General features: G+C 44.7%; 49 protein-coding genes and 1 CRISPR repeat array (2 of these 50 cut by a window edge). Of the genes, 28 read left to right on the forward strand and 21 right to left on the reverse strand.

What is annotated here, in order from left to right; all coding sequences use genetic code 11:
* Nucleotides 1–113 carry the 5' portion of an IS200/IS605 family transposase gene (tnpA, locus tag WDV74_RS14135; RefSeq protein ID WP_338885602.1) on the reverse strand. 304 nt of this gene lie to the left of the window's left edge, so 113 of the gene's 417 nt are visible here — the first part of the coding sequence; its start codon is at nt 111–113; its stop codon lies off the left edge, out of view.
* A gap of 22 nt (nt 114–135) precedes the next feature.
* On the opposite strand from tnpA, the gene WDV74_RS14140 reads away from it, so the two are divergent.
* Nucleotides 136–1,344: a transposase gene (locus WDV74_RS14140; RefSeq protein WP_338883431.1), complete on the forward strand. Its 1,209-nt coding sequence runs from the start codon at nt 136–138 to the stop codon at nt 1,342–1,344.
* A 166-nt stretch (nt 1,345–1,510) separates the two neighbouring features.
* On the opposite strand, the gene WDV74_RS14145 is transcribed toward WDV74_RS14140, so the two are convergent.
* A complete protein-coding gene (locus tag WDV74_RS14145) occupies nt 1,511–4,633 on the reverse strand; it encodes an autotransporter outer membrane beta-barrel domain-containing protein (RefSeq protein WP_338883432.1) in 3,123 nt (1,040 codons plus the stop codon).
* Nucleotides 4,634–4,980: 347 nt separating this feature from the next.
* The gene (gene fes, locus WDV74_RS14150; protein ID WP_338883433.1) at nt 4,981–6,285 is read right to left on the reverse strand and encodes an enterochelin esterase; all 1,305 of its coding nucleotides are present in this window, start codon (nt 6,283–6,285) and stop codon (nt 4,981–4,983) included.
* Between the two features lie 487 nt (nt 6,286–6,772).
* On the opposite strand from fes, the gene WDV74_RS14155 reads away from it, so the two are divergent.
* On the forward strand, nt 6,773–7,267 hold the full coding sequence (locus tag WDV74_RS14155; RefSeq protein WP_338883435.1) for a TIGR00645 family protein: 495 nt from the start codon (nt 6,773–6,775) through the stop codon (nt 7,265–7,267).
* Between the two features lie 81 nt (nt 7,268–7,348).
* On the opposite strand, the gene WDV74_RS14160 is transcribed toward WDV74_RS14155, so the two are convergent.
* From WDV74_RS14160 to WDV74_RS14175, 4 genes are all read right to left on the reverse strand, one after another.
* Complete coding sequence (locus WDV74_RS14160) at nt 7,349–7,825, reverse strand: tellurium resistance protein TerW (RefSeq protein WP_338883436.1); 477 nt, start codon at nt 7,823–7,825, stop codon at nt 7,349–7,351.
* Nucleotides 7,826–7,967: 142 nt separating this feature from the next.
* Nucleotides 7,968–8,891 (reverse strand): HpcH/HpaI aldolase/citrate lyase family protein, encoded by a 924-nt coding sequence (locus WDV74_RS14165; RefSeq protein ID WP_338885619.1) that lies wholly within the window; start codon nt 8,889–8,891, stop codon nt 7,968–7,970.
* Nucleotides 8,891–9,970, reverse strand: coding sequence for a cysteine protease StiP family protein (locus WDV74_RS14170; protein WP_338883438.1), 1,080 nt, complete (start codon nt 9,968–9,970; stop codon nt 8,891–8,893). Before WDV74_RS14170 ends, WDV74_RS14165 begins: the two co-directional genes overlap by 1 nt.
* A gap of 93 nt (nt 9,971–10,063) precedes the next feature.
* The gene (locus WDV74_RS14175) at nt 10,064–11,248 is read right to left on the reverse strand and encodes a phosphoribosyltransferase domain-containing protein (RefSeq protein ID WP_338883439.1); all 1,185 of its coding nucleotides are present in this window, start codon (nt 11,246–11,248) and stop codon (nt 10,064–10,066) included.
* A gap of 338 nt (nt 11,249–11,586) precedes the next feature.
* On the opposite strand from WDV74_RS14175, the gene WDV74_RS14180 reads away from it, so the two are divergent.
* The 6 genes from WDV74_RS14180 to WDV74_RS14205 all read left to right on the forward strand — a co-directional run bounded on the left by WDV74_RS14180 (nt 11,587) and on the right by WDV74_RS14205 (nt 16,442).
* Nucleotides 11,587–12,174, forward strand: a complete 588-nt coding sequence (locus tag WDV74_RS14180; RefSeq protein ID WP_338883441.1) for a TerD family protein — start codon at nt 11,587–11,589, stop codon at nt 12,172–12,174.
* Nucleotides 12,174–13,304, forward strand: a complete 1,131-nt coding sequence (locus WDV74_RS14185; RefSeq protein ID WP_338883443.1) for a TerD family protein — start codon at nt 12,174–12,176, stop codon at nt 13,302–13,304. The genes WDV74_RS14180 and WDV74_RS14185 overlap by 1 nt, the downstream gene beginning before the upstream one ends.
* 31 nt (nt 13,305–13,335) lie before the next feature.
* Nucleotides 13,336–13,791 carry a tellurite resistance TerB family protein gene (locus tag WDV74_RS14190; RefSeq protein WP_338883444.1) on the forward strand — a complete coding sequence of 152 codons (456 nt, stop codon included), beginning with the start codon at nt 13,336–13,338 and terminating at the stop codon, nt 13,789–13,791.
* Nucleotides 13,792–13,817: 26 nt separating this feature from the next.
* Nucleotides 13,818–14,846, forward strand: a complete 1,029-nt coding sequence (locus WDV74_RS14195) for a TerC/Alx family metal homeostasis membrane protein (protein ID WP_273558615.1) — start codon at nt 13,818–13,820, stop codon at nt 14,844–14,846.
* 50 nt (nt 14,847–14,896) lie between these two features.
* The gene (locus WDV74_RS14200; RefSeq protein WP_074020001.1) at nt 14,897–15,475 is read left to right on the forward strand and encodes a TerD family protein; all 579 of its coding nucleotides are present in this window, start codon (nt 14,897–14,899) and stop codon (nt 15,473–15,475) included.
* Nucleotides 15,476–16,091: 616 nt separating this feature from the next.
* Nucleotides 16,092–16,442: a hypothetical protein gene (locus WDV74_RS14205; RefSeq protein ID WP_338883446.1), complete on the forward strand. Its 351-nt coding sequence runs from the start codon at nt 16,092–16,094 to the stop codon at nt 16,440–16,442.
* A 231-nt stretch (nt 16,443–16,673) separates the two neighbouring features.
* On the opposite strand, the gene WDV74_RS14210 is transcribed toward WDV74_RS14205, so the two are convergent.
* Entirely contained in the window at nt 16,674–17,420 is a 747-nt protein-coding gene (locus WDV74_RS14210; RefSeq protein WP_338883447.1) for an SDR family oxidoreductase, read from the reverse strand.
* Nucleotides 17,421–17,551: 131 nt separating this feature from the next.
* Here WDV74_RS14210 and WDV74_RS14215 point away from each other — a divergent pair, with 131 nt between their 5' ends.
* From WDV74_RS14215 to WDV74_RS14235, 5 genes are all read left to right on the forward strand, one after another.
* Nucleotides 17,552–17,887, forward strand: a complete 336-nt coding sequence (locus tag WDV74_RS14215) for a DUF3761 domain-containing protein (RefSeq protein ID WP_338883448.1) — start codon at nt 17,552–17,554, stop codon at nt 17,885–17,887.
* 636 nt (nt 17,888–18,523) lie between these two features.
* On the forward strand, nt 18,524–19,297 hold the full coding sequence (locus WDV74_RS14220) for a protein bax (protein ID WP_338883449.1): 774 nt from the start codon (nt 18,524–18,526) through the stop codon (nt 19,295–19,297).
* 160 nt (nt 19,298–19,457) lie between these two features.
* Nucleotides 19,458–20,879: an MBOAT family O-acyltransferase gene (locus tag WDV74_RS14225; RefSeq protein WP_338883450.1), complete on the forward strand. Its 1,422-nt coding sequence runs from the start codon at nt 19,458–19,460 to the stop codon at nt 20,877–20,879.
* Nucleotides 20,866–22,002, forward strand: coding sequence for an SGNH family hydrolase (locus WDV74_RS14230; protein WP_338883451.1), 1,137 nt, complete (start codon nt 20,866–20,868; stop codon nt 22,000–22,002). Before WDV74_RS14225 ends, WDV74_RS14230 begins: the two co-directional genes overlap by 14 nt.
* A complete protein-coding gene (locus tag WDV74_RS14235; protein ID WP_338883452.1) occupies nt 21,989–23,191 on the forward strand; it encodes an SGNH/GDSL hydrolase family protein in 1,203 nt (400 codons plus the stop codon). The genes WDV74_RS14230 and WDV74_RS14235 overlap by 14 nt, the downstream gene beginning before the upstream one ends.
* Nucleotides 23,192–23,433: 242 nt before the next feature.
* On the opposite strand, the gene gntU is transcribed toward WDV74_RS14235, so the two are convergent.
* From gntU to WDV74_RS14255, 4 genes are all read right to left on the reverse strand, one after another.
* Nucleotides 23,434–24,771, reverse strand: coding sequence for a gluconate transporter (gene gntU, locus WDV74_RS14240; protein ID WP_338883453.1), 1,338 nt, complete (start codon nt 24,769–24,771; stop codon nt 23,434–23,436).
* Complete coding sequence (gntK, locus tag WDV74_RS14245) at nt 24,768–25,325, reverse strand: gluconokinase (protein WP_338883454.1); 558 nt, start codon at nt 25,323–25,325, stop codon at nt 24,768–24,770. The genes gntU and gntK overlap by 4 nt, the downstream gene beginning before the upstream one ends.
* 216 nt (nt 25,326–25,541) lie before the next feature.
* Nucleotides 25,542–26,537, reverse strand: coding sequence for a gluconate operon transcriptional repressor GntR (gene gntR / locus WDV74_RS14250; protein WP_338883456.1), 996 nt, complete (start codon nt 26,535–26,537; stop codon nt 25,542–25,544).
* Between the two features lie 540 nt (nt 26,538–27,077).
* Nucleotides 27,078–28,999: a CRISPR direct-repeat array (repeat unit 29 nt; unit sequence GTGTTCCCCGTGAGTACGGGGATAAACCG).
* Between the two features lie 175 nt (nt 29,000–29,174).
* Nucleotides 29,175–29,372, reverse strand: a complete 198-nt coding sequence (locus WDV74_RS14255) for a type II toxin-antitoxin system PemK/MazF family toxin (RefSeq protein WP_338885620.1) — start codon at nt 29,370–29,372, stop codon at nt 29,175–29,177.
* A gap of 528 nt (nt 29,373–29,900) precedes the next feature.
* On the opposite strand from WDV74_RS14255, the gene WDV74_RS14260 reads away from it, so the two are divergent.
* The 13 genes from WDV74_RS14260 to WDV74_RS14320 all read left to right on the forward strand — a co-directional run bounded on the left by WDV74_RS14260 (nt 29,901) and on the right by WDV74_RS14320 (nt 43,255).
* Entirely contained in the window at nt 29,901–30,212 is a 312-nt protein-coding gene (locus WDV74_RS14260; RefSeq protein WP_338883457.1) for a transposase, read from the forward strand.
* A gap of 159 nt (nt 30,213–30,371) precedes the next feature.
* A complete protein-coding gene (locus WDV74_RS14265; RefSeq protein ID WP_338885621.1) occupies nt 30,372–30,770 on the forward strand; it encodes a VOC family protein in 399 nt (132 codons plus the stop codon).
* Nucleotides 30,771–30,822: 52 nt separating this feature from the next.
* A complete protein-coding gene (gene cas3, locus WDV74_RS14270; protein WP_338883458.1) occupies nt 30,823–33,573 on the forward strand; it encodes a CRISPR-associated helicase Cas3' in 2,751 nt (916 codons plus the stop codon).
* Nucleotides 33,573–35,192 (forward strand): type I-E CRISPR-associated protein Cse1/CasA, encoded by a 1,620-nt coding sequence (gene casA, locus WDV74_RS14275; protein ID WP_338883460.1) that lies wholly within the window; start codon nt 33,573–33,575, stop codon nt 35,190–35,192. Before cas3 ends, casA begins: the two co-directional genes overlap by 1 nt.
* A complete protein-coding gene (gene casB, locus WDV74_RS14280; protein ID WP_338883461.1) occupies nt 35,185–35,736 on the forward strand; it encodes a type I-E CRISPR-associated protein Cse2/CasB in 552 nt (183 codons plus the stop codon). The genes casA and casB overlap by 8 nt, the downstream gene beginning before the upstream one ends.
* A 41-nt stretch (nt 35,737–35,777) precedes the next feature.
* Entirely contained in the window at nt 35,778–36,815 is a 1,038-nt protein-coding gene (cas7e, locus tag WDV74_RS14285) for a type I-E CRISPR-associated protein Cas7/Cse4/CasC (protein ID WP_338883463.1), read from the forward strand.
* Nucleotides 36,816–36,826: 11 nt separating this feature from the next.
* Nucleotides 36,827–37,600 carry a type I-E CRISPR-associated protein Cas5/CasD gene (cas5e, locus tag WDV74_RS14290; protein ID WP_338883465.1) on the forward strand — a complete coding sequence of 258 codons (774 nt, stop codon included), beginning with the start codon at nt 36,827–36,829 and terminating at the stop codon, nt 37,598–37,600.
* A complete protein-coding gene (gene cas6e / locus WDV74_RS14295; protein ID WP_338883467.1) occupies nt 37,587–38,261 on the forward strand; it encodes a type I-E CRISPR-associated protein Cas6/Cse3/CasE in 675 nt (224 codons plus the stop codon). Before cas5e ends, cas6e begins: the two co-directional genes overlap by 14 nt.
* On the forward strand, nt 38,261–39,181 hold the full coding sequence (gene cas1e / locus WDV74_RS14300) for a type I-E CRISPR-associated endonuclease Cas1e (protein WP_338883469.1): 921 nt from the start codon (nt 38,261–38,263) through the stop codon (nt 39,179–39,181). The genes cas6e and cas1e overlap by 1 nt, the downstream gene beginning before the upstream one ends.
* Nucleotides 39,182–39,183: 2 nt before the next feature.
* Nucleotides 39,184–39,477 (forward strand): type I-E CRISPR-associated endoribonuclease Cas2e, encoded by a 294-nt coding sequence (cas2e, locus tag WDV74_RS14305; RefSeq protein WP_338883470.1) that lies wholly within the window; start codon nt 39,184–39,186, stop codon nt 39,475–39,477.
* 513 nt (nt 39,478–39,990) lie between these two features.
* Complete coding sequence (locus tag WDV74_RS14310) at nt 39,991–40,974, forward strand: hypothetical protein (RefSeq protein ID WP_338883472.1); 984 nt, start codon at nt 39,991–39,993, stop codon at nt 40,972–40,974.
* A complete protein-coding gene (locus WDV74_RS14315; RefSeq protein WP_338883474.1) occupies nt 40,974–42,125 on the forward strand; it encodes a BamA/TamA family outer membrane protein in 1,152 nt (383 codons plus the stop codon). Before WDV74_RS14310 ends, WDV74_RS14315 begins: the two co-directional genes overlap by 1 nt.
* A gap of 35 nt (nt 42,126–42,160) precedes the next feature.
* The gene (locus WDV74_RS14320) at nt 42,161–43,255 is read left to right on the forward strand and encodes a DUF4056 domain-containing protein (protein ID WP_338885622.1); all 1,095 of its coding nucleotides are present in this window, start codon (nt 42,161–42,163) and stop codon (nt 43,253–43,255) included.
* A gap of 171 nt (nt 43,256–43,426) precedes the next feature.
* Here the strand turns inward: WDV74_RS14320 and WDV74_RS14325 are convergent, their stop codons facing one another.
* From WDV74_RS14325 to WDV74_RS14360, 8 genes are read right to left on the reverse strand one after another with little or no spacing between them, the layout of a single operon-like run.
* Nucleotides 43,427–44,182, reverse strand: coding sequence for an Asp/Glu racemase (locus tag WDV74_RS14325; RefSeq protein WP_338883476.1), 756 nt, complete (start codon nt 44,180–44,182; stop codon nt 43,427–43,429).
* The gene (locus WDV74_RS14330) at nt 44,179–45,168 is read right to left on the reverse strand and encodes a carbon-nitrogen hydrolase family protein (protein WP_189758799.1); all 990 of its coding nucleotides are present in this window, start codon (nt 45,166–45,168) and stop codon (nt 44,179–44,181) included. Before WDV74_RS14330 ends, WDV74_RS14325 begins: the two co-directional genes overlap by 4 nt.
* A gap of 18 nt (nt 45,169–45,186) precedes the next feature.
* Nucleotides 45,187–46,098 (reverse strand): fumarylacetoacetate hydrolase family protein, encoded by a 912-nt coding sequence (locus tag WDV74_RS14335; RefSeq protein ID WP_338883477.1) that lies wholly within the window; start codon nt 46,096–46,098, stop codon nt 45,187–45,189.
* A 3-nt stretch (nt 46,099–46,101) separates the two neighbouring features.
* Nucleotides 46,102–47,241: a cupin domain-containing protein gene (locus WDV74_RS14340; protein ID WP_338804474.1), complete on the reverse strand. Its 1,140-nt coding sequence runs from the start codon at nt 47,239–47,241 to the stop codon at nt 46,102–46,104.
* A gap of 9 nt (nt 47,242–47,250) precedes the next feature.
* Nucleotides 47,251–49,608, reverse strand: a complete 2,358-nt coding sequence (locus tag WDV74_RS14345; protein ID WP_338883478.1) for a bifunctional salicylyl-CoA 5-hydroxylase/oxidoreductase — start codon at nt 49,606–49,608, stop codon at nt 47,251–47,253.
* Nucleotides 49,609–49,661: 53 nt separating this feature from the next.
* Complete coding sequence (locus tag WDV74_RS14350; RefSeq protein WP_338883479.1) at nt 49,662–50,081, reverse strand: thioesterase family protein; 420 nt, start codon at nt 50,079–50,081, stop codon at nt 49,662–49,664.
* Between the two features lie 23 nt (nt 50,082–50,104).
* Nucleotides 50,105–51,682 (reverse strand): indolepyruvate oxidoreductase subunit beta family protein, encoded by a 1,578-nt coding sequence (locus WDV74_RS14355; RefSeq protein WP_338883480.1) that lies wholly within the window; start codon nt 51,680–51,682, stop codon nt 50,105–50,107.
* A 15-nt stretch (nt 51,683–51,697) separates the two neighbouring features.
* Nucleotides 51,698–53,842, reverse strand: coding sequence for an indolepyruvate ferredoxin oxidoreductase subunit alpha (locus WDV74_RS14360; RefSeq protein ID WP_338883482.1), 2,145 nt, complete (start codon nt 53,840–53,842; stop codon nt 51,698–51,700).
* Nucleotides 53,843–54,250: 408 nt separating this feature from the next.
* Here WDV74_RS14360 and WDV74_RS14365 point away from each other — a divergent pair, with 408 nt between their 5' ends.
* The gene (locus WDV74_RS14365; RefSeq protein WP_338883483.1) at nt 54,251–55,348 is read left to right on the forward strand and encodes an AraC family transcriptional regulator; all 1,098 of its coding nucleotides are present in this window, start codon (nt 54,251–54,253) and stop codon (nt 55,346–55,348) included.
* A 33-nt stretch (nt 55,349–55,381) separates the two neighbouring features.
* Here the strand turns inward: WDV74_RS14365 and WDV74_RS14370 are convergent, their stop codons facing one another.
* Nucleotides 55,382–57,118, reverse strand: coding sequence for an ABC-F family ATP-binding cassette domain-containing protein (locus WDV74_RS14370; protein WP_338883484.1), 1,737 nt, complete (start codon nt 57,116–57,118; stop codon nt 55,382–55,384).
* 57 nt (nt 57,119–57,175) lie between these two features.
* On the opposite strand from WDV74_RS14370, the gene WDV74_RS14375 reads away from it, so the two are divergent.
* On the forward strand, nt 57,176–57,671 hold the 5' portion of the coding sequence (locus WDV74_RS14375) for an IS982 family transposase (RefSeq protein WP_338882223.1). It continues 404 nt past the right edge of the window; 496 of the gene's 900 nt are visible here — the first part of the coding sequence; its start codon is at nt 57,176–57,178; its stop codon lies off the right edge, out of view.

The raw sequence follows: 57,671 nt of genomic DNA on the forward strand, positions 1-57,671 counted from the left end.
TCGATGGCATCAAGATCGAATATCTTTCGTCGATACTTGGCGACGAATACCAAGTGGACGTGCATCAGGAAAACACCGTGTCTTCCGCGTCGACTATCAGTTTCTTTTGTCATAGACCAAAGTATAATGATAGTCATGATACGACTTCAAGCCTTCAAATTCCAGTTAAGACCAAATGGTCAGCAGGAGCGCGATATGCGACGCTTCGCAGGGGCTTGTCGCTTCGTTTTTAACCGTGCACTGGCACTCCAGAATGAGAACCATGAAGCAGGAAATAAATATCTCCCCTACACCAAAATGGCTTCATGGTTGATTGAGTGGAAATCCGTACCTGAAACACAATGGCTGAAAGAATCTCCCTCGCAACCGTTGCAGCAGTCACTGAAAGATCTGGAGCGCGGCTACAAAAATTTCTTCCAGAAGCGGGCTGCATTCCCCCGCTTCAAAAAACGTGGTCAACATGACTCATTCCGCTACCCGCAGGGCGTGAAGCTCGATCAGCCCAACAGTCGAATCTCGTTGCCAAAGTTAGGGTGGATACGCTATCGCAACAGCCGTGAAGTCATTGGCGAAGTGAAAAACGTCACGGTCAGCCAGTCATGCGGCAAATGGTACGTCAGTATCCAGACTGAATACGAAGTGACTGACCCTGCTCACAATGCAGAATCAATGGTCGGACTGGATGCCGGAGTAACAAAACTTGCCACGCTTTCAGATGGCACGGTATATCAGCCAGTAAGCAGTTTCAAAGCAAACCAACGTAAGCTGGCAACACTCCAGCGGCAGTTGAGTCGCAAAGTAAAATTCAGCGCAAACTGGCGGAAACAAAAACGGAAAATCCAGTGTTTGCACTCGCACATTGCCAATATCCGGCGCGACTACCTTCACAAAGTCACCAGTGAAATCAGCAAAAACCACGCGATGATCGTCATTGAAGACTTGAAGGTCAGTAACATGTCGAAATCGGCAAAAGGCACGGCAGAGAAGCACGGAAGAAACGTCAGAGGCAAATCAGGATTGAACCGCTCGATACGGGATCAAGGCTGGCATGAAATGCGCCGTCAGCTTGAGTACAAGCAGCTCTGGCGCGGTGGTCAGGTAGTGGCGATACCTCCGGCATACACCAGCCAGCGGTGTGCCTGCTGTGGTCATACGGCGAAAGAAAACCGTCAGACGCAAAGTCAATTCGTGTGTCAGGTATGCGGCTACACCGCGAACGCGGATGTAAACGCCGCACGTAATATTTTAGCGGCAGGACATGCCGTGCTTGCCTGTGGAGGGATGGTGCAGTCAGACCGCCCGTTGAAGCAGGAACCCACCGAGGTGAGTCAGGCTTCGGTCTGAACGCTGTAGGAATCCCCGTCCTTTAGGGCGGGGAGGATGTCAAAAAAAGGATTACCTATCAATGTGCAGATCTTAGGATCAGTGAGTTCTTGGCTGTCTCACATACTGTGGAGCCAGCATCAACTGGCCCCACATATTTTATCAGATAATGATCTCTTGCCTATTATCAGAATTGCCATCTAAAACCGACATTCATACTATTGTCCTGATGACGACTGGAGAGTAATCCACTATAGCCAAGAGTGAATGAAACGTTATTACTTGCACTCATCTCCGCATTGGCTTTCAACACCACACCATCACGAGAAGCAGGTACACTGCGAGTCACAAATGTTGTATTGCTGCCACGGAACGATAAACCTGTTGCTCGTTCACGCTCACCATATTGGTGCTGCCAGCCTAATTCTCCATTTAGGGTAATTGAAGAACCCCATGCGGCCTGCCAGCTATGATTGGCACGTAATCCCAATGTGGAGAGTGTTGCTTCAGTATGTTGGCTGTTACTGTGAAGGGCGGCAGCAACCCCATCTTCGTTAATACCTTCATTGCGGAAATTGACATATGCCAAGTTAATGAACGGCTCCAAATTCACAACCTCCGTCGGTAGATGGTAAGCAAGTTCAGCAGATAATTGTGTTGTTCGCCCACTGTATTTAGCATTCTCGCTATCACGCTGACTGTCATAGCTGATAAAGCGTTTGGTATCAATACGGTGCCACGTAAACCCGCTATTGGCACGCAAAACAAAGTCACCAAATTGACGGTCACCATAAAGAGCAAGGTGATAGTTATTACTGTCAGCAGTGGCACTGTTAGCACCATCAAGGGAAGTACGGGTGTAACCCGTTGCAATACCAAGACGGCTGTATTCATCAATAAGCGCATCCGCACCAAGGAATAAGCCATAATTGGAAGCCTGATAGCCTGTCGCATTCTCTGTACCAGAAGCGTGGCTCCATGCACCAAGCAACCGAACCCACGCACCGTTATTGTTTCCATGAATATCGGATGAAGATGAACGGCCTTCGGCCTGACTCAAACGGGAATTCAAAGTATCACGCAAATAACGGCTGTCATTAACCAACTGGGAGGCAATATCAGCGTGGATTTGCCCATCAAGCTGGCGGAATGCAGATCGAGCTTGCTCCGCAGAACGACTGGCTAAGATACTTTCATAAACCGGATTCCCCCTACCAAGGGTATCAGCGGCAACTGCCACTGCACGTTCATTCGGCGTCTTAGCAAAATCAACAAAAGCAGTCTCATTACGTCCAACATGGAGAGTGATCTCATCAGGTTGATAAGACAATCCAGTACCAAGGAAGAGATAATTAGGGGCAACATCATCAAAACGACCATTGATATTCTGCTTCGCACTAAGAATAGTGTATTGCTGACCACTCAGGCTTCGCACATCTTCAAACGAAAGTAAGTTGGCCGTATTCTCAAGGGAAACGGTTACCTTTCCGCCATTGATCTGTGCACTTTCTTCAACCTGGATTTTGTCACTGCGCCCATCAGAAGCGATTTCAACAGCATAATGAGAACCAGGTTCAAAGGTAATTTTTTCGGCAACCTTAAGCGTCCCTATGGAGTTACCCGGTGCGACCATACCACCACGCTGCACATTGAGCGCTCCCACCGTACCATTCCCACCAAGAGTGCCACTTTCCATTACTGAAACGCTAGAAGAGACACTACCGCTAACGTTCAGTAATCCTTGTTTGACCCGTGTTGGACCAGAATAAGTATTCTGACCACTGAGAGTCAGTGTACCCCTGCCTTGTTTGGTTAATCCACCATGACCACTAATATCATTGCTCCATTGATCCTGGGCGCACTGACCAGCATCGCAGATGCGTTCAGTCGGTTTCCCCTTATCTAGCACGGCACCCACACCCGGAATATCAGCGATAAACTGCCCCTTACCGTAGGCTACTCCGTCAGGATCTGGAATACGGAATTTTTCAGGAATATCTTCTGCGGTATAGAACATACCAGGGCCATTTACCGCTTTACCGAGATTGATCAATCCCCAGCCGTAAAGCTCATCAATGCCCTTTTCCCCTAGATCAGTAGCCGTAGTACGAAGCACTGAGGCGACTTGATCGCCGGTCATATAGGGGAAACGCTCCATCAATACCGCAATACTACCACCAACATGTGGCGCAGCCATTGAAGTCCCTCTATAGCTGTCATAGCCCGTGGTAATATTGTTTATCTCTGTTCCCTCAATAACTGAGCTATATATCCAGCTACCCGGTGCGCTGACACAAAAACTAGCAGTGTAACCACAGCGGGAGGAAAAATCGCTGATGGTATAAGGCACGTTATTGGAACTATTTGGATTTTGTTGCAAGCTCGCGACGGTCAACCAGTTTGGTGCAATCTCAGGCACAAACCAAGCCAAACCTGCAATAGCATCTGGATTACTGTAGTTATTACTATTGCCAGCAGCAAAAATTGTCACAATGCCGCTACGAGCAGCATCAATTGCCCCCTGATATGCCCCACCAGGTTTAGTACCCAAAATCGGTTTGATTTCATCAAACTGCATCTGAGCTTCAGCTAAGGTAAAATGGGCTGCGTTTGGATCTTTCCCACCCCTCTCAAGCTCCCGGTCAATACCAATCCCCCAGCTATTGTTAATGATACGAGCGCCGCTGTCTCTCAGTGCATTCCAACCCGCCTGGTAAACACCACCATCATTGCCCAAGATAATGCCATCTTCAGGGCCAGGATCACCGTTATCCGCAGTGAGTATTTGGGCGTTATAGGCCACGCCATGCATTTCTCTGCCATCTCGGTTAGCTGCCGCTATGCCAGCCACATGGACACCATGTGTTCCTAGCCTCCCGTACCTATCCACAGACGGCGTGCCATCATAAGTAAATGAATCACCTTTCTTCACCGGAATATAGGGATCAGTATATTCACGTATCCCAGAAGTCTTTAAGTTGATGACCTTATCTTTTCCCATAAACTCAGGATGGTTGGCATAAACTGCCTGATCAAATATGCCTAATTTAATCCCTTTACCGGTATAACCTCTAGCATAGGCTTCATCAGCATGAATAGCACCCAGCCCCCATTGGCTTGAAAACTCGCTGGAACGCCAACTAGCAGGATCGCCAATCCGTCCTTTTTCAACATAATTTTCCGCATAGGCACCTGCGCTGAACGCAGCCAAACAGTAAGCTATAACGTGATAAAGGACTCTTGGTTGGGTTTTGACTGATAAACGTGTGGAAGTCAGTGTGCTCCAAGGTATTCTGTATCTCTTATTCATTTTAGTCACCATCCATTGTTGATTTGCAAAAATGCCAGCTCTTATGTTTTTTATTGTGTAGGCAGCTTGAAACCATCAAAGTGATAGTTGTCTAAAAAGCAGGGAAAGACTAAAAAGGAGTGCTGATTTTTAGATTGTTATCAAAAGAAAGCAGGTTTAATCAAAGCCATCACCTACACCATTTACATCAGCGAAACACACTATAAAATGCCACATTTTATTAATCCTTTACTTAAATAAATTTTAACCATTAATTAACAATTAATATTATGCGTAGGATCCTTCAGCGCCAAGTTCACCTTTATTTCTCATCAATAATTTTGACTTGTAATAATTGGTTTGCCATATCATTTTTCAGCCAGTAACCAACTCAAGCCATCAATTAACCCACCGCGCCAACACAACACATCATGCCCACCGTTAAAAACGCGGTAATTCACGTTGTGCCCTGCTCCTTGCAACGCAGCACACATTTGATCATTGACAAAATGAATATCGGCTTCACGGGAACCCGCTTCCTGAAAGATTTTTAATGACGAAGAAGTCACTTTTTGTCCAAGAACCTGCTGCGTCAGCCAACCGGGTTTATACTCAGAGGATGGCAAAAACTGCTGAACAATTTTGCTATCAGGCCACCAGAAAGATCCCGATTGTGTGAGAACACAGCCAAAGCGCTGTGGCCAATGGAGAGCAGCATACAATGCCGACAGCCCACCGTAACTCTGTCCTGCTATAACTGTTTGTTCAGGATCATCGCTAAAAGCCGCATATTGTGCGACAAGTGGCAACAATTCATCTTGAATCGCTTGCCAAAAATCTGGATTGCAGGGAAGCTCCCGTTCTCGATGAAACATATCAATAACATCAATCAACAGCCAAACCGCCTCTGGTATCTGCTGTTTTTTAGTTGCTATATCAATCGCCGGAAAAATCGGTACTCTCTCCGCCCAAGTCAACCCATCCAAGAGAATAATGAGGGGGCGAGGAGGCGCTGTTTTCTCCCCAGTCGAATAGAGCCAAACACGCCTTTGATTGTTAAGCCGATCACTACGCCAATGCAAAACTAAAGGCTCTTGTTTATCTGACTGCGCAGCATGATTTTGGTTGCTTCCGTCAATTAGTGACCATGCTGTCTGTTCAGGTGCATGAGGCATATGAATTGCCGATAAAGTCAAATCAAGTCCATTACGATGATGACCCTGTAAGTTTAAAGGATCGGGGATAGATAATGAAAAGAGTGAAATCCACCATTCACGTTGTTGTTGGTTACACAGCTTAATTTCATCAGAAAACTCAGGGGGTAAATGTACGTCAGTGACAGGGACAAATCGGTAACTTCCTCTCCAGTTATCTTCAAGATTCACTGACCAATACCAGATATCCGTTTCAGGTAATCGTTGTAGGCTCTGTGGTTGCCGGCAGTGGTGATCAGTGATGCCATTGATATCAATGTAGACTTGGCGAAAAGGTGAATGTTGTTCGTCCCCATGAGGGTCTCGCCAAAAGAAGGTGGTTTTAACTTGATAATTACTTGCAACCTCTATAATTGGAGTTCCCAAAATGGCAATATTTTCCCACCATAACTCACTGCCAACATTAGCCGCATACAGTAAATTATCTATCGTACCAAGTGGCTGCAATACTAACTTCATCCCTTTGTCTCCTTTCACAATACCCGCTCACAAATGACGTATGCATTTCCACGCCAGCAATAACCCCGAAAAACAAAAACAATTATCATTTACAAATGATATTAATAATAATTTTTGTTCGCAATATCATCCAATTTATTTTATGGATCTTAGCCACTGGCTAAGCCCGGTGCTATCTTTAGCGAGCAAATTGGCAAGATTGGATCAAGGGGGTGGAAGGCAAATTCGCTGTGGTGAATGATTCGAAAACCATATTCGACTCTTTGCAGGAGCAAGCATCATTGCTGACTCACAACTCTATGCTGAATGGCAAGAAACAGAAGTGAAACTTGGTACTAGGCTACAACTCCCCAAGATTCTCTGATAGTAATGAGAGTCATTCACTATTTTCTGACAATGTATCGGACACTGAGCTGCGATATGTATTTCATAGCTTTCACATTCTTGATCTATACTATTGCCCCTTTTGTAACACATAAAAAACACAATGGAACGCTTTCTCGAAAACACAATGTATGCCTCTCGCTGGCTACTTGCACCGGTTTATTTCGGTTTATCATTGGCATTATTTGCCCTGGCGGTTAAATTCTTTCTAGAAATCATGCATATCCTGCCAAACATTCTTTACATTACAGAATCCGATTTAATCCTGACGTTACTTTCCCTGATTGATATGGCTCTGGTTGGCGGGTTGCTGGTCATGGTGATGTTTTCTGGCTATGAAAACTTTGTTTCAAGCCTGGATATCCACGAAAGCAAAGAGAAACTAAGCTGGTTGGGGAAAATGGATGCGACCTCACTCAAAAATAAAGTTGCAGCTTCAATTGTCGCCATTTCCTCCATTCATTTGCTACGCGTCTTTATGGATGCCAAGAATGTGCCGGACAATAAACTTATGTGGTATGTCATTATTCACCTCACCTTTGTTTTGTCCGCATTTATGATGGGATATCTGGATAAACTTACGCGCCACAATCATTAAACGATTAAACAGTAGCGAACAAGCAAACCAACAATCATCGCCCTGATGCCAGTTGAACCCAACCGGCTGGCATTACGGAATTCATCTCTTCGATGAATTTCCCTTCACAGCCCCTTTTAGTAATTTTTCAATAAACTTATCCACTACCATTTCAACGATATCACTTCTGGTTGTTTCCAGTTGATTAGCCAAGCTATCAATTTTTCTGATAACAGACATTCTTAGAGAAAGAGAAACAGGCTTTTTTTTCTCTTTATCAAGAAAGACATGACTGGTAGCTTCTTCCGATTTTAAGCTGAGATGCTGAGCAAGTAGCTCTTCAATCCTTCTCACATCTTTCTTGGTTAGCATCCCTTTATCAACTAACTGATAAGTGTTTCCCATTTTGCTAAATCGAATATCAGCACAGTAAAGATCTCTCAGTTCCCGTAATGCACGTGTTAAGGTTGGTTCCGAACAATTCAGTTCCTTAATAATCCTCACCTTACTAATCGGTTTGCCATGTGAAAGTAATAAAGTTAATTTAAAATTTCTAAATTGTTTGGGATTAAGCAGCATTTCTTATTACCAAGCCAAGGATAACAAACCCTAAGTTCTCTACTGTTAACGACAAAAATAACTTTCAGCATAGCTGCTATCACAGGTAAATCAATATAAAAACGAATTAAAAACCTTAACAATACTTCGCCTGTTTAAGAGCCTATGCAACATCAGGCTCTATACCATAATGTTCCGCTCGTTCGAGAATATTCACAGCCCAGCGTTGATGGGTAGCAGGCTCACACATCATCCCCTGCGATTTGAAAACAGCCTTATTGGAATTGAGAATAGTCAGCGCCTCAGCATAATCATGGGCATTGACCATCAGCGCTCGTTGGATACATTTAATCTGCTTCGGGTGTATAGCTGTTTTTCCCACCAGACCATGAGCAATATCTAATTCCAACTCTGCCTTAAGTAATCTCAAATCATCAATATGCTCACAAACTGGCGCAGTCAGGGAAAATCCTCGCGCAACAAAAACGGCAACCAACATTTTAATGACATATCCCATCGGCCCATCATACAGAGTAAAATTACGGGAGCGCCGCAGAGAAATGACATTCATCAAATCATTACCGCCAATACGCAAGGCAATAATGCGATCTTTGCAAGGGTGTTGTTTGAGAATGTCCGCAAGCTGGTTCATTTTCTGAACATCAAACACCTCTTCACTCTCCAATGTTGGCATAATGCACAGATGGGTTGAATCAATAACATTCCACCAACCTGACAACGAAGCATGGGTAAATTTAGGCAAAACCAGTCCATCAATAACACTGAGATTGACATTGGCAACCAGATACTCCGCCATCCTTTCATCACGCGGACGGATAAACATCAGGGGACGATGATGGTTGATATTGGAAGAAGAGTTATCCACTTCTGCCAATGTTTGCATAACCTCGCGGAGATTTTCGATAGCAATGGGAATATCCCGCTCACTAACAGCATCTTCCAAACAAATAACCAGCGAGCGCAGATCAGGGATCTTATTCTGTAACACAATTTCTGTAATATCTTGGCGGGTAGCTGGCATATACAGAGTGGCGCCGAGTCGATGAGGAGAAGGGATTGGTTTCATCACACTACCTTCTTAATGATAGTTACGGCACGGTATTGACCAATGAGATCACCGACTTCCGTAATAACAACATTTTTTTGACGTGCCAAATGAACCAATAAGCCAACATCAGGATCACTCTGGGAGCGCACGAGCACATGGTCTGGCACTCGTCGTAATACTGCACGAGTTGCTTCTGCAATGCCAGGTTTAATACGGTTAATACTGTCAATCTGGTATTTTTCAGCAAGACTGGAAATCACCGTTTTGCTTAATTGCTGCAACGCGGTTTTTTCCTGCGGCAACCAAACTGCTTCAGGGATAGCAGCCCCATCTAATTGATTACGACAACCAGCGACAGTGTCTACCAATAAGCGGCTGCACTCAAACTTGATCAAGTGATCACACTGCACACAACCGTGCAACCCTTCTTCATGCCAGATCGAACGCGATATCAATCCCGATACCGGCGCTCCCATAATACCGAAAGGGATCAGCCAATCATCATCGCTGGCTGCCAGCCACGAGCAGCCACAAGGATCAGCCAATACCACCAGACGTGGAATACCTGAATAACCAGCCCGCCCCGCCAAAGATCGCGACAGTTCGGTGCTAATCGCGCCTTTGCCCGTCCAGCCATCAACAAATACCACGCCATCCGTTCCATGTTTTTGCTCAATATACGATAGCGCTGTATGATCAATACCACGATCCCGAATGATGCTGATGCCATAATGATAAGAGCGCTTGCCCATACCTCTGAGGGTTTGATGCAACATCACTCCCAAAGGAACGCCAGCCCTGACCAAGCTGACCAATACAATCGGCATATCACCAAATCGTGACACCAAGGCTTTAGCGAGCATCACAACTTCCGTCGCCAACCGAACAGCCCCTTGTCCAAGTGCTTTATCAAACAGTTCAAGGTGATAAGACGTGGGTTCCGGTTCCTGGCTTAACATATCTGAATAATGACGAGCGCCAGACTGGATCAACTGCTCCTTAACATCCACAGGCGTCATCTCAATTTGAACGGGTTTTAGCAGGAATTGAACATCATCAGAAGCATAACTCCCAAAAAAAGGGGGAAAGCCATTCATTATTTTACAGCTCCAAATCAATCACACAGTTGCATGAAATCTTTGCAAAAGGCGATGAGTTCCTTGTTAACATACTTTTGGCAACATACAAACTTAATCATATCCCACGATCTCCACAATCGGAGAAACACGGGCAAGCTGCGCCATCAACGCCGGATCAACAGACATTTTAGGCGTTTCAAGACAGAGTAATACCCGATCAAATTTCTGGTGCGCAACATTGTAGAGAAAATTGGGGATACCCAGTCCGTAATTATCCGTAAAAGCCATCACAGATTGGATAGCATGACCGCAAGAAATGGGGGAACGAGTTGTCGAACCAAATACCACTGATGCCCCTTCCTGCTCAAGCCGTTCAGCCAACAAGAACGGCTGCCAGACAAATTCACCGGATCCCAATACCAGCACGTTTTCACCCACTTTAGTACTGATTGCAGCGCCAATGTCACACTGGATTTTATCTAATCCCAACCGTCCCCAGCTCTGCTGGCCTATGATATTGATTTCTCCCCGAGCTGTAACATTGACTTGAGGCATTACCGGCACTGGAGCAGATATATCGGCTTCCCACTGCCAATTTCCCTCTATCAGGGAGACCTCAGAAACGGGTAATGGACTGCGTTTCACAACCGATTTCCCACTCCAATCTGTCAATGTCACAGTAACAACATGTTCAATATGGCCAAGCCCTGCATGACGTAGTGCATCCAGCAAATTAAGGAACGTATTACCCGTCGTTGCTTCATCATCAATCAGAACCAGAGTTCGGGCATTTATCACCCGTTGGCGCAAGCGGCTTTCTGCTGGCCAATAAATCAGATGATCTGTCGCATGGCTATGATTTTCCTGAAACTCACACAATAAATCTCCATCAACTGGATGGCGTGTCGAAGTCAAGAATACCGGCTCATCCGCTTTGTGTTGCGTTTCCTGAAATACCCCTGCCGCTAGCCCAACAGCGGTTTCTGCCATACCAATATAGAGTATCGGGTCGGGAAGATTAGCAGGGAAGCGCGCAGATAATTGCTGATACACCGAACGCATGTTCGATGGCTTGACCGGAATATGTCGTCCCAAGACTTTACTGACAAACAGGAATGCTCTTTTGGGATTACGGCGTTCAGCGATATCAAACAAGGTTTCCAAGGCTGCTGTGCCACATGATGCCGTCACCGTTAATATCCCGCTACTTAACTTTTTTTGGTAAACCTGCTCTTGGAAGACTTGTTTTTTATCAGTTGGTTTTTTACAAACATCGATGTCACTCAACACTGTCATGGAGATGCCTTTTCAAAAAAACTCAGCCTGAGCCAATCGGGTAACTTTCAGCATTTGTTCTTAATTCGGTGAAATATACGTCGCAGTCTAGGGTCTAAAACAAATAGATGTCAATCATATTATGATTATTTAGATTAAAATTTGTTTGACTTTTCTGCATGGAAAAGAAATCATACAAAACAAAACTAGATTGTTTTCTATCATGTAGTTAACGGCCAGATATACCTGTTTACGGGAGTCATAATATGACAGATTTAGGCTATCTATTTGTCATATTATGATTTTTAAATACGTGAAATTACCGTAATTCACCGACAAACAAAATAGAGGTGTCATTAATGGTTTCGTTAAGCAAAAATCAGTCAGTTTCGCTCGCCAAACAGAGCACATCGCTGGCTAAAGTGGATTTTGGTCTGGGATGGGATCCTGTGATCAAGAAGAAAGGCTTTCTGGCAAGTTTATTCGGGGGTGGCAGTGATGAAATCGATCTGGATGCGAGCTGCATTCTGCTGGATAAATCTGGCAATGCCATTGATACCGTGTGGTTCGGCCAACTGAAATCAAAATGTGGTTCTATACAACACACTGGCGATAACCTGACTGGTGAAGGTGATGGGGATGATGAAGTGATCCGCGTCAATCTGATCAAACTTCCTGCCAATATCGAATACCTTGCATTTACCGTTAACAGTTTCCGTGGTCAAACCTTCAATGACGTTGAAAATGCCTTCTGCCGCGTCGTTGACCAAAATGGCAAAGAGCTGGCTCGCTACCAGTTGAATGAGCAAGGCGCCCACACTGGCATTATCATCTCTTCCCTGCGCCGTAATGGTGGTCAGTGGGATTTCACGGCACATGGCGTTCCTTGTCTTGGACGTACTATTGACGCGATGTATCCACAGATCGTTGAGACGGTGGTGCACTAATGAATCTGACACCTGGGGGCAACGCCTCTGTTCCCAATCAAACGCTGACTGTGCGGGTGCTATCGGGTTCAGCCGTTGATGTTTCTGCTTTCCGTCTGTATGCCGATGGTAAAGTGAAAGGCGATCCAGATATGGTGTTCTACGGTCAACCGATCAATGACGACAACACCATCCACCTGACTGGCGGCAATATCAATACCTCATTCAATGTCAACTTGCCTGCCTTGGGCCAGGATGTCCAGAAAGTCGCATTCACCGCGACTTGCGACGGTAACCAAACGATTTCCAATCTGCGCAACCTTTCCATTCAGGTTGAACTGAACAGCAACGTGATTTTACAGGGGAATGTTGAAGTACAAGGCCGTCCAGAGGCTGCCTTGATCCTCGGCGAACTGTATCGCCGCAACGGTGAATGGAAATTCCGTTTTATTGCCCAAGGTTTTAATGGCGGTCTCAAGCCACTGGCTGAACATTTTGGCGTAGATATTATTGATGATGAGCCAGCACCAAATCCCGTTAGTTTGAGTAAGGTTTCTCTGACCAAAGAAAAACCGACTATCAGCCTTAACAAACGTGACAACTACGGTGAAATTCGCATCAATCTGAACTGGAGTCAAAATGCCTCTTCCTCCTCAAGAGGTCTATTGCAAGGCATGTTCGGTGCAAACAAAAACGTGGATTTGGATCTCGGTGCATTCGTTAGACTGCAAGATGGAGAGAAAGACGTTATACAAGCACTGGGGAATCGCTTTGGCAAATACCGTTATGAACCGTATGTAGAATTACAAGGGGATGATCGTACCGGTCAAGTTCGTGATGGTGAATGGCTCCACGTCAATGGGTTTGAATGGAAAAACATCCGTGAAGTTTTGATCTACGCCTTTATCTACGAGGGCGTGCCGAGCTGGGACAAAACCGACGGTATAGTCACAATTTATGTCCCTGACCAGCCCCCAATTGAAACGCGGATGACAGAAGGCAACAACCACAAAGGCATGTGTGCCATTGCCCGCCTTGTCAATGAAAACGGCGCTATCAAAGCAGAACGAATCAATCAATACTTTAGCGGGCATAAAGAGATGGACAGGGCATTTGGCTGGGGTTTTAGCTGGACTGCCGGCAAGAAATAACTCTCTATTTTACCAATAAGCGGAGGGACTGATGTCCTTTTTAAACAAAATCAAATCAGCGTTCAACGCAGGCCGCGAAGAACTCACCACCCAAGTTAGTCGCTTCAAGAACAGAAAGTTCATGGAAGGTACGGTAGCAGTATGTGCACACGTTGCCATGGCAAGTGACGGTGTTAGCTCAGAAGAAAAGCAAAAAATGATCGGGTTCATCAAAAACTCTCCTGAACTGAAAGTGTTCGATACCGCTGAGATTATCGAATTCTTTAACAAACTGGTTAGCAGCTACGAGTTTGATGCTGACATTGGCAAAGGTGAAGCCATGAAATTCATTATGGCTCTGAAACAGCAGCCAGAAGCGGCACAACTTGCTTTGCGCGTCGGAATTGCCGTCGCCAAGAGTGATGGTGACTTTGATAACAACGAAAAACAGGCTGCCCGTGAAATTTGCTTAGCCCTTGGCTTTGCACCGGCTGATTTCGAACTGTAATCGCAGATATTTAAGAGGCTTACTTCATGGTATCCACGCACATTGGTTTTCCGATGGAAACCGTTGCTGTATTTATTATTCTGTCGGTTGGTGCGCTCTTTATCGACCTCTTTATGCATCGTCATGATAAGCCGATTTCGCTGCGCAGTGCCGCCCTGTGGTCTATTTTCTGGATCGCAATTGCCTTTGTTTTCGCAGGCTTCCTCTATGTCCATCACGGAGCAGAAGCTGCGAGTCTGTTTGTCACGGGCTATGCGCTGGAAAAAGTCCTTTCCGTCGATAACCTGTTTGTCATCATGGCGATTTTCTCCTGGTTCGCTGTCCCAGATCGCTATCGCCACCGGGTTCTGTATTGGGGCATTATCGGCGCGATTGTCTTCCGTGGTATTTTCGTTGCCATTGGGACAAGCCTGCTGGCGCTTGGGCCGTGGGTTGAAATCATATTTGCGGTTATCGTTGGCTGGACAGCGGTCATGATGCTGAAAAGCGGTGATGATGACGATGAAATAGAAGACTATTCACAGCACCTTGCCTACCGTCTGGTGAAGCGTTTCTTCCCGATCTGGCCGAAACTGCGTGGCCATGCTTTTGTACTGAACCAAAAAGAAGTGGATCAGGAATTGGCTAAACCAGAAAACGCCGATGTGAAAGTCGGTCGGGCGGGCAAAGCTGCACTTTATGCTACGCCACTGATGCTGTGCCTGGCAGTAGTCGAACTGTCTGACGTGATGTTTGCCTTTGACTCTGTACCCGCGGTGATTGCAGTCAGTCGGGAACCATTAATTGTGTACAGCGCCATGATGTTTGCTATCTTGGGTCTGCGCACGCTCTACTTTGTGCTTGAAGCATTGAAAAAGTATCTGGTGCATTTGGAAAAGGCAGTGATCGTTTTACTGTTCTTTATTGCCATCAAACTGGGTTTAAATGCTTCCGAGCATATATTCCACCACGGTTATTCAATTTCAGCTACAAGTAGCTTATTTGTGGTGATTGGCGTACTGGCAGCCGGTATTCTTGCCAGCCTGCTGTTCCCACAAAAAGAAAATGCACGCTAACTCCGTAAAATCTAGATAACTAATACGACGTAATAAGTGAGGAAATAACAATGGGTGTATCTCTTTCTAAAGGCGGTAATGTTTCTCTGAGCAAAGAAGCGCCAAGCATGAAAAACGTTCTGATCGGTCTCGGCTGGGATGCTCGTGCAACTGATGGACAAGATTTTGACCTTGATGCCTCAGCTTTCCTGCTGGCAGCAAACGGCAAGGTACGTGGTGATGCAGATTTCATTTTCTACAACAATCTAAAATCGTCTGACGGCTCCATCATGCACACTGGCGACAACCGTACCGGTGAAGGGGATGGTGATGACGAATCACTGAAAATCAAACTGGATCAAGTTCCTGCTGATGTAGAAAAAGTGGTGTTTGTAGTGACTATCCACGAAGCACAAGCTCGTCGCCAGAGCTTCGGCCAAGTTTCCGGTGCCTTCATTCGTTTGGTTAACGATGATACACAAGTTGAAGTGGCACGCTACGATCTGACTGAAGATGCATCTACCGAAACCGCTATGCTGTTCGGTGAATTGTATCGCCACAATGCAGAATGGAAATTCCGCGCAGTAGGCCAAGGTTATGCGGGTGGTTTGGCTTCTGTTTGTGCCCAGTATGGTATTAATGCTGCTTAATTTGAATGTAGCATTTCAGTGTAAGCCTTGAATTCAATACACTGAAATTAAAGCCCTGCTTGATAATATCGGCAGGGCTTTTTTGTTATCTTGCCTATTTTTTACAATTCATTGATCAAAGTTTGAACCGGAAATTGAACATTGGGAATAGAGATTACCCTATGGATATATCCACCATTTTAATTCTAAAAAGTTTCGTAATACACTTCATTTTAAAATTTCCATTAAAAATGCGTTGGCATTTTCACAATATATAATGTCAATGTTTATAAATAAGCATGGGATAAAAGATATAATCTATCAAAGAAACCACAAACCAAAATACTTTATTCATTACTTTAATAACACAGAAAATCACATAATTATTTATCGCGTTACTTTTTGTCCTAACTTCAGAGATACATTTCAAAATGGATAAATATCCAGTCATTTTTTGCGAGTTGCTTCGCAAAGAGCAACATTACCGATGGCATATTAGCCAGCTAACCGCTAGGGTAGATATCGATTATTAACAACGAATACTATTTAGATGAAAAACACGTATGAATTCGCGGTGCAGTGCGGGCGAAGTATTGATAGAGTATCGCAGTATATCCATAACACAAGGAACGCCCAAATGAGCCTTCATGTTTCATTTCGCTATTCTGACATTGGCTTCCCTGAATTAATACTGAATGGCAGTGTACTCAGCGAAGCTGGATTTACCGCAAATGAATTATTTCATATCTCACAGTTTTCCAATGGCGTTATTATTTCTCTTGTTGATCCTCACACAGATTTAGCCAGTTTAATTAACGAAGTGGAAAATAACCCATACCAAGGAATTGACAATATTCGTGAAAATGGTGCACTTTACATTGCTGGAGACTGGCTAACCCTCAGCAATTTAGTGGAACAACCTATTAGCATTGAAATACAACCTGATAAGATTACTCTAAAACCGAAACTGATGGAAATATTCGCTTAAAATCAATTGTCACTACAAAAATAGCTTTCCATTCATTAGCCGGAAAGAAATATTAAGAAAAATTCCGGCTTTTATATTATCTGATATTAAATACTACCTTATTTAAATGACACTTTGAACTCTATACACGTTACCTTTCAAGTTGCTCATTATAAGACAACATAATTCATTGTTTCTCCCCGCGAAGTGGGGAGAAACAATATGCATCTTGAAGTGAGATGGGTATATAGACTATTTTCCACCGGCCAAATCAATAAAATTGCCTGTAACATACGACGATTCATCAGATAGCAGCCATGCAATGGCCTGAGCAACTTCTTCCGGTTGTCCACCCCGTTTCATAGGCAGGGAATTTTTGATCCTTTCAACGCGTTCAGGCTCGCCACCATCGGCATGCATTTCAGTATAGATGAATCCAGGGCGCACAGCATTGACCCTGATCCCCTGCGCAGCCACCTCTTGCGCCAACCCCATTGTCAACGTATCAATGGCTCCTTTTGATGCCGCATAATCAACGTATTCATGGGGAGAACCCAGTCGAGCAGCAGCGGATGAAACATTGACAATGACGCCACCTTGTCCACCGTGACGCAAAGCCATTCTTTTAACCGCTTCACGCGCACAGAGAAAGGCACCAGTGACATTAGTGGCAAAAATTTCATTTAACCGCCCTGCCGTCAACTGTTCAATGGTAGCTTGAGGCTTTAAGATCCCGGCATTATTCACTAACCCAGAAATATATCCCAACTCTTTTTCTGCCCTCTGGAACAATGCTATCACTTGCTTTTCATCCGCAATATCCACCTGAACCGCAATTGCTGACTGCCCAAGGGTACGGATCATCTCCACCACTTCATAAGCACTGTCTTCACGGTTACGATAGCCAATGCAGATATGATGCCCTTGTTTCGCCAAGTAAATTGCCGTGGCCTTGCCGATACCACGGGAACCACCAGTAATGATCGTTACTTTGTTCACAATGCCATCCCATATTCTATTTGCGTTATTTTTTTACTCTCTATGTGAAATTTGCAATCACAATATTCAAAACTATACTCCAAACTGCAAGAGTAGATTTCGAGTTTCAGTACTCTAATCAGAGGAACTATATGATGAAAAGCTTGAAGTTATCAGTTGCAGCATTACTGGTGTTGTTTTCAAGTGTAACACTTGCAGCGCCAGCGGTATCAACCTCAGCCGAAGCCGCCTCAAAAACAGCAACGGCAGTAGAACAAAATGTTAAATCAGCCAAAAACAAAGCTAGTTCATTAGAGAAAAAAGTTACCAAAAAGGTAAAAAATTCCAAAATATCAAAGAAGAAAAATAAAAAGAGCTCAGTCAAAAAAAGCGCTAATACGGCTCTTTGTAAAGATGGTAGCTATAGCAAGAGTAAATCCCGTAAAGGAGCATGTTCTCGCCACGGTGGTGTCGCTAAATGGCTGTAATGTTTTGTTGATTTTTCATCATGCACAATTAGGGAGCTTCGGCTCCCTAATTTTTTGAATATTTTCCATTAACTTATTCAATTATCATGCGAAAAATAAGAGAAAATTGATTCCCCAATCAGAAATAATTTCACCATTATGGTGTTAATAGTCATATTTTCTTGAACAAGAAAACATTGCCTTTTATATTTTATAAACTTCAACTTCTCATACTAAAATTCAGATAAAAAACTCAAAATCAGCCAGAAAAATAGATAAAAAAACATAAACAATAAAATAATTTACAGTAACTCCAACAAAGCAAAAATTCACATACTAACGAGAGTCAAATGAAAATTGAAAATATTTAATTAATAACATATAGTTAAATAAAGACAATTCATTAAATCAAGTTACATAAACAGGCAATATAACATCATAAAATATGACATAGATAACCCTGTTTACCCGATAAAATCATAATATTTATTACATTAATTTACTATAAAAAGTAAAAAATATAGATATTTGTCAGTAGGGTGCTAATATTCATTACAGAAATGAAACTTATGAATGACGAATAACAGTAGCCATATATTGTTTGCTCTGCTAATATTCGTCGGATTTTTACCCAGAGTAATAAAAAGAGGAGAAGCAATGCCCTCTCTAATGATGAGGACAAGTGCGGTCTTCGCTTTCTTTATCTCATTAATCTTTACCGGTCTGAGCCATGCCTCGACCAGTACCTCAAAAGTGCAAGAGTATTCTCACAATGGCATGCAAGTAAATTTGCCTGATTTGCGACAATACCCTTCAGGTACACCTCGGAAGAAAGCGTTTTTAAATATTATTGTCCCTGTGATTGATCAACATAATCAAAAGATTATGCAAGACCGCAAATGGCTCCTGTCACGCCAAAAGAATCATCATTGGTCTGTACAGGATAGTAATCAATTGAAAAAGATCTGCATGGATTACAAAATGACCTGCAATTCGCCAAAACAGGTCAATTGGAACAAGTTATTAAGTCGAGTTGACATTATTCCCACCCATTTTGTTGCGACTCAAGCAGCAGCCGAATCAGGTTGGGGAACGTCAGAATTAGCCAAAAAAAATAATAATCTGTTCGGAATGCGTTGTAGCGCTTGTGGCAAAATGAAAGGAAAAATCAAAGGTTATTCCGTCTATCCTACCATTGATGCATCCGTCATTGCCTATATGAAAAACCTGAATACGCATCGTGCTTATGAGTCATTACGTTCTTCACGCGCAAAGCAGAGAACAACACAGAAGCCACTGAATACGGGTAAGCTGATTGATAATCTCAATGGTTATTCTGAACTTGGCTCTGACTATAACCGCTATTTACATCGCGTATTTAATGGCAACAAAAAGCTGATTTCACAGGCTCAGGAATTGGCTATCCAATAACTCTATCTCAACAATCCACTTTGTATTAATTACAAAGTGGATTATTTTTTTATAATCTATCCCTATATTATCTACTATAAACATCGGCAAATTCCATACTATAATGCAGGCCAGAATTATATTCTTTCTCCCAACGATAAATGGTTAACCAGAGCCTAATATGAATTTCTTCTCTTTTGAGTTCCTTGGATCGTTTGTTATTCTGCTGGTTGTCTATTGGCTTTTACAAAAAGCGCCCAGGTTACAGAATGGCGTGTTAATTTTAGCGAGTTATTTATTTGCATTCTCTTTTGCAGCAAAGTTCGCCTATATTTTATTCGCCTATACCCTGTTTATTTACTTTTTGACAAATATTATTAGTCGTTATTTATCCAACAAAGTCATATTCACTCTACTAGCATTCGGGATCTTTGGCTGTTTCACTGTTTTCAAATATTACTCTTTCTTTCAGGAATCGATTCAACAAGTATTGGCTAATATTGGGATCAACATGGAACTCCCTGTCCTTGAATTGCTAATGCCGCTAGGCCTGTCATTCTATGCATTCCATTCGGTCAGCTATGTTGTATCAGTATGCAAAAAAGAGCTACCGGCAGCCCCATTGCCTGATGTCATTTTGTATCTTTGCTTTTTTCCCTGCATTGTCGCCGGACCGATTAATCGAGCCAAAGATTTTCTGCCACAGATTCAAGCAAAATCCAGAATGGTGTTGGAACCATTGAAGGCGCTATTATTGATTGCTCTCGCCATCACAAAACTCTTTTTGCTCAGTTCGACGCTCTCTGAATATCTTGTGAATCCCGTTTTTGAAGATCCAATCAGCCATCATGCGGGGCAAATCCTTGTAGCAATTTATGCTTATGCCTGGAATATCTACTTTAATTTTTCCGGCTATACCGATCTTGTCACAGGTATCGCCTTATTATTGGGCTACAAATTGCCACGCAATTTTGATGCCCCTTATCTGGCTGAGAACTTACAGATATTTTGGCGACGCTGGCATATCAGCCTGTCAACATTTATCCGTGATTATGTCTACATTCCATTAGGTGGTAACAAAAAAGGCATATTCCGTAAGAACCTGAATATGTTCACCGCTATGGTCATTTCTGGTCTATGGCATGGTGCCGGTCTTAGTTTTATTATCTGGGGTGCCATTCATGGATTGGGATTAATTCTACAAAATATTAAAAATTCCCTGCTCCCTGTGTCAAAGAAACCGGGGGAACCACAAACCAAAAGTCCGATTGCATTATTTCTATCTCGTGTGGTGACATTCCACTTTGTTTGCTTCGCATGGATTTTTTTCCGTTGTCCGACATTTCATGATGCACTAACAGTATTAAATCAACTGTTCTCAGGCGAAACATTTGCATCCCTATTATCCAGCAGTTATCTATTAATGACTTTCTGGGGATTTTTTATTATCTATCCCTGGTTAGTGAATTTTAGAAACAAAATTGAAAAAAATTATTGTTTGATTTCTTGGGTTTATTACCCCATTCCCTTAGCCTTAATCCTTACTTTAGTATTTATTTTGTCACCTTCAGGAATGCCAGGATTTATCTATGCCAACTTCTGAATTTAAATCTAATCTGAAAACAGTCGGACAAGTGATTTGTACCGTGACATTAACCAGCTTAATGTTAATTTGGCTTAATCAAGGATCGTTAGATAATTTCTGGCAACAGAAATATCACCGCAATAGTCCCTGGACATTTCTCAAAGGAGAACCCTGGTGGGATTTGGGGAATAATGTGCAGCAAGGAGCCATTGCTGCCAGTAAAATTTTTATAGCACATGCACAGGGCAAATATCAGAATACCCCGTCGTCAGCCATGAATATTGATAACCGGCAGACAGTACTTCCCTCTGATTTTCAGGTTGGATTACGTTTTCTGGGAGGTTACGTCTATCCGATCGAAAATCTCTCTCTCAACTTTCCTGAACTACTGAACAAAAATATTAAACTCGTTCAGCCTTCTTTACCGTCAAATAGTTCAGTAGAAAATCCGATTGTTGACATTGCCCAGAAAACCCATGTTAGTTTGGGCATAAAAGATAAGGTGTTATTTGCCGGTGATTCAATGATGCAGGGCGTGGCCCCACATTTAAAACGTCGACTTTTTCAGCAATATGGCATTTCCAGTATTAACTTAAGTAAACAAAGTACAGGGTTGTCTTATCCTGGTTTCTTTGATTGGCCAAAAACGATTAGCGATGCATTGAAGACTCATCCTGACATTAAGTTGGTAATGATATTTTTAGGTCCAAATGATCCATGGGATATTCCTTCAGGACACGGAGGCCCTTATTTGAGATTCGCCAGTGAAAACTGGGAGGATCTTTATCGCCAAAGAATTGAGTCCATCTTAAATGACGCTCGCCAACATCAGGCTGATGTTATTTGGGTTGGACCACCGAATATGCGCCAGAAAAAACTTTCCAACGGGATGTCTTACCTCAATAAATTGTATCAAACTGAAGTAGAAAAAAAGGGGGAGATCTATGTTTCGGTTAATAATATATTCAAATATCAGTCAGATAATTATTCAGACTATATTGGCGATGGCAGCAACACCATCAAACTCCGCAGCGGAGACGGTATTCACTTCAGTTTGAAAGGGCAACAAACCATCGCGGATTATCTCTATTCATTGATCATATTTACTCAGGAGCCAATTAAAGAAAATGCAACCATCTAGCATATTCCGTGGATTTTATCGGATAGTGGATGCAGGTCTAACTATCGCGCTCTCAATCAGCCTATTATCGTGCCAAGGAGAAAAATCCAAACCTGCATCGGGACAAACACACATACATCGTCAACAACAATTGACGAATTTTGGTGATCCCAATTTCGCGCTATTAACAGATAAATTACGTCACAGCGATACTCGCCAACTCCATTTTGTACAATTAGGTGATTCACACACGGCTGCCGATTTCTTTACCGGTAAGTTGCGCAGTTTATTACAGAATCATTATGGTGACGCAGGGCCAGGTTTTATTCCTCCAATGAGCATTCCTGGTCAACGTAACGCCTTAATACAATTCTCTGAGGATAAAACCGGTTGGTGGCTTTCAAGCAGCCGCAAGGAAAATCGGGCGGATTATCCATTGGGTGGGTTTATCGTCATTCCCGAAAGTGCCCGGAGTGCGATACAAATCAAGTCTTCCTCTGCTCGTGGCGAATACTGGTTGAGTACACTCTATCAATCCCATACAGCGACTCAAATCAAAATGCCATTTACCACCATAGAGTTACCCGCAACACAAAGTGAATGGCATTTCTCACCAGAACAGAGCGTCAGTTTCCCCATCAATCTCTATCCACAGGATACACAATTGAAAATCGGCGGCTGGCTGATAAAACGTCGAACCCCTGGCGTTATGTTATCTGCATTGGGGATTAATGGCGCCACTATTAATATGCTAGACAAATGGCAACCGCAATGGGTTGATACGCTGGCACAGATGGAACCGGATATGATCTTTCTCGCCTATGGCACCAATGAAGCCTTTAACGATTCACTGGATTTAGTTGCTTATCAGAAGAATTTAACAGCTAAAATACAAGAGATCCGCAGAGCCATACCGCAAGCCGTTATCCTGCTGATTGGGCCGAATGATTCGCTAAAAAATAAAACTGCGGCAAGCTGTGAAGAGCAGCAACCTGCCTTGCTTGATCATGTGATTCAGATCCAACAAACCGTTGCCAAACAACAGCACACCCTGTTTTGGGATTGGCGGGAATATATGGGGGGACCATGTTCGATCAGAGGATGGGAACAGCAAAACCTCGCACGTCCTGATTACATTCACCTCTCCGCTACCGGTTATGAACACAGTGCTGAAGCGCTTTATACACAGTTTATGGCATTGATTGAATAATTAAAGTGCCCTATGTAAGTCGTAACAGTTTTTAAATAAAGCGGTTATACCAATCTCCCTGCGTAGCGGGAGATATAAAACGCATCTTGAAAAGCGATTGGTATATTAGTGATTGCGGTTGGTAAGCGAGCAGGAAATAAGATTTATTTAGCAGCTAATGAACGTGGATAACACGGGGAATCGTGTAAAACAGCACCTTATGATGGATAAGGTGCCATGAAAAATCGCTTAAAAAGGCTTCATCACAACATAGCGAAATAGATCATACCAACCATCGCACCGGTTGTGCCGAGAATAGTTTCCATTACCGTCCAAGTTTTTAGGGTTTGTGCTTCTGTCGCACCAGTAAACTTACCGAACAGCCAGAAACCAGAATCGTTCACATGGCTAAGAACCAAAGAGCCACCGGCAATACATACTGACAACGCGGCCATTTGCGCACCGGAATAACCTAACTCGCCAATCACTGGCAGAACCAATCCTACCGTGGTCAAACATGCGACAGTTGCCGAACCTTGAATCACACGCACGGCTCCCGACAAAATAAAACACGCCAACGCGATTGGCAGGCCGGCACCGACCAACGCATTACCCAATGCTGGCCCAACACCTGAATCCACCAGCACTTGTTTGAATACACCCCCTGCACCTGTCACCAGCAGAATAATTCCCGCAGGTTGAATCGCCGCAGAGCAGACCTCCATAACTTTCTCTTTGCTCATACCACGACGGATCGCCAGCCCGTAAATCGCCACCAGGCAGGCAAGCAAAATTGCAATGAAAGGATGACCAAGAAATTCCAGCCAATGATATAGCGTTGATTGCTGATCAACAAAACGGGCACCAATAGTTTTCAAGCCCACCAGTATCAATGGGAATAATACCAATGCCAAGCTGAAGGCAAAGGAAGGCATCTGACCTTTGCCAATACTTGGTGTCCCTAGATCTTTGGGTAAATCCAGTGTCACATATTTGCTGATAAAATTACCGTATATCGGGCCAGCCAATAACATGCCGGGAATGGCGGCACTCAGGCCAATCAATATCATCCAGCCAAAATCGGCTCCCATCTGGGAAGCCAGCATCATTGGCACTGGCCCCGGAACCAAAAATGCGGCCGCCGCCGCAACACCTGCGAACAATGGAATCGCCAGTTTCACGACATTGCCATTGGTACGACGCGCAACGGCAAATACCACGCCAATCAATAACACAACCGCCACATCAAAAAACAGAGGTAATGCACAGACAAGTCCGGCAACACCCAATGCATAGTTAGCCCGCTTTTCACCAAAGCTACCCAATAGTTTTACGGCAATCTGGTCAAGGGCTCCCGTTTCATGCAAGATCTTGCCAAACATTGCGCCAAGAGCCACAACAATGGCAAGAAAACCCAAAGTGCCCGCCATGCCGTCCTGCATTGTCTGGGTGATTTTCTCCAGTGGCATACCAGAAAAAATTCCTGCCCCCACGGAAACCATCATCAAGGCAATAAAAGCATGTAACCTGGCTTTCATCACCAAAAACAATAATAAGAGAACAGAACCGACAGCTGTCAGAACCAGAGTTACAGTACTCATGAACATCCCTCACTAATACGGTTAATAGATTGGATATGGTCAATAGCTTTAATCGCATTTTTGATGACTTCATCAAGATCAGGTTTGATATCAATGTGATGGACATCTTTTTCATCACCGGTCGGCTCTTCCAATGTCTCAAATTGAGAGATGAGCATTTGTGGCTTGAAGAAATGTCCCTTTCGTGCTTTCAGGCGGCCTTCGATTAAATCAAGCTCCCCTTTCATATAGAGAAACGACAGATTTTGATTGCCATCACGTAACATATCCCGATAGCTTTTTTTCAAGGCAGAACACACGAGCAGGGAGATAGGGTTGGTACGCTGCATGGCAAAAATGGCGTCATTGAGTGCTTTCAACCATGGCCTGCGATCATCATCATTCAAAGCGTGGCCTTGTGCCATTTTTGTAATATTGGCACGGGGATGAAGGAAGTCCCCATCCAGAAATGCAGCCCCTAGTTTACGGGCAACACCACTGGCAACTGCGGACTTACCACTGCCGGATACCCCCATCAATACAAAAACATGGTTTGGTTGTTGGGTATCACTCATATCAAACTCCTTTACACAAATCTTACTTCTTGTATGTATTTGATTTATATTAAAAATTAGCAGATGAATATTACACGTTTTTGTTACCGGTAACTTATTACCGGTAACATTACCAACAGAGCAGGATAATAAGCAATCAAACAGGATCATCAAAAAAGGAAAATGTGAGGCTTATCGCAATTGAAAATGGGAAAGCATCATTTTGAGCTACAAAAATTAAACACTTTCACCCAATGAAAGAGTAAACCCAACATCGATCAAAGTTTGTTTCAGTTTCTCCCCTCTCAAACGAGCAAGCAAAGATTCTGCCGCCTTGCGTCCCATTAAGTCACGAGGTGTCAGTACACTGGCAAGTTTGGGAGTCATTACCTGGCCGACATCATGACCATGAAAACCAGCTATCGCAATCTCTTCCGGTACTTTGATCCCCTGTCGTTGGCACTCGAAAATTGCTCCGATGGCGATATCATCATTCGTACAAAACAGGCCATCAATTTCGGTATATTTCTGACAGGATTCCTGCAAAAGCTGCGCGCCTAATGAATAGGAAGAGCTAACTGGTGTCATCATTTTTCTCGGTTGTAGCCCAGCATTAAACATTGCCATTTCAAACCCTTGCAAACGGATCATCGTTCGTTCATCCTGCCGTGCACCGAGATAAATAATGTTTTTGCAGCCGCGTTCGATCATCGCCATCGTCATCTGACGAGCTGCTGCAAAATTATCGATTCCTACTGCAATATCAAGGCAAGGCGATACACTGTCCATCAATTCGACCACGGGTATACCTACTGTTTGCAACACCTTTAACGTTTTGGGGGTATGCGTGCGTTCAGCCAGAATCAGACCATCAATATTGTAAGCAAGCAGGGAGAGCAAACGTTCTTCTTCTTTCTGGGCAGAATAGCCATAGTGGGCGAGCATGGTTTGATATCCATTGCGATCAGTCACATTCTCGATACCACGAATAACTTCAGCGAAGACCTGATTGGTCAAAGAAGGAAGCAAAACACCTATTGCACGACTGGTGGAATTGGAAAGAATATCGGGTACGCGGTTGGGGATATAACCGAGTTGCTCCACCGCTTCCGCTATTCGTTTTCCCAACGCTTCAGAAACCTGATCGGGATTGCGTAAAAAACGGCTGACCGTCATTTTTGTGACCCCAACGAGGTCGGCAACATCTTGTAAAGCTGGGCGTTTTTTCTTCATTTTCAGTATAGTGCAAGATCAGTTATTGATAGGTACAGAGGAATAACTTGCGGTTTTAACATATTTATACAGCATTACAACACGCTTTCTGGTGAAAAATGCCAATATACTCGCATCTTGTTCAGCAGTAATTGCTGAAATTGTGATGGCTTACGCGCGTTTGAGTAAATATTCCAGCAGACTTAAAAAATGATCTCACCGGGTTAGCCAATACCGCTACTCCTACTCTTCAGTTTCCGGCTGCGTACACAACAACCAGCATTCTAATGAATCTCCCCATCGTTCAACACACAATAGAACAGTTTTCATGACCTTATTTTCTTTACCATTAAATTAATGCAACTCTCATTTTGTTATTGTTGTGACGGAAATCTCATAAATTGATAAATAAGAGTTAAAAATATGAATTAAATGCGATCTACATTACAGATGGTAAATCATAAAAATGAAAGGAAAAATTTGGCTGACTTTATAGGCTAAAAAAATGGTAGAATTTTTCGGTCCTAAAAAGATTTTATAAAACAGATGGATAAAATTAGAGTGTTCCCCGTGAGTACGGGGATAAACCGGAGGTGATTTATGATTAACAATAAATCGGTAGGTGTTCCCCGTGAGTACGGGGATAAACCGGCATTGCCGAAGACCAGATAATCCAGCACATAGTGTTCCCCGTGAGTACGGGGATAAACCGGCGTAACGGGGATCTTATCGCTTGATGCCACCGTGTTCCCCGTGAGTACGGGGATAAACCGGCATAGATTTTCTCATCATTAGGCGTGTTCATGTGTTCCCCGTGAGTACGGGGATAAACCGCATTGATAATGTCAAAGTACTGGAACGCATTCGTGTTCCCCGTGAGTACGGGGATAAACCGTTTCTCGATTGTTTCGATACGATGGAGGAAGCGTGTTCCCCGTGAGTACGGGGATAAACCGGGACTAGAAGTACCTTGGCAATTTTCTTCACTGTGTTCCCCGTGAGTACGGGGATAAACCGACAGCGGAGACAGCATAATGCGTGATAGTGATGTGTTCCCCGTGAGTACGGGGATAAACCGGCATTGATCCGCTGGAAACCCTCGTCTTATTGGTGTTCCCCGTGAGTACGGGGATAAACCGGAGTCAAATTGTTTGACTTGTTGATTTAATTGGTGTTCCCCGTGAGTACGGGGATAAACCGGCGGCGATCAGGCTGGGGAGTACATTACGAAAGTGTTCCCCGTGAGTACGGGGATAAACCGTTAAGAGCGACCATCAAGCAACGAGACAGGTGGTGTTCCCCGTGAGTACGGGGATAAACCGGATTCAATGTCTGACCATTTAATCCCCGAAGAGTGTTCCCCGTGAGTACGGGGATAAACCGTCTGTTGCTCTGCCATCGCGAACGGTACTAGAGTGTTCCCCGTGAGTACGGGGATAAACCGCAGGACGACTGCGTCACCGCATCACGTTACAGGTGTTCCCCGTGAGTACGGGGATAAACCGTATTCTTCAAATGTTTTTTGGTGATAATCCGCGTGTTCCCCGTGAGTACGGGGATAAACCGTAATTGTAGATCAAATTTCGAAACTTAAATTGGTGTTCCCCGTGAGTACGGGGATAAACCGTTATTATTTACTGATGGGTTAGGGTTTATTTTCGTGTTCCCCGTGAGTACGGGGATAAACCGTGTCCAGTGCCTGAAACCACTACCACCTCCGGCGTGTTCCCCGTGAGTACGGGGATAAACCGGATATCAAGGGGAAGAATTTACCTACCCACCGGTGTTCCCCGTGAGTACGGGGATAAACCGCAATGTTCCGCGTTCACGGGGATTATCCCACCGTGTTCCCCGTGAGTACGGGGATAAACCGTTAGAGCCTGACCGATTGTATTACGGTTATCGGTGTTCCCCGTGAGTACGGGGATAAACCAGAAGCGCATTCCGTCGTGCGGCATTATGATGAGTGTTCCCCGTGAGTACGGGGATAAACCGCATACACCATTATGGATGTGAATGTTTTTAATGTGTTCCCCGTGAGTACGGGGATAAACCGGCATGGAATCACATCCCGCTTCTCTGTTGGGAGTGTTCCCCGTGAGTACGGGGATAAACCGCCGTCTTTGCGGATGAGAGTGATGATGTCGTTGTGTTCCCCGTGAGTACGGGGATAAACCGTCGGCCAACTGGCTGTTAGATGTTTCAATATCGTGTTCCCCGTGAGTACGGGGATAAACCGAAAATCCTGATTTATGGGGACACAAGGCATTTGTGTTCCCCGTAAGTACGGGGATAAACCGCGCCGCAATAATCTCAGAGTTCATTGAGCGTCGTGTTCCCCGTGAGTACGGGGATAAACCGGAAAACGCTTTTTGTCTCAGGATGTAATACAGGTGTTCCCCGTGAGTACGGGGATAAACCGATTTTTTCCAGTATTGAATTTTTTTCTCGTTTATGTTCCCCGTGAGTACGGGGATAAACCGGGATATCCGCGTCGCTCGCAGGGGGTCAGTTTTTGTTCCCCGTAAGTCAGGGAATTCTTATTATGAAATAATAACCTTAGTTGGCTCGGTTACTTTATCGATAATATCTTGAGGCACTTTCTCAATAAATTTAACTTAAAAATTTGACCTTATGGATAAGAATTGCACCTTAGGTCTATAATTCTTTGGGTAAGACGACTTCTAACATCATTCCCCTTACGGTACTGGTAATGGGAACCACAACAGCAAATCCGGTATGCTCGTTAAACATCTTTCGAGAGATCACAAATGCAGGGCAGCATTTCATAATTTCCTTCCCTGCGTTCGGATCAAAATTCAATGAAACAATGTCTCCTTTGTCGGGTATGTACATCAAATCACTTCCTTACTAACAGGATTAGCATTGATCCATTCTCTATCCTCATCTGTTAACGTGAAACATTCTTTAGGGCTTCCGGCTAACTTTTACATTATGAGACTAAATCATAAACACAATAGAGACGTAATTATGATGACTTGCTACACTTCAAATCACTGCTTCTGGCAAACATAGTGAAGATAACCATCAAGAATGTATTTGTCTTAAGAAAAGTGAAAAATAGAAATGATCACGGTTTCGCGATGTGAATACTTTTCCCCGTGAGTACGGAGATAAACCTTTATTATCTTTATTTTTATGATTTTCCAATTTATGTTCCCCGTAGATACGGGGATAGACACTTACTTGGATAACAAAATCATACACTTTAAAGATTTGAAAAATTGATGATCCTCATCCTTATTTTTATAAGTTATTATCTTTCCTTTTTTGATTAATTGTTGTTAAAACTTGACGTGCAATGAATACGATCTACTCTTTACGATAATCGAATATAAAATTCCCCATGAGAGGCCATCAATAATGAAACATTATTCGCCTGAACAGAAACGTGCTATCCAAGAAAAAATGTTACCACCTCATAACGTCAGTGTTTCTTTCCTCGCTAAAACAAATGGAATCCCTAAAAGTACATTGTATGATTGGCGAAAAAAGTCACGAAAAGAAACCTATCAATATAAGACATTATCAGATAAGTCCATTCAGAAACTATTACAGGATAACTATAAAGAGAACCATCAAAATTTAGCTCATTATGATGCTATAGAATTTCCATCACTAACTGTTCACATAATCCTGAATGTGATCAATATTCCATATAAGATAAAATGTTAGTGATAAAATAATATAAAATAGGTTAAATTCTCCAAATCCGTTGTTAATACAGTTGATTTAACTAATTTTTTAAGTAGTTCGCTATTTTAAAATAATATAATCACCCAGGAAAACACTTTGAACGCTAATAATGCAACAGAAATAACTTACTGGAATCGTATGGTACCAGAACTTACCGTGACCAACTTTGCGGCTTCACTTGAGTTCTATCAAAAAATATTAGGGTTCGAAATATTAATTCGTCGAGAAAATCCTGATTTTGTTTATTTAGGATTAGGTGAAGCACAATTAATGCTGGAAGTATTTAATGACGATGGTTGGAATACCGGAGAACTTAATAGACCATTAGGGCGTGGTATTAATTTTCAAATTGAAGTCGATGACATTATGTCAATCCTGGAAAACCTGAAAATTAACGAAATCGAACTTTATCGACCACTGGAAGATAATTATTATTGCATAGGTGATACCACAATCTGTCAGAGGGAATTTCTCGTTCAAGATCCAGATGGTTATTTACTTCGATTTAGCCAATATATAGAAAATGCAGAAGATTAATGACACACCATTAATATAGGCAAGTTATAATTTTATTTACTCATGAGAGCATATGAATAATTTAACAAATAACTTTAATTACCTCACACGATATTGGGGAAAAGCTAAAACGAATCCCTATTCTAACGAAAATTATCATCTTCTGGCCTATCACTGCTTAGATGTCGCCGCAGTAGGTCAATTATTATTGGCGCCACATAAGAAATTAACGCAAGATCTCGCAAATTTTTTGGGATTATCACCAGAATCATTACAAAATCTATTTTCTTTTTTTCTGGTACTACACGATATCGGCAAATTTGCTTCTGCATTTCAGCAATTATATTCCCAAGAAGATACTGAGCTAATTAAACCAAAACAATACTCCCCCTATGACTCCAGACATTTCAGGCATGATCGGTTAGGGCTATTTTTTTGGAAAAAAATTCAGGATGACGTACTGCTGGCTTTAGTGGGAGATGACAGCCTGCAATTCAGTGAAGATAAACAAAAGAAACAAGCCCTGAAAACGTTAATGGTTTTGATGCAGTGTATGCTTGGTCATCATGGTAAACCCATCGATGACGATAGTTGGAACACAATTACCGATTTTACCGAGTCCCAAAATGTTATTGATGCAACGGCATTCACTCATGATCTTCTGACACTTTTTCAACCTCATCTACCATTGGCAAAACTACTTTCAAAAGAGTGGCGGCGCAAACTACAACAAGTGAGTTGGCAACTTGCCGGTATTGTCGTGCTGGCGGACTGGGTAGGCTCTGACTGTTATCATTTTCGTTATCAAACCAAAGACCTTCCGCTGGAGGAATATTGGCAGCTTACGCAAAAACAAGCCCAAATCGCCTTAGATGGTATTGATATCCATAACACTCCCGTGATATCGCCTTATACTTCTATCCAGGAGTACTACCAATTTTCACCAACTCCATTACAAAAATGGGCGGAAGAAGTCCCGATTGATGACTCCCCACAGCTTTTTATTCTGGAAGACGTTACGGGCGCAGGCAAAACAGAAGCCGCCCTCGCTCTGACTCACCGCTTAATGCAAACCGGTGCTGCGGACGGTTTCTATTTTGGTCTGCCAACAATGGCGACCTCCAACGCCATGTTTGGCCGAATCGCCAAACACTACCACCATATGTTTGATGCAGAAAACGGCAAACTACCTAGTCTCGTTCTCGCGCACGGTGCACGTGAAATGAATGATAATTTCCGTGACATCATCCTGACGTCTGAACATAACGACAGTGATTACACCAGAGACGATAGCACTGCGACAGCACAGTGCCACCGATGGTTAGCTGATTCTAATAAAAAAGCCCTATTGGCATCGGTGGGGGTAGGTACTATCGATCAGGCATTACTTGCCGTTTTACCGAGAAAATACCAGTCACTTCGATTGATTGGATTGAATCGCAAGGTATTGATCTTTGATGAAGTACACGCCGCCGATGAATACATGTTTGCATTGCTGGAAAGTGTATTAAGTCTGCACCTGCACCAGGGTGGTTCCGTGGTATTACTGACTGCTACACTTTCCTTGAAACAGCGCCAACGACTGGTGGATATCTGGTTATCTGCCAGCGGCATACCGCCACAGAAATTGCAAAAAACGGCCTTTCCACTGGCAACCCATGTCACGTTAAATCCAGAAGCTCCATTGGTTGAAACGCCCCTGCACAGTCGTCCAGATGTCAGCCGTACTGTCACCGTAAAAACGGTGAATCATCTGGATGAATGTGTACAAATCGCCCTCAACGCCGCTCAAAATGGGCAATGTGTGGTTTGGGTTCGCAATTCAGTGGATGATGCACTCCATGCTTTCCGGCTTATTCAGGCACAAATGGCTCAACCGGAAAATTGCCTGTTGTTCCACAGTCGCTTTATTTTGCATGATCGAAAAAAGATCGAAAATCGTGTGCTGGCAATCTTTGGTAAAGAAAGCAATCGGGAAGATAGGCAAGGCAAGATCCTGATTACTACGCAAGTCTTTCAGGAAAGCCTTGATGCAGATACGGATGTCATGATCTCTGATATCTGCCCGATTGATGACTTGATTCAGCGGGTTGGTCGTTTGCACCGCCATACTCGTAACGCAAATGGCGAATACAAGCAAGGTATTACCGATAGCCGCTCTGCGCCTGAATTATATCTCCACGCCCCAGAATGGGATGATCAACCCAAAGCGGATTGGCTGAGCAAAGACTTTCGCAATACCCAATATGTTTATCGTTCAGCCGGACGTTTATGGCTTGGCTTACGCGAACTTCTGCGCTTGGGAGCGATTCGTATGCCTGCTGAGGCGCGAACCTTGATCGAAGCCGTTTACGGTGAAGATGCCGATAACCAAATCCCTGATGCACTCAAATACAAAGATAACGAAGCCATAGCGGAAGGGCTGAGCAAAGATGCCGCAGCACGATCACAAGCCCTGCAATGGCAGCGCTATGAATATAGCAAACGCAGTGCCCGTGGTTGGTATGACGATGACAGCGATATCAGCACCCGATTTAGCGATATCGAAACGGTGAGCGTGCTGCTTGTCAAACTGACTGAAAATGGGGAATTAATACCGTGGGTAGAGGATGAAAAATTTCCTGTCCAATTAAGTATTGTCAAAATATCAAAAAACAAATTTGCCGATAAGCTGCAACCCATACCAGAGTCCCTTTCTCAAACCGTGGAGCGGTTACAGGATAAATTCAAGTCCGTCAAATACCTGCAAATCTGGCTGCCAGAGAGTGACCCGCATTTTACTTATGATCCCAACATTGGTTTTTATCCTAAGCAGGAGGCGTAATGAACCTCGTTAAAGACGCATGGCTGACTTTTAGAATGAAAGATGGCAGTGAGAAAAAGCGACCTCTGACGGCAATCTGCGATCCTACCGTTGTCGATTTTGTACTGCCACGGGCTGATTTTCAGGGCGCCGCTTACCAGCTGGCAATTGGTTTGCTGCAAACCGCTTTTGCTCCTGAAGATGAAGACGAATGGTATGAGTTTTATCAACAAGCCCCTACCCAAGCGAACCTACAAACTGCATTTAATCGAGTAGAACATGCTTTTAATCTGACAGGGCATGGTCCTCTGTTTATGCAAGATCTTGATTCGTTAGCAGAAAGGAAACCCACCAGCATTTCAGGATTGTTAATTGAATCGCCGGGTGAAAAAACATTGAAGGATAATACTGATCATTTTATTAAACGCAGCCAATGTGAAGTCATTTCCCCCGAAATGGCCGCCATTGCCCTATTCACACTACAGATTAACGCGCCTGCCGGCGGTGTTGGACATCGTGTCGGGTTACGGGGAGGGGGTCCACTCACGACCTTGATTCAGCCACAAGAACCGGATGCTTCGCTATGGCAAAAACTTTGGCTGAATGTCATTAATCGGGAACATTGGCCTTACCCCGATCCTGATCTCAATAGCCCAGACGTTTTTCCTTGGTTGGGTAAAACTCATAACAGCCAAAAAGCAGGGACAGAAATTTACGCACATAATGTCCATGAACTGCATATGTATTGGGGCATGCCACGGCGGATCCGGCTGGAGATAGAGGATAAGCCCGCCATCTGCCAATTAACAGGGCAAGCAACTCACCCATCCGTTTCGGGTTATCGTACCCAAAACTATGGCAACAATTATTCTGGTACTTGGCAACACCCTCTAACCCCCTATCGGTGGAATCCGAAAAAACCGGATGAAGAGCACCTTTCTATCAAAGGGCAACCCGGGGGTGTGACCTATAAGATCTGGGATAGCCTGACGTTTTCCGATGATAAACAGGGTCAACAGGCAGCCCAGGTTGTCGACCATTTTAGCCAGATCAATGATTATTTTGCCGATGAACAAAGTTCCACGCCTCGGTTATGGGTTTTTGGCTATGATATGGACAACATGAAAGCTCGCGGTTGGTATTCCACCACCTTGCCTCTGTTTTCCATGCCGATTGAAAAGAAAGATGCCGTTTTCCGGCGCGTCAAAACACTACAAAACCTCTCTGCCAATGCATTGACACAGTGTCGTACCCAGATCAAAAACGCGTGGTTCCGTCGCCCGAATGAAATAAAAGGCGATATGTCATTTATTGATGCGACTTTCTATCAACGCACCCAGACTGCCTTTTTTAAGGCTGTTCAACAGATTGTCAGCAGCCAGCATAAAGCATCTTCGCTCTCCACCGAAGACGCCAAAACCTGGCTCTACCAACTTAGAAATACCTGCTTTGATCTTTTTGATGAGTTCGTGCTGTCAGAAGATACCGATCCCGAAAAACTTATCGAAAAGATCGCGGCGCGACAAATTCTTACCAAGTGGCTGATGGGTTCTAAAGATATCAAGTCATTTATGGCAGAGCACAATATAGAAATCCAATCATCCAAGAACAAAAAGAAGGAGGAAGTTATCAATGAATAACCTAAGTGAAGGTCGTTTACTGCGCTGGTGGGAAAGCATGTTTTTATCCTCCGAAGAATTGAAGAAAAAAGAGATCCCTCCTGCACCAACGCTCTTTAAAGCTGAATTAAAGCGTTGCCAAGATATTGAGGCAGCAACGCTAACCGAAGGTTTTCGCGCATTATGGTTCAGCTTGCCTGAAGATATTATCAAAGAAGCTCAGCAACAGACTGTTATGCGATGGGCAATGATTGCCGTCACGCTGGTATATGTCAAAACCAACACCACCACTAATCTGGCAACTGCCGCAGGCACCAAAACCGAAAATGACAAGCCGATTGTCAGTACACATCGCTTTGCCCAATTGCAGGCAGCCAAGACACCCGATGAATTTATTATGCGTTTGCGGCGCATCCTACAACAACTGAAAGGCCAAGTTTCCGTGTTATCCCTCGCCAAAGATATTGAACAATGGTTGAGAGAGTACCACCAGCCAAGAGCATATCGAGCCAATAAACGCCTCTGTGTGCAATGGGCGATGGATTACTACAAGGCCGCTAAATAACGCCAATAATTAACCACTTTTAATCTAATAAGGAATTTTAAATGAGCCAATTTATTCAGCTACATCTGTTAACTTCCTACCCGCCTGCCAACCTGAACCGCGACGATCTCGGACGCCCTAAAACCGCCAGAATGGGCGGAGCAGAGAGATTAAGAATTAGTTCTCAAAGTTTGAAACGTCACTGGCGGATCTCTGACCTGTTTCAGGATGCCCTCGCAGAGCACCTTGGTTTTCGTACCAAACGCTTTGGATTTCAGGTTTATCAACGCTTGCTTACTGGAGGCATCAAAGAGAAGCAAGCAACTGAATGGGCTTTTGCCATTGCGGAAGTGTTTGGCAAAAATAAAAAAGATGACCCTCTGGAAATTGAACAACTGGCACATATCAGCCCGGCAGAAAAAGAGGCTACCTTTACATTGGCCGATAAACTTATCACCGAAAATCGCGCACCAACCAAGGAAGAGCTGAATCTGTTGAGCAGAGAAAAAACCGCCGTAGATATTGCATTGTTTGGCCGTATGCTGGCATCCAGCCCTGCCTATAATGTGGAAGCAGCCTGTCAGGTTGCCCACGCTATCAGCGTTCACAGTGTTGCGGTGGAAGATGACTATTTTACCGCTGTTGACGATCTCAATGCGGGCAAAAGCGATTCCGGTTCGGCTCATATTGGCGAAACTGGCTTTGCGGCTGCTCTGTTCTACAGCTATATCTGCATCAACAAATCTTTATTAATCGAAAATCTGTCAGGTAATGAAACACTGGCGAATCAAGCCATCGCTGCCCTGACAGAAGCCGCTATTAAAATCGCCCCATCTGGTAAACAAAACAGTTTCGGCTCCCGCGCCTATGCTAGCTATGTGTTGGCGGAAAAGGGAGAATATCAGCCTCGCTCCCTGTCTGTTGCATTCTTAAAACCCATTGATAGCGAAGATCAAGCAACCGATGCCATCAAAGCGTTAGAAAATCAGAGAGAAAACTTCGATAACGTTTATGGTGCTTGTGCTGACACGCGCTATAGCATCAATGCCGTCACGGGTAAAGGCTGTTTTGCTGAGCTACTTCAATTCGTTACTGAATAAAAGAGGCCAATATGAAGACTTACCTGGTCTTTCGTTTATATGGGGCACTAGCCAGTTGGGGAGTAGAAGCGGTCGGTGAAAACCGGCCAACCGGCATTTATCCAACCCGTTCGGCTATTTTGGGGTTATTAGGTGCAGCACTGGGCATCCGGCGCGATGATGAAACACAACTTATGGCATTGCAGCAGAGTGTCAAAATCGCCATCAAACAGATCGTTTCCGGTTTATTGATGCGGGATTACCATACCTCCCAGGTTCCTTCGCAAGAGAAAAAATTGTCTCACCCAACCCGTAAAAGTGAGTTACGTGATAAATCCAAATTAAACACCGTACTGTCTTCACGCGATTATCTTGCTGATGGCGTGTGGATTATCGCTATTTCCTTGACCGAACAGGCCAGCTTCCCCCTTTCTGCCTTGCGTGATGCGCTGATAAAACCCGTTTTTACGCTGAGTCTTGGGCGAAAATCCTGCCCTCTTGCACTTCCGATGATGCCGCAACTGACAGAATCTCCGTCATTAAAAGCCGCCCTTGATACGCCTTTTCCTCTCTTGCCTTATCAATCAGAAAAGGCCAATCACTATTATTGGCAGCGTAATCATGATGTTGTGAGTTATTTCTGGGAAGGAGATAAAGACGAGATCACGATCCCTGATACGACAATCCTGACTCATCAACTGTGGGATGAACCACTATCACGTAGCCGCTGGCAGTTTACGCAACGCACGATGCACCAATTATCGTTCCAGTTATCAGTCGTGGAGGGAACACATGTATCTGTCTAAAGTCACCTTGCACCCTTCTGCTTACTCTATGCAAACACCGTCACGTAAACAGACGAAAAATGATGTCTATGCTTCCCACCAACTCTTGTGGCAATTGTTTACGGAGCAGGAAGAACGCAATTTCCTTTTCAGGCAAGAGATGAGCTTAAGTGGCAGACCTGAATTTCTTGTGTTGTCCACAACCGCACCGATAGCCCATTCCTCGCGGTTCCAGATTCAGACCAAGTCTTTTGCCCCTCAATTACATAATGGACAAAAACTGGCGTTCAAACTCCGCGCGAATCCCACTGTCTGCCTCACAAATAAAAATTCAGGCAAACAGCTTCGCCATGATGTATTGATGCATGCCAAGCGTCAGGCAAGACATTCTGGTAGTTCAGGAGACATTGAATCAGTCATGATGCAGGCCGCCCAAACCTGGATACAAGATGAAAAACGGCTGGCTAATTGGGGAATTCGCTTTGATTTTGCCCCGGATATTGAACGCTATACCCAACATCGCAGCTTTAAAGCCTCTGGCCAGAAGGTGGCATTTTCCAGCGTAGATTTTCAGGGTGTGCTCACTTTGTCAGATAGCGAACTTTTCCTTGAGCAATACCAGAAAGGATTTGGCAGGGCAAAATCCTTTGGTTGTGGGTTAATGCTGATAAGGGCACTGTAATGGCATTTATTCCATTAAAACCCATTCCCATCAAGGACAGGAATTCAATGATCTTTATTGGTATGGGACGTATTGATGTCAAGGATAATGCGTTTGTTGTGATTGATGAAGTCAACGGCGAACGTATGCATATTCCCGTCGGCTCCCTTGCTTGCATTATGCTGGAGCCAGGCACCCGCATTAGCCATGCTGCGGTAAAATTGGCATCTACCACCGGAACATTGCTGATTTGGGTGGGAGAAGCCGGTGTCAGGCTCTATTCCGTAGGACAGCCAGGCGGTGCGCGTTCAGACCGGCTGCTTTATCAGGCTAAGTTGGCACTGGATGAAGATTTAAGGCTCAAGGTTGTCCGCAAAATGTTTGAATTACGTTTTGGTGAACCGGCTCCCCAAAAACGCAATGTCGAACAGCTTCGGGGCATTGAAGGTGCCCGCGTCAGGAAAACCTATCAAATATTGGCGAAACAATATGGCGTAAAATGGCACGGGCGCAATTACGATCATACCGATTGGGATAAGGGTGATCTCATCAACCGCTGCATTAGTGCAGCAACCTCATGCCTATATGGAGTGACCGAAGCCGCCATTCTGGCGGCGGGTTATGCACCTGCTATTGGTTTTCTCCATACTGGCAAGCCTTTGTCATTTGTTTATGATATTGCAGATATCTTAAAGTTTGATACCGTCGTGCCTATTGCATTTAAAGTTGCTGCCACCAATAGCATTGCTCCTGACAGACAAGTCAGAATTGCTTGTCGTGAAAAATTCAGGACAGACAAAATTCTGAAACGCCTTATTCCCTTAATTGAAGAAGTACTTGCGGCGGGCGAAATTTCCCCGCCGCTCCCCCCTACAGATGCACAACCTCCCGCTATTCCCGAACCCATTTCTATCGGTGACATTGGGCACAGGAGCCAGTAGAGATGAGTATGACGGTAGTCGTAACAGAAGCTGTTCCTCCTCGATTACGGGGGCGTTTGGCTATTTGGTTACTGGAAATACGGGCAGGGGTTTATGTGGGGAATATATCCCATAAAATCAGGGAAATGATTTGGCAGCAAATCACGGAGCTAACCGAAGATGGAAATGCAGTTATGGCATGGCAGACCAACACCGAATCTGGATTTGATTTTCAGACCTTTGGTGAAAACCGAAGGGAACCGATAGATTTTGATGGCCTGCGTTTAGTGAAATTTAAACCCCCTTCTGAGGATTAGTGTTGAGGAGTTAAAGGCAATTAAAATGGTAGAATTTTTTCGGTTGATAAAAGTTATTATTGCAAAGGGTTATATTTAGTATTATCCGTAACCTCAATGAATGATTTTAATATACAAAATATAAAAATATAAATATAACTTCTGACTGAATGAGGAAATAGTTCACCAGGGAGATATTATTAGATATTGTTTTAATAGTGACTCATTGTTGTTTCGTAATATAAATAATCATCTTTACAAGCTATCTTTTTGTTTTAAATTAAGCGAAATAAAAATTAACATAAGAAATAATATCAATGTTATTTAATTTATTTTATTAATGCATTCAGGAGGTAAAATCCATTCGATTTGATGATAAAACAAACAAAAACACCAAATCGTACGATATTCCATCGACAGAGCATAATTCGGTAATGATTGCCAAAAAGAGCTGTGATAGTCTACGCGCTTTTCTGTCTTCAATGTTCATTTTGCAGACAGTCAAATATCAAAAATTAGGAAGCGAATTCACTTATGAACTTAACTAATACCAACAAATTGTTAGCTGCTACTTTATGTCTTGCGGCCTCATACAGCTATGCAGATAGTGAGCGCCCACTTTTTTCATTAACCGTATCTGAATCTGGCGTTCAGCAAACAAATAATGATGGTAGCTTATCCCAGTCGACTAAATCGGGATCTCGTATTCTGCCAATTTGGGGTGATGCCGCACGCGCAAAAGGCTACGACCTGCCTGAACCGTTTGGTGTTAGTTATGGTTATATGAATTTGCGCCAGAACGTTATTGTGGATCAAATTGGGTTTATTATGCCCGAAAATCCCGACACACAAAAAGCGACTAAAATCGTAGCCGGGAAAACCCGTGAACGCACTGAATCACATATGCTTAAGCTAGATACATGGGTTATGCCATTTTTAAACGTTTACGGTGTATATGGAAAAACAAAAGGTTCATCTGAAACTAATATTGAAAACGTGATATTTGCTGGCATGCCTATGTTTAAAGATATTCCTTTCACTTTAGACTTTAAAGGTAAAACTTATGGTGGTGGTATTACATTAGCTGGCGGTTATAACCAATTTTTTGCAACATTAGATGCAAACTATACGAAAACAAATTTAGATATTATAGACGGTGGTATCAAAGCTCTCATTATAACGCCTAGAATTGGTTATGAATTCATCTTTAGCCCATTAGTGGCAGGGCAGGGAAATACCAAGATCCAAATTTGGACTGGAGCCATGTACCAAGATATCACTCAACGCTTTAAGGGCAAGGTCGCTAATATAAATATGCCAGGAGTACTCGGAGGATTTGTTGGAGCAATCCTTGAAAACGACCCTGAAATGTCGTTCGACGTCAAACAACACCTTGCCCATAAGTGGAACAATACTGTTGGTGCACGCTTCGAAATAACCCGTAATTTCAATATTCTGTCAGAAGTCGGTTTTGGCAACAGAAACAGTTTCTTTATTTCCGGTGAGTTCCGTTTTTAATGTTTGGCTTTGCAACACTCAAAAGGCTGGTCATTGCCAGCCTGCTTATCTTCACCATTTCATCAGCCCACGCTGATATCCTGCCTAACCGGCAAAAAATTGATGGTTGGTTAAACGAATTAGGCGGCAGTAATCATTTTGATGACCTCAAAAAAATTGATTGGGGCGTATTGCCTGGTCCTTTCTACACCCCTGAAATGGGGATAGGGATTGGTGTTGCCGTCGTTGGCCTGTACCGTCCTGACCATTTAGATCACATAAGCCAGACTTCTTCATTAGGACTCAGTGGATTTGCTTCATCTACTGGCGCGTTTGGCCTGAACTTTACCAATTACAATTTTCTTGCCAGTGACCAATGGCGGTTATTCGTTTCCGGTACACTGAATAACACCCCAACTTACTATTGGGGTAAAGGTTATCGTGCCGGTAAAAATGACAGTAACAAAGAGGAATACCGTTCACAGGAATTTGCTATTCATCCGCGACTTCTCTACCGTGTCGCTAATACCACCTATATGGGATTAGGTTGGAATTTCTCATCCGTCAATGCCAGTGATCCGGATAGCGGAGCAAAACGGTATTTTTCCCAGTCTGTCGGTGGCCGTTCCGTGATGAGTTCCGGTATAAGTGCCCACTTCAGTTATGATACACGGGACTTTTTACCCAATGCACGACACGGACAGGCATTTGAGATCGTTTATACCTATTTTTCCCCAGAATTAGGTAGCGATCACCGTTTCCATACCACACAGCTTCAGTTCTCAGCCTATTACCCGTTATCTGACAAGACCGTCCTGGCCTTCGATAACTATGCCCGTTTCAGCGCAGGTGATGTCCCGTGGAACCAGCTATCACTGCTTGGTAACGGCCAGCGGATGCGCGGGTATTATGAAGGGCGTTATCGTGACAACAATATCTTCACAACACAGTTAGAGTTACGACATAAACTTGACTGGCGCCACGGTGTGGTCGGTTGGATAGGCACCGGCACGTTGGGAGATTCCCCTTCACAGTTGGGAAGCAGGCATTGGCTTCCTTCTGTCGGTATTGGCTATCGTTTTGAGTTTAAACCACGTATGAATGTCAGATTAGATTTTGGTGTTGGTAAAGACAGTACTGGATTCTATTTTCAGGTTGGGGAAGCGTTTTGAGATTATTCGTTACACTTTGCCTCTGTTTTTTACTGATGGCATGCCAAAACCAGCCACAATCTGTTGATCCGGTCAAACCGGTCCTTGTCAGTGATACCCATGAGCAGTCACAGCAAAATTGGAATGCATTACCTCCCATTGCCCCGCCAGAAGGTTTAAGGGCTTGCTGTGCTTTCGGCTATAACCTAAAAGCCCAACTATGGAATATTCCCATTCCCTTCTATGACATCGATAATATTGTAGAAGCCAAGAAATTGGGTGAACATCACTATAATGACAGTGTTGTCGGTGCCAGTGCCGCCTTGTTGGGGGTAAGCAATGAAAAAGTGGGTCTGCTCTATACCCATAAGGGAGGGTTTATTGATATCTCCCATGTCAGGGATACCGCAGACTATACGCTTTATCTGTTTAGCCAGATTTACGCTCATCTTGGTCAAGAGAGGGAGTTAACCCTGAATAATGAACTTGCTGCGCGTAAAATTCATTTTTTTGCTTTTACGCCACCGCAAGATCCGGCTGAACGCTATACGCTAAGTGCCTATTTAGCGGCTAAACTCGCTTTTCAACTTGCCGCTTGGCATGAAATAGCACAATGGTATGGCTATCAATCAGTCCCTGGATTTTCAGAGGGCATTTCGGCTTTTTCCCCGGAAGATCTCTATTCAAACCTGTTGGGTGCACGGCTGGCGCTGACATTGATTCTGGAAGGCCACGCTTCTTCTATAGCACAGTTCTCGGACGCAATGACGAAGATCTTGCCGATCGCTTTGCATGAACTTGGAGATAACCCCAAATCAGGCACAAAAGAGATGTTTGATAGCGTAGATGGTTTGTGGTGGAACAGTTATCAACGCATTCCTGAGAAGTTTTTAGTTCTGCACCGGAATTATGATATCCAAGACAACCGGTTACCATTAATGCCTTTCGGTAAAGAACACTTTGCCCTGCGCTTGTCTCTGCCTGAACATTATCAACATTTTTCGTTGGATAAACTGGCTGAATTTCAGCTCTGGCCAACCAATGAGATGAAAAATCTTCCTGTTCCAAAGCAATATTGGACAATAAAAGATTTTAAAATGCTGGCGGAAAATGCCCGGCGGGAGGATGAAAAACAGTTGCTAATTAAATAAGATCCATCCATCAATATAGATGAGGAATATACCTAATTTACCGGTATATTCCTCACAATGTTCCATACGAATTACTTACTAACATCCATGCCCGCCCAAGCAAAGCAGGCAAGTAATTATCAACAAACATTTTTGAATCTGGCATAAGTTGAATAACCTTTTGTATCTCGATCAATATTTTCCTGATAACAGTGAGCCAAATCGCGGAACGTATGTATTCAGCCCAAGCTGTTTCAATATCATGTAGGTTGTTGCCACAGATGAAGAAATCACAGGTATCCCCACCCGATCTTCGATCAGTGCTACTGACGGCAAAGAAGGCATTTGTACACAAGCGGAAGCCACCATCACATCGACATTGCTATTTAGCCGTTTGGTAATCTCTACTGGCGCGAGAGGATCTTGTCGTCCAACAGCAAGGTTATCGGGGATTTCCAGCGAAATGCTGTCGATAACTTCAATCCCTTCATTTTCAATGTAATCAATGACTAACTGAGTCAATGGCTTCATGTAGGGCGTCAGTATAGAGATCCGTTTCGCCCCCAAAGCATGTAACCCATCCACCAACGCCCCCGCGCTGGTCACAACAGGTGCCGGATGTCCATTTTCAGCTGTCCGCAGATGGAGACGCTTTTCAGAGATCCGGTGATATCCCTGTCCCATACTCATAATCGCCACTAAACAGGCATATCCCAGCACATCAACCGCGGCATCCGACAACTCAAGCGCACAGCGATCACTGTCTGCATCCATGGCCGCCAGTTCCGCTTTTGTGACTGTTTTCATTCTCATGCGACTGGAATGAAAGGTAAAACGTTCAGGGTTTATGACTTCACGGGCGTGCAGGATAGCGGGAATTTCTGTTTCCATTGTCGTATTCGATGAGGGAACAATCAGCCCCACGCGAAAATGCGGTGTGTTATTCATGGACGATCCTCCTGATCGGCTGGCAGATCAGTAAATCGGATCGCACGCATTGGCTGACGGTTCACTTTGAGATCGAAGATATCAAATCGGTTGTAATGCCCCGTGATATCGTGCATTTGACGAGGCTGAATACAGCGGTTCAGGTCAATATGCGCATAGACGATCCCTTCCTTATCAATCAGGGGATCACCAATCACGCGCCCATCTGGTCCAATAATGCCGGTGAATGCACTGTTAGAACGTGCCAGCAACGCTTCGGCTTCAGGATGGCTGGCCGACATCGCTGTGACAATTTCCGGCGAAATCGTGGAGCAGGAGACAATGGTAAACACCTTGCCTTCAAAACAATGGGCTGCCGCTCGCAAACGGATCGCCTCAGCCATATCATAATCCGCTGGTGCAACCGGCAGGGAAATGTAACTGGCAACATGGACCAATTCCCCCTGAGATAATAAGGAAAAACGTGCTAACGGATTAGTATTTTCGCCACAGGCCAGCACGCCCAATGGCCCAATACGGGTATCATGCACTTTTAACGAAGCCGCATCACCATTCGCCCATGTCAGTTTTTCCGCCCATGTCGGCACCAGTTTGCGGTGACGCCCCAGAATGTTTCCTTCATCAGAAATAGTCACCAGCGTGTTATAGAGTGTTGCTATGCCGTCAGGACTGCGCTCATTAACCCCAATCACAACGTTGATGTGATGACGAGCCGCAGCCAGGGCAATTTTGTTGATCTCCGGCCCCGGCACTTCAATAGCCGATTTGCACAGTTTCTCAAACCACGGACTACCTTGTATCGGGTTCATCACCCAATTCCAATAGGGGTAACCAGAAACAAACACTTCAGGAAAAGCCACCAAACTGGCGCCCTTGTCTGCCGCTTCCTGAATCAGCCGGCAAACGAGATCAACCGTCGCCTCTGTATCCAGAAAGACAGGAGCAGCCTGTACCGCAGCCGCTTTGAACTTAGGAAGTTTCAGCATATCAGGCTCCTGTTTTATTTACACCGCAATAACGGGGTGACGCAAATGGCCAATCTTTTCAAGGTAGGCTTCAATCACATCCCCTGGCCATAGCCATTCTTGTGGATCACGCCCCGCCCCAACACCTTCTGGTGTTCCTGTGGCAATGATATCGCCTGGTTCCAGCGTGATGCCTTTGCTAATATCCGCAATCAAGGTATTGACCTTGAACAACATATGGCGCGTATTGGAGTCCTGTTTAGTCACGCCATTGACTTTTAGGCTCAATGCCAAATCTTGTGGATTGGGAATTTCATCAGCCGTGACGATGCAAGGGCCAAAAGGTGCGTAGGTATCCTGTCCCTTAGAGTAGATCCACTGCCCAGCCCGACGGCAATCACGGGCGCTCATGTCGATCATCAGGCTATAGCCAAAAACATATTTCAAAGCCTTATCTTCCGATACACCTTTAGCACGGGTTCCGATAATCACCGCCAGTTCCACTTCCCAATCCAATTGCGCCGTGATCGCACTGTTATGCTCAATGGCGTCACCAGGGCCAATCACTGTTGTTGGCGGCTTAGAGAAAATGACCGGTTCTTTTGGCAGATCTTTTGCCGTATCCAAAGCACGGCTGGATTCAGCCACATGTTCAACATAGTTCAGACCAATACCAAAGATGTTTTTCCGTGGGCGGGGAATAGGAGCAAGAATTTTCACATTCTGCAATGGCAGTGAAACTCCCACCGGCCAAAATCCCTTAAATGAGTCTAGCAGCGCGGTTGTGCTGCTCACCGCCAATGGCCCCAAATCAATAAACTCCAGCATATTATCCGGCAATCTATTCCCCGTATGGGAAGCCAGCTTTGCCAGGTCTACAACGTGATCATTGACAATGGCGCCTAATCGCGCAGCAGCCGTGACTTCTGAACGGTAAGTGATTAAACGCATCTCTTATCCTCTCACTCGTTGGTGCCCATCGTTATCAGTCAGGGCTTCTTCGTAATACAATTGCAATGCCTGCATGACGGGTAAGTCGTTGAAACAGAAAAGGCAAGCATCATCCGTTTGTGAAACATTCACATGCTCATGAAATGCCCATGAAGGAACGCAGAAAATATCCCGTTCTTGCCAGTCAAATCGTTGACCATCAATCACGGAATAGCCTTTCCCTTTCGCCACTTGATAGATAAAACTGCCGGTATGACGATGTGCCTTACCTACAAAACCAGGGCGCAATAACTGCATACTGGCACCGAGAGTTGGCATCACATGACCGCCTGTTAGCGGATTGGCGTAATGCATCAAAATGTCATCAAAAGGTGATCCATCCGAAACACAGGCATAACGCTGCAAAGATTCATAAGTTGGCTCCCATTGGTATCTGAACAACGGGGAATAAGGTTTATCCCAGCCAACATTCTGTGGACGCAAAGCGGGGGCACCCCAAAGTGCAATAGAAGCATTCACAGGTTCAGTCACTGCCTGACGCAAGTCAGGATGTACCTTATAAAAACCCGCTTCCAATATGTTAACCAGCGGTATATCCAGACCATCCTGCCAGATACATTGTGAACCATCAGGCTCAACACCATGCTCATGCCAGGTTCCATTCGGGGTTAAGACAAAATCATTCGCTCCCAATAACAGTTTCTGGCCATCAACAATGGTGTAAGCACCACGCCCTTCCATGATGAAACGCAGGGCAGAAGAGGAGTGGGCATGTGCCGATGCCGCTTCACCCGGCCGCATAGTCTGGAGACCGGAATAGAGCAAGCCAACAGCGGTAGAGGCGCCTGGCTCTCCCGAATTGTTCAGATAGACCACACGGCGACCCGCTTTTTCCGGTGTCACTAAATCGGCAGATTTTAGAACGTGCTCACGCAGATCACGGTAACGCCAAAGTACCGGCACTGAGGCTGATTTAGGTTGCCAGGGTTCTATTTTATTGGCGATTGTCCAAAGTGCCCCTGTCTTGTACTTGACCAACTCCCTGTAATACGCCAGTAATTCAGGGCTATCGGCCACATTAGCACGGCCGACAATATCTTCCCGGTATTGATCATGAGACTGGATATTTTCTTGTTGAGACATGGATATCTCCTAGAGTGGTTTTCTAATGAATTGCGCTTTGCCATAAAGATAAGGTTTCGGCCAATCGATACCCGTCCAGCCATATCTGGCGCATTCATGCAGTAGCCAGGCTGCATTAGATAAGAATGGGCGGGATAAGGCACAGAGATCAGCGCGCCCCGAAGCGATAATGCCGTTGATTTGATCAGCATCTGTAATCGCACCGACCGCAATCACCGGCACATTGCCTTCATTGCGAATGCGATCAGCCATCGGAGTCTGATACATACGCCCGTAAATCGGCTTCTGATCAGCAGAAACTTCTCCCGTGGAACAATCCACCATATCCACTCCGGCTTCACGGAAACGGCGGGCAATCTCTACGGCTTCATCAACCGTCGTTCCCCCTTCCACCCAATCCGTGGCAGAAATACGCACCGATATCGGCAAATCAGCCGGCCAAACCTCACGTACCGCCTTGAAAACGGCCAATGGGAAACGAAGCCGGTTTTCCAGCGAACCGCCATATTCGTCATCGCGCTGATTAGTCAGCGGGGAGATAAAACTGGAGAGCAGATAACCGTGAGCGGCCTGGATCTCCAGCCAGTCAAAACCGGCTTTGATGGCACGCTGGGTTGCTGCAACAAACTGCTCCGTAATTTCTTGTAGTTGTGTCTTGGTCAGCGCTGCCGGCACTTGTGAAATTCCGGCTAAGTAAGGTAAGGCCGATGCCGAAACCAAAGGCCAATTCCCCTCTGGCAAAGGATGATCAGACTGTTCCCACCCCAATTGGGTTGATCCTCGTCTTCCCGCATGTCCCAGTTGAATGCCTATCCGCGCGCCAGAATGCTGATGGACAAAATCGGTGATTGTCTTCCACGCCTGCACCTGCTGATCGTTCCACAATCCTGTACACGCAGGAGTGACACGTGCTTGCGGAGAAATGGCCGTCATTTCAGCAATCACCAAACCCGCGCCTCCCAATGCTCTGCTACCCAGATGAACCAGATGGAATGAACCTGGAACCCCCTCCACGGCGCTATACAATAGCGTCGGAGAGACAACAACCCGATTTTTCAGGTTAACCCCCCGTACTTGATAAGGTGTCAGCAACGGCGGGGTTAATGGTGAAGATAGGTGAAACTTTTGGGCAAACCAGCTTTCGTAATTTTCCAGCCATGCCCGATCCCTCAAGCGCAAATTTTCATGGGAAATGCGCTGTGAGCGTGTCAACAATGAGTAAGCGAATTGTTCAGACGCAAAACGTTCATAGCGTGCGACATTTTCGAACCACTCCGTTGAATTACGGGCGGCATTCTGAATTTTCAGCACCTCCACACTGCGCGATTGTTGGTAATCGGACAACCCCGCCTGCCAATTTCCCTGATGGGCTTTCAGGCTGTTTGCCAGTTCAATCGCATCTTCTAATGCCAATTTAGTGCCGGAGCCAATGGAGAAATGGGCGGTATGGGCGGCATCTCCCATTAACACAATCGGGATATTTTTGCCGTTCTCTCTCTCTTTGATCCAGTGCACCCAGTTCGCACAAATTACACGGGGAAAACGTATCCAAATAGCAGCCCCCCGCAAATGGGTAGCATTGGAGATTAAGGGATGCCCATCCAGCCACGGTGCGAATATTTTTTCGCAATACGCAATGCCCTCTTCCTGTGACATTTTGTCGATCCCCGCAGCCAGCCAGGTTTCTTCTGTTGTCTCGACAATAAAAGTCGATAAGCCTTCCTGAAATTGGTAAGCGTGAACCTGAAACCAGCCATATTCGGTTTCCACAAACAGAAACGTAAATGCATCAAAAATTTTGCGCGTCCCCAGCCAGACAAAACGACAATGGCGTTGATCGATATCAGGCTGGAAAAATTCAGCGTAACGGGTACGGATCTGGCTATTAATCCCATCAGATGCAATCAGTAAATCAGCATGATATTGGCGGGCAATCTCCAGCTCATCCTCAACCTGCGTTTCAAACAGCAACTCAACCCCGACTTCGTCGCAACGATCTTGCAGGATATTCAGTAACTTTTTACGGCCAATGCCGATAAACCCATGACCGCCACTACGATTTACTGTTCCCTTAAAGTGGATATCAATATCATCCCAACGGCTAAATTCCTCCCTGATAATTTCAGCCGACACCGGATCAGCCAGATACAGGTTTTCCAATGTTGCATCCGAAAACACCACGCCCCAGCCAAAAGTGTCATACGGACGATTGCGCTCGATGACCACGACACGATTATCAGGATTTTGCAGCTTCATCAGCAAACCGAAGTACAATCCCGCCGGTCCACCGCCAATACATACGATATTCTTACCCGTTACGGTCACTGCATTTTGACTGACGACTGCATTCTTACCTCTTACATTCATAATTTCTTCTCCTGCCGCACGATATCTACCCCATGCGTAATGCGCCGGTTCCGCTAAGGCCTCTGTTCAGTTAACGCATAGTAAATCTCATCAGGTATGGGGATAGCTTGATGGGTATCCAGTGAAGTGGTGACATAAGTCTGTGTTACGTTCATCCTCAACTCACCTTCTTTGCTGACGCAGCGTTGGATCAACGTCAATGATTTCTTGCCAATTTTCTCAACGTTTAATTCCAGCCAAACCTGATCCCCCATTCTGCTAATGGCCTTAAATTCCGCCTCCAGGTGAACTGTCGGCAACCCAAAACGGTGTTTGGCGATGTAGTTGGCATATCCCATTGGCGTTAATTCATCGAACCAATCTTCCAGCAAGTTGTTGAACATCACAAAATACTGGGGATAAAAGACGATCCCCGCCGGATCACATTCAGAAAAGCGGATCTTATGGGACTGGATAAATCTAAGCAGGCTCATTACAGGCTCCTTCGGAAAGTTCTTTAATATAAAGAGAGACGCTGCTGGCACTCGCGTAATCGGTCACCCTGCTCATCTGCCAATGCCGCTTCACGCAGTTGCCGCAGACTGGCAGGAGATAAGTCATGCAGATGGTGATCAACAATCTCCATCAAAGTTTGAAAATGACGTGATCCACGAGAATAAGTATCACCATATCCCTTGATTAAGCGCTGACATTGGGCAATTTCCGTAGCCAGTGCGGGATCGCGCTTTGCTGTTACGCTAATTCGCCCCAACCACTCTTCAATGCGTACCGTTTCATCTTGAAAACGCAGCGTATAGCGGCGCATTCGACGCCAACTTGCCAGCATACAAAGCAACAGATATCCCCGCAGGGAACTGGTGGTAATCACCCACCCACGGCTGAGGAGTTTCGCCAACATACGATTGACAAAATGAGGACGAGACAACCAGCGACCAATATTGGCCGGCAAGCTGTCACAAACTTCTTCCATTCTGGGATGCAGAAAGTCATTAATCTCGAGTAGTTGACCGTCTTTCACCCTCATTTCTTTCCTGACACGTTCGAATCGACTGGCACGGGTTTTGAGATCTGCCACCCGCATGGTGTCTTCGTAAGCCATCCACAGTGCCAAATGGCGGGCAGTTTCACATAATAATTGTTCGTTCAGTAATCGCTCATCCGGTTTAACGGCTTGCTCGATCAGATTTTGCAATCGGTCAAGGTACACACCGGCGTAAGCCAGATCTTGGTAATCAATCAGGCGCCTGACACCTTCAATGGCAATGTCATGGACACAGGCAGGCAGCTTTTGCCGGATACGTAACAACAGGGCATTGGCTTTCTTATTCTGGGAAAAATAGTTCTGGGAAAAATAGTTATGGGAACGCAGGGCTTTTTGTGGAATATGGGGTTCTGGCGCTGTTTTTGATTCTGCCTCCAATTGTGTCCGACCCAATCCCAAACTAAAGGCTTGCAAACTGGGTTTTATCCCCACGTTTTTCTTGATGATCGCTGCTTCAAACTGATTACGACTAAACGGCAAGATCTCCGTACCACAGAGTGCACCAAACAAGACTGCACTGATCACACTGCCACTCTTCTCTGCCATCTTCGCCATATCAAAATGGATAAAACGCAAAGCAGCTTGTCGGGATTGCTGGATCAATGCCTCGCTATCTACACGCCCATCGCCCATTGCCGAACGCTCTTCCATCGAAAATATCCGATGGCTTGATGCGATCAACGTCGTGCGATCCGCTGTTACCAAACCGCGTTGGACAGCGCGTCCGGCTTCCATCAATTCCGAAGCCAGCACAATATCCACATCACCGGCAGTTGGCATCAATGCCAATACAGGTGTCGGTACTTCAGGATCATCAGCACCAGGAAATAATTCGACATAATAAATGGTTGCCCCAGTTCGCTGGGCGACACCCGGAACTGAAGTCGTTTGGGCGAAATAGCCATGCTCTTCCCCCAGGGTTACGATCCAATCGGCCAGTACACCGCCGCCTTCACCTCCCATCGCCAGAATAGCAATCTTAATCGGCTGTTTAGGCGAGTTCGTGAACGGGGAATGGATGGAGGGTGGCATAAATATGACTCCTTCTTAAAAATCATATTGCTTACGACGTTGCAAATAACCGATGAGTCCTTTGCGAATACGATGGATAAGCCGCTCCCAACGCTTGGGATTGATAATGATCCGTGCCTTAAAGAAAGAGGGGCACAATACTGCCGCATGAGACAGTTCCCCGCACAACCCACAGCCCACACAACTATTCAATACTGTTGTCACCGGATCGGTACGCAATGGATCAGGATTCGGTTTAATCGATAGAGAAGGACAACCGGACAAACGGATACAGGAGTGATCGCCCGTGCAAGTATCAGGATCAACCCCAAACTGCTCGCGGACGATCCGCTTCCCTGCTGCAATAGCGCCTTTGATCTTTACCTTCTCGCGCCGTTGTTTATTCAACATGCACTCACTCTGTGCGACCAATACTTTTGGCCCATGTTTACCTGTTGTCAGCGCCTCGCGTAAGGTATTCATCATGGCTTTGAGATCGTAGGTACGTTTGATCGTGCGTACCCATTTCACCCCCACACCTTTGACTGCTTTTTCGATATTATGGCCGGTACTGCGGTGGGGATTTAACGCTGTTGAAGAGAGAATATCCTGCCCTCCGGTCGCGGAGGTGTAACTGTTGTCCACAATAATGGTTAGGTTGTCGCTGCGGTTAAAAACACTATTGGCTATGCCACTGGTTAAGCCGTTGTGCCAAAATCCACCATCCCCCATAACTGAGATTGCCCGCTTGTTCGTAATCGGCGTATTCAGTGCTGCTGCACTCGCTGCCCCCAATCCATACCCCATCGTGGTATTACCCAAATTAAATGGCGGTAAAATGGCAAACAAATGACAACCAATATCTGCACTGATGTGATGTTGCCCCAACTCCCGTTCAAGCAATTTCATCGCCGTAAAGATTGGGCGCTCTGGGCAACCGGTGCAAAATCCGGGTGGACGGGTATGAACCGCCTCTTTCAGTGGATCTTTTGTCGGTAAAGTGACGGCTGGGATGCGTACCTGGCAGGCAGACACCCCACTTTCCGCTGCAATTTTGCCGTAACGCTCAAGGAAAGCACGGAGTCCTGACAACACGGTAGCCGTGTTGTATTCCCCCGCCATCGGCAGTAAGTCCTTGCCATGTAACCGGGTCGCTATCTCACGTTGGCGCAAGATATTAGCGACATTCTGCTCGACAAAATTGGGCTGCCCTTCTTCCAGCACTAAAATCGCCCGCTTACCATGACAAAAACGTTCAAACTCTTCATCGATCAACGGGTAGGCGACATTCATGACATACAGCGGAATTTGGCTATTGCCAAAAACATCTGCCAACCCAAGTAAATTCAGGGCGCGGATCACGGTGTTATAGCATCCCCCTTGCAGGGCAAGGCCAACATCCTCCGCCTGTTCAGCGAAAAACTCATTCAGTGCGTGCTGTTGGATAAAACGCACCGCCGCAGGCCAGCGATCTTGCACTTTCTCTTTCTCATGCAAAAAACTGGCGGGAGGCAAAACAATACGGTTAAGATCGCGCGTCGGATTTTCCAGTGCATCCTGAATCATAAACGTTGACGAACGATTTTTCTCACAGACAAACCGACCATGCACATGGCAAGCACGAATGCGCATCTGTAACATCACGGGTGTATGACTGGCTTCTGATAGCGCAAACCCCATCTTCACCGCCTGGACAATCGAAGGCAGATTAGGGCGAGGATCGAGCAACCAGATCTGAGATTTCATCGCGAAAGCATGGCTGCGCTCCTGCATGATGGAAGATCCCTCACCATAATCTTCACCGACAATAATCAGCGCACCGCCGACCACGCCGCCCGATGCCAGATTTGCCAATGCATCCGAGGCAACATTCGTGCCCGCCGTCGATTTAAACGTGATGGCTCCGCGCAGTGGGTAATTCACGGAAGCGGCAAGCGTCGCAGCAGCGGTGGCTTCACTGGCACTGTTTTCAAAACGAATGCCATATTCAGATAAAATATCCTGTGCATCCAACAACACATCCATCAGATGGGAAATTGGCGCTCCCTGATAGCCGGCCACATATGCCACCCCCGATTCCAACAGTGCTTTTGTCACGGCAAGTATGCCTTCGCCACTGAAAACTTCGCCCTGTCCCAGACGTAATTTTTTCACTTCTTCGACAAATGATCGTTCAGCCATGCTTACCTCACCGTGTCCGCTTTACGCCTTTTCGTTACCTTTTATGTAATTCGGCTATGCGTTAATGGTCAATGCATGATTTGTCATGTAATGATGATTTATGCAGTGGTTGGATAAAGTGAGCAGCAGGCGGATATAAAGTACCCATCATCAATATATTTATCATCATATATATTTCATTTAAATAATATGTGGATACTGTTATCAGATAATCGAATAAGGTTAATTCTGTTATTTTTTCTATCCCGAATAAACAAAACAGGGAACATACGCATTAAACTTCAAGTTGTCATTTACAACACGCTATGAATCACACGCATCTTGAAGTGAGATTAGTATAAACACGTTATCAGCGGGATATCTCATACATCATAACAATGGTATGACTGGCTAGAGGTATCTGAAATTATGAGCAATTCGTGGTCTTACGATTATTTTGGATCTAAAAATACTGAATCAAAGCACACTGGCTCTCGCAGAGCAGAATCAAGATATTCCACTGCAAACTGTTCAGATCCTAAATATGCGGTGACAAAAATTGGGGAGCATCTCAATTCGCCAAAACATTTACTTTTTTCATCCAACGATTTTGATGAAGTTAAATCTATGGTCGGACGGGTCATGCAGCCTCATCAACTCACTATACTGGGTAACAATCAAAAGCTGGACGCCAAAATGCACTATATTCCACTGGGGGATATTTCCATGAGCCGATTGCGTTACGGTGCCAGCGTTGAAATCACGCCTGGAGAATTGGATGCGTTCTTTCTCATCCAAATGCCGCTGGCGGGCTGTGCGGGTATTGAAAGCGGCAGCCAATATCTTGATTCCACGCCCAATCTGGCGTCCATTCTTAGCCCAAATCAGCACACCACCATGCGCTGGAATGCCGATAACGACCAGTTTATGGTCAGGATCTCCCGCTCCTTGCTGGAGAGAACGCTTATCGGCCAATTAGGGCACCCACTGGATCAACCACTGGTATTTGAACTGGGGTTTGAATGGCAACGCTGTCTGGCATGGCGCTGTTTGATGCCTTATATTCTGGAATGTACTACCCAAGTCCCTGATATCTTGCAACACAAACTGATTACCAATCAAATAGAGCAATTGGTTTCCGTTACCCTGCTGTCCACCCATCAACATAATTACAGTGAAACGCCCACTGACCGCCGACGTTCTATTCGCCCGCGGCATGTACGGCGGGTACAAGAATATTTGCAGGCTCACGCCCACGAATCCATAACCGTAGAGCAGCTCGCTCAGGTGGCAGGAGTCAGCCTGCGTAGTCTCTATTCCGGCTTCAAGGAGTTTCTAAATATCAGCCCGATGCAGTATTTACGTGACTTACGTATGGAACATGTACGCACGGAACTCCTGGCTGGAGAAGCCACCAGCGTCACAGGCGTCGCCCTGCGTTGGGGGTTCGCCCATATGGGACGCTTTAGCGCGGAATATAAAGCCCGTTATGGTGAAACACCAAGGGAAAGCCTGAAACGTGGATAGCCTGCAAAGCATCTTATTTTATTATTTCGTCATTTATCCCAGCATTTCATACAGCCTCTTAATTTCTTTTCTCCAGCTCTCTTGATTTTTGGGCTTCTGGTGTTTCGGTTTCCTTGCCAAATCCTGCGCCAGATTTTGTTCCAACACCACAATACGTTGCAGGATCTCTTCCTCGCCTGCTAATGTTTCCACCCCATCAAGGGCGTTTTCCTGCTCCTTAACCACAGCTTTTTGATAAGGGGTCACTTTTTCATTCAGGAACTGATAATACCCCTCACTGGATGTGACCTCTTCCAGTTTGCCATTTTTAATCAGCCAAAAACGATTAGCGACGTTATCGATAAACGCCCTATCATGCGAAGTAATTAATATTGTCATCTCGTTATTAATCAATTCATTTTCCAATTCCATTTTGCCAAAAATATCCAGATGGTTTGTTGGCTCATCAAGGATGAGGAAATTGTGTTTATTTAATTTCAAGATCAAAAACATTAATCTGGAACGTTCGCCGCCACTTAATCGCCCCACCCGTTGGTTAAAATCGGCATATTTAAAACCTGTTGCAATCAGTTGCTGTTTACAGGTGATATCATCAATATTGGGCGTGTTATTTCTGACTGCATCGAAGATCGATTCGTTCAACGAAATTTTTTCCAACTCCTGATCGAGATAGCCCATATTACACTGCGGGGAGAAAATATTTCTGGTCTGGTCATAAGCCTCAACAAGCGTATGAATAAAGGTGGATTTCCCCACACCATTATCACCTAACAAGGCGATTCTATCGCCCGGCCGGATATACAAGCCATTAATTGAAAATAAAGCATTAAACTGCCCATCCTGATGATAACCAATCCATGTTTCCCCAAGTTGCAGCATATTTTTCGATTTTATTGAATCAGCATCCAATGATAATCGGTAAGTTTCCCCTTCGGTGATTTTGGTTTTACTCTTGTCAAGTTTTTCTGCCCGTTTTTCCATCGACTTGGCTTTTCTGGAAAACTTTTCGTTATCGTAGATTTTTCCCCACAATGCCAAACGCTTGGCACTTTCCTGTATACGCTGAATGTTCTTTTCTTCCGCTTTCAAACGCAATGCATCCGCTTTATCTTTTTCTTGTAAGGCAGTAAATGCCTGGCTAAATGGTAAAGAAAATGCGGTCAATTGTCGGTCTCGCAAGAAAATCGTCTGGTTGGTGACGTTATCCAGAAAGTTTCGGTCGTGGGAAACGATAATAAACGCGCTCTTTAGGCTGTTATTAAAAAAATCCTCGAAAAATTTCAGGGTATTGGCATCCAAATGGTTACTGGGCTCGTCAAATAAAATAATATCGGGTTCGACAATCGCACTCATGGCAAACATCAATTTTGTTTTTTGCCCACCACTGAGATCAGCAACTTTTGTCGTAAAATCAGCATCCTGAAAGCCAAAATCATAAAGCATGGATACCGCTTTGTAATCACCATATTCATCTATTTGTTTTACTTTCTGGGAAATAGATTCAAATAAAGTCATCTCAAGCAATGCGTCATCAATAAACTGAGAGACCATCTCCAATCTTAAACCATTAGCATATTCAATTACCCCATCATCCGGCTTTTCCATACCCGCTAATAGCTTAAGTAAATGGGTTTTTCCCGTGCCGTTATAACCAACTAAAGCAATTTTATCGTTTTCTTTAATAGTGATGGAGAGATTACTAAATAGTGGCTTTGAATTAATGCTAAAATTAACGCGATGCTCGACTTTTATGGTGAGTTGAAATGACATAGCCGCTCCTTTATAACTTTAAGTCGCCAAACTGAGAGAAATAAAGGAACAAAGGCTATGTCACAGCAAGATTTTATCATTTGGGTGTTTTGTTGGGTAGACGATAATTTAACGGCGTTACAGCAAAGCTCTCGATTCAGAAGCCGGGGATACCCACCTAAGCTGAGCGATGCGGAAGCCATCACGATGGAAGTGGTGGGTGAATTCTTAGGCTTTTCAACGGATAAAGGAATTTGGACGTACTTTCGTGATCACTGGTGCGAGTGGTTTCCGGGACTGGGTTCACGCGCCAATTTTGCTAAACAGGTTGCGAATCTTTGGGCTGTTAAACAAAAGCTGCAAGAAAAGCTGGCGAGGTTATTGGGTGCGTTCGATAGGCCGGTACATATTGTCGACGGATTTCCGTTGCCCATCTGTGGATTCAAAAGAGCGAAAGGCAGTGCCAGCTTTAAAGGACAAGCTGATTATGGGTACTGCGCCGCCAAAAACGAAACTTACTACGGCTTTAAAGGGCATCTCATGATAGATGAAATTGGCGTAGTAACGGGATTCA

The organism is Xenorhabdus sp. TH1 (assembly GCF_037260955.1).
Classification (GTDB): Bacteria; Pseudomonadota; Gammaproteobacteria; order Enterobacterales; family Enterobacteriaceae; genus Xenorhabdus; species Xenorhabdus griffiniae.

Coding starts and splice junctions, on each gene's coding strand:
- WDV74_RS14140 (WP_338883431.1), top strand. CDS start 136: ATGATACGACTTCAAGCCTTCAAATTCCAGTTAAGACCAAATGGTCAG.
- WDV74_RS14145 (WP_338883432.1), bottom strand. CDS start 4,633: ATGAATAAGAGATACAGAATACCTTGGAGCACACTGACTTCCACACGT.
- fes (WP_338883433.1), bottom strand. CDS start 6,285: ATGAAGTTAGTATTGCAGCCACTTGGTACGATAGATAATTTACTGTAT.
- WDV74_RS14155 (WP_338883435.1), top strand. CDS start 6,773: ATGGAACGCTTTCTCGAAAACACAATGTATGCCTCTCGCTGGCTACTT.
- WDV74_RS14160 (WP_338883436.1), bottom strand. CDS start 7,825: ATGCTGCTTAATCCCAAACAATTTAGAAATTTTAAATTAACTTTATTA.
- WDV74_RS14165 (WP_338885619.1), bottom strand. CDS start 8,891: ATGAAACCAATCCCTTCTCCTCATCGACTCGGCGCCACTCTGTATATG.
- WDV74_RS14170 (WP_338883438.1), bottom strand. CDS start 9,970: ATGAATGGCTTTCCCCCTTTTTTTGGGAGTTATGCTTCTGATGATGTT.
- WDV74_RS14175 (WP_338883439.1), bottom strand. CDS start 11,248: ATGACAGTGTTGAGTGACATCGATGTTTGTAAAAAACCAACTGATAAA.
- WDV74_RS14180 (WP_338883441.1), top strand. CDS start 11,587: ATGGTTTCGTTAAGCAAAAATCAGTCAGTTTCGCTCGCCAAACAGAGC.
- WDV74_RS14185 (WP_338883443.1), top strand. CDS start 12,174: ATGAATCTGACACCTGGGGGCAACGCCTCTGTTCCCAATCAAACGCTG.
- WDV74_RS14190 (WP_338883444.1), top strand. CDS start 13,336: ATGTCCTTTTTAAACAAAATCAAATCAGCGTTCAACGCAGGCCGCGAA.
- WDV74_RS14195 (WP_273558615.1), top strand. CDS start 13,818: ATGGTATCCACGCACATTGGTTTTCCGATGGAAACCGTTGCTGTATTT.
- WDV74_RS14200 (WP_074020001.1), top strand. CDS start 14,897: ATGGGTGTATCTCTTTCTAAAGGCGGTAATGTTTCTCTGAGCAAAGAA.
- WDV74_RS14205 (WP_338883446.1), top strand. CDS start 16,092: ATGAGCCTTCATGTTTCATTTCGCTATTCTGACATTGGCTTCCCTGAA.
- WDV74_RS14215 (WP_338883448.1), top strand. CDS start 17,552: ATGATGAAAAGCTTGAAGTTATCAGTTGCAGCATTACTGGTGTTGTTT.
- WDV74_RS14220 (WP_338883449.1), top strand. CDS start 18,524: ATGCCCTCTCTAATGATGAGGACAAGTGCGGTCTTCGCTTTCTTTATC.
- WDV74_RS14225 (WP_338883450.1), top strand. CDS start 19,458: ATGAATTTCTTCTCTTTTGAGTTCCTTGGATCGTTTGTTATTCTGCTG.
- WDV74_RS14230 (WP_338883451.1), top strand. CDS start 20,866: ATGCCAACTTCTGAATTTAAATCTAATCTGAAAACAGTCGGACAAGTG.
- WDV74_RS14235 (WP_338883452.1), top strand. CDS start 21,989: ATGCAACCATCTAGCATATTCCGTGGATTTTATCGGATAGTGGATGCA.
- gntU (WP_338883453.1), bottom strand. CDS start 24,771: ATGAGTACTGTAACTCTGGTTCTGACAGCTGTCGGTTCTGTTCTCTTA.
- gntK (WP_338883454.1), bottom strand. CDS start 25,325: ATGAGTGATACCCAACAACCAAACCATGTTTTTGTATTGATGGGGGTA.
- gntR (WP_338883456.1), bottom strand. CDS start 26,537: ATGAAGAAAAAACGCCCAGCTTTACAAGATGTTGCCGACCTCGTTGGG.
- WDV74_RS14255 (WP_338885620.1), bottom strand. CDS start 29,372: ATGTACATACCCGACAAAGGAGACATTGTTTCATTGAATTTTGATCCG.
- WDV74_RS14260 (WP_338883457.1), top strand. CDS start 29,901: ATGAAACATTATTCGCCTGAACAGAAACGTGCTATCCAAGAAAAAATG.
- WDV74_RS14265 (WP_338885621.1), top strand. CDS start 30,372: ATGGTACCAGAACTTACCGTGACCAACTTTGCGGCTTCACTTGAGTTC.
- cas3 (WP_338883458.1), top strand. CDS start 30,823: ATGAATAATTTAACAAATAACTTTAATTACCTCACACGATATTGGGGA.
- casA (WP_338883460.1), top strand. CDS start 33,573: ATGAACCTCGTTAAAGACGCATGGCTGACTTTTAGAATGAAAGATGGC.
- casB (WP_338883461.1), top strand. CDS start 35,185: ATGAATAACCTAAGTGAAGGTCGTTTACTGCGCTGGTGGGAAAGCATG.
- cas7e (WP_338883463.1), top strand. CDS start 35,778: ATGAGCCAATTTATTCAGCTACATCTGTTAACTTCCTACCCGCCTGCC.
- cas5e (WP_338883465.1), top strand. CDS start 36,827: ATGAAGACTTACCTGGTCTTTCGTTTATATGGGGCACTAGCCAGTTGG.
- cas6e (WP_338883467.1), top strand. CDS start 37,587: ATGTATCTGTCTAAAGTCACCTTGCACCCTTCTGCTTACTCTATGCAA.
- cas1e (WP_338883469.1), top strand. CDS start 38,261: ATGGCATTTATTCCATTAAAACCCATTCCCATCAAGGACAGGAATTCA.
- cas2e (WP_338883470.1), top strand. CDS start 39,184: ATGAGTATGACGGTAGTCGTAACAGAAGCTGTTCCTCCTCGATTACGG.
- WDV74_RS14310 (WP_338883472.1), top strand. CDS start 39,991: ATGAACTTAACTAATACCAACAAATTGTTAGCTGCTACTTTATGTCTT.
- WDV74_RS14315 (WP_338883474.1), top strand. CDS start 40,974: ATGTTTGGCTTTGCAACACTCAAAAGGCTGGTCATTGCCAGCCTGCTT.
- WDV74_RS14320 (WP_338885622.1), top strand. CDS start 42,161: ATGGCATGCCAAAACCAGCCACAATCTGTTGATCCGGTCAAACCGGTC.
- WDV74_RS14325 (WP_338883476.1), bottom strand. CDS start 44,182: ATGAATAACACACCGCATTTTCGCGTGGGGCTGATTGTTCCCTCATCG.
- WDV74_RS14330 (WP_189758799.1), bottom strand. CDS start 45,168: ATGCTGAAACTTCCTAAGTTCAAAGCGGCTGCGGTACAGGCTGCTCCT.
- WDV74_RS14335 (WP_338883477.1), bottom strand. CDS start 46,098: ATGCGTTTAATCACTTACCGTTCAGAAGTCACGGCTGCTGCGCGATTA.
- WDV74_RS14340 (WP_338804474.1), bottom strand. CDS start 47,241: ATGTCTCAACAAGAAAATATCCAGTCTCATGATCAATACCGGGAAGAT.
- WDV74_RS14345 (WP_338883478.1), bottom strand. CDS start 49,608: ATGAATGTAAGAGGTAAGAATGCAGTCGTCAGTCAAAATGCAGTGACC.
- WDV74_RS14350 (WP_338883479.1), bottom strand. CDS start 50,081: ATGAGCCTGCTTAGATTTATCCAGTCCCATAAGATCCGCTTTTCTGAA.
- WDV74_RS14355 (WP_338883480.1), bottom strand. CDS start 51,682: ATGCCACCCTCCATCCATTCCCCGTTCACGAACTCGCCTAAACAGCCG.
- WDV74_RS14360 (WP_338883482.1), bottom strand. CDS start 53,842: ATGGCTGAACGATCATTTGTCGAAGAAGTGAAAAAATTACGTCTGGGA.
- WDV74_RS14365 (WP_338883483.1), top strand. CDS start 54,251: ATGAGCAATTCGTGGTCTTACGATTATTTTGGATCTAAAAATACTGAA.
- WDV74_RS14370 (WP_338883484.1), bottom strand. CDS start 57,118: ATGTCATTTCAACTCACCATAAAAGTCGAGCATCGCGTTAATTTTAGC.